A 57,671-nucleotide genomic window follows, 5' to 3' on the forward strand; every position below is an offset into this window, starting at 1 on the left:
TAAACCAATGGCAGTGCACTGGTCGCCTCAATCACATCGCTAAGGTTGTGGCGATTCACACTGTAGTAGTCTGCTTTACCGGTTTCTACATTCGTCGCCACCGCAAGCATTGGTGGGCTTTGCTGGAAAGCTTGTTCATCAATCGGGTATTGGTGCTGAGATTCCGATACCAACCACTTTACATCGACTAAGTTGCCGCCTTTAAGGAAACGTTTTGGATTGAAAAAGGCGCTGTCAGTAGCAAGAGTCGTAATAACGTCGTAGCTGCGCTTATGCTGTTTTGAGAGATAACCAATCAGATTTGAAGCGCCCGCTGAAACACCCACCGTAAAGTCAAAAGGGTAATAATCTTGCTTAATAAAGGTGTCTAGTACGCCCGCTGCAAATATGCCGCGCATTGCGCCGCCTTCTACTACTAATGCTTTCATCTGTTCTCATTCGTATCTGTTTTTTATAGCGTACTGAACTCGTCGACCTCGTGATAATCGGTTGTGTTAATCGTTGAGATAGGCGTTACCTTAAATAAATATTGCCTATCAAATTGATAGTTTTAATCGGATTTAACTATTTATCTACCCACGTTAAATTAATCCCACAGACACAAAAGATGTTAACGAAAATCTGAGGGCAAAGATTATGACGACACATGTAAACCTAATTGGCTTGAACCAAAATGACGCACAACAACTGGCAAATGAATTGAACCATCTGCTTGCACATTACCAAGTGTTGTACATGAATACTCGTGGTTATCACTGGAACATCAAAGGTCAGGCATTCTTTGAACTGCACGCGAAATTCGAAGAAATTTATACCGACCTTCAGGTGAAGATTGATGAACTTGCAGAGCGAATCCTGACGCTTGGCTTTACACCGGATCACAGCTTTAGCCAGTACCTTAAAGGCAGTTCAATTCTAGAACATCGCAACGCAACCCAAGGTATTGAGTGTGTGAGTGGGCTAGTCAGCGGATTCAGCACTTTGCTTGTTAAGCAGCGCAGTATTCTTGAGCGTGCTGGTGAAGCCAATGATGAAGGTACTGCAGCATTGATGGGTGATTACATCCGTGAACAAGAAAAGTTGATGTGGATGCTTAACGCTTATCTTCAATAAGCAGCTGTATGGACATACAGAAAACTTGACGAACTGGTTTGAGTAACTATACTGTTTATATAAACAGGTAAAGGAGGTGGCATATGATATGGGAAACCATTGAACGCGTTAACCGCCTACGTCAAAAGGCGTTGTCAGACCCGGAGTTTATTCAATCGGCGAAAGCCCATGAAAGGGCGATAAAAGACCAAGAAGACGGTTATGTTGCCCAGAATAAACGCGGTAAGAAAGCCAAAGCTAAGTCTCTGGCTGATATTTATAAACAGGTCGATTTTTCAGAGCAGCCTGATGATCGCCATCATTGATTCTAGCAACGTAACTTACCTTATCAACGACTAACGAACACAGTTCTTAAAACGATAAAAAGCAGCCACTAAGGCTGCTTTTTTTGTATTTATTCTGCTAGGGCGTGTTGACCTTTCGAGATGATTTTTGCAGCAGTTTGTGGGTTCTTTATACAAGGCAGAGGCTTAGATATGTAGTTACTCTACTTGATAAGCCGATAACGCAGTAGAAAGGGCCCACAAACGCTGCCCAAAGGGTTCGGCTAAAAGCGTTTTACTCTTTGTTGAGAGTTGTATTGCTTAGAATGACTAGGCGGCAAACCTCTCGCCGCGATTAAAACGCTTTTATCTCGAACAAAATTTAACCGCGAAAGGTCAACACGCCCTAGAAAATCAGGCAAAAAAAGGACCACTTTAAAAGCCCGATATGCAAAGCATTGGCCAAGGCTTGAAAGTGGTCTCACCACAGGAAGTAATTTTTACTCAGTATCTTCTTGGGAGAAGATAAACTTAGTGTAGACCACTTTTTGAGCATGCACTGGATGAGACGAATGAAGTTTGGATAAATGTCATCTTCATTAGGATAAAAAGTCACTTATCCTTAATAATTGTAAGTTTAATTTATGTGGCTATTCGGTTGGTTTTTGGTGAAATATCCCATAATGATGAATTTATGCGACAGTTATTTGCTATTTAGTTTTATTTTACTGGAGCGAAATTATTATAATGCCGCCCGAGGTTTGATCGGTAACAATGAAAGTTAGGTTTTCTCGCCGATCTCTGAGATATAGCTCACATCAGCTCTGCCTGTTGCATTGGTTTCAGCGTAAAATGCGTCTCCTAAAATATAGAAAACCTGGTACACCGGATAATTATAATGGATAACAAATTAGGTCTTAGCTCTCTGACCGCGATCGTCATCGGTTCGATGATTGGCGCAGGGGTTTTTAGCTTACCGCAAAATATGGCTTCTGTTGCGAGCCCTGCTGCGGTGATGATTGGCTGGACAATCACCGGCATTGGGATGATCTTTCTGGCGCTTTCTTTCCAAAAATTGGCGTTTCACCGCCCTGAAGTCGATAGTGGGGTATTCGGCTATGCAAAAGAGGGGTTTGGTGATTTCGTCGGATTCTGCTCTGCGTGGGGTTATTGGCTCAGTGCCATGCTCGCAAACGTCTCTTACTTGGTGATCGTATTTAGCACTTTGGGGATGCTTTTCGATACACCAGACTCTGTGCTATTTGGTCAAGGTAATACTTGGCTCTCGATTGCTGGCGCGTCTTGTCTATTGTGGATGGTGCATGCGTTGGTGTTACGTGGGGTGCAAACTGCAGCGCTGATTAACATGGTGACGACGTTTGCTAAGTTAATCCCGCTCTTGATCTTTGTCGTGTGTACCTTTATTGCGTTTCGTTGGGACACTTTTACGCTCGACTTTACCGGTTTGCACTTCGGCGAAGAGCACGATTTACTCTCGCAAGTTAAGAGCACCATGCTGATTACGGTGTGGGTATTTATCGGTATTGAAGGCGCAGTGGTGGTATCAAGTCGCGCCCGCGACCGCAAAGATATCGGCCGAGCAACAATTCTTGGTCTGCTGACAGCGCTTGCGATTTATGTCTTTGTTACATTGCTATCGATGGGTGTGATTAAACCAACCGAGCTTGCGGAGTTCCAAAATCCATCAATGGCAAAAGTGTTGACGCATATTCTTGGTCCGTGGGGGCAATACATCATAAGTATCGGCCTATTAATTTCGGTATGCGGTGCGTTCTTAAGCTGGACAGTCCTTGCTGCTGAAGCGCCTTATTTGTGCGCCAAGGAAAAAATGTTCCCTAAGGCCTACGGTAAGCTGAATGACGCAGGAAGCCCGGTTAAAGCCCTCACACTGACCAACATCTGGATTCAGGTATCACTGATCGTGGTGATGTTTGCGGGGAGCACTTACGACACCTTATTAGTTATTGCATCGGAAATGATCTTGGTGCCGTATTTCCTTGTGGGTGCGTTTGTACTGAAAATCGCTTTACAAGAGAGAAACCGCGGCAGCTTGTTAATGATTGGTTTCGGCGCGGCTGTTTATGGCGTTTGGCTGCTTTACGCGTCTGGTCTGAATTACTTAATGCTATCGGCAATCCTGTATGTACCCGGCCTGTACTTTTACATCCAAGCGAAGAAAGAGCAGGGCATTAACCCATTCCAAGGGAAAGAGCGGTTAGGGGCTTGCGCTCTGAGCTTAGTCGCTGTTGTGGCAGTTGGAATGCTGTGGAATGGAATGCTCGCGGTATAGAAAAAAATCCCCTCACATGAGGGGATTTTTTATATCGTTTCAGAGCCGTTTTAATGCGTAGCGATTACGTGATGTTTCTAAAATCGTTAGCAATAATCCAATCCAAATCAATCCAAAGCTGATAGCTTTAACTTCATCAAACATTTCATTAAATAGAAAAATCGCCAACAGAAACTGAATGGACGGTTCAATATACTGCATCAAGCCAACGGTCGACATGCTGGTTAATCGAATCGCAATAGAATAGAACACCAACGGAATTAACGTTGCTGGCGCCGCGCCCATATACAATAACAGCGTATTTAGATCTGCTTGAACGATAACACTACCAACCGTGAGCTCTTTAAATAGCAAGTAACCAATCGCAAAGGGAGCAAGCAGCAACGCTTCCATAAATAAGCAGGTACTCCAGCTGTAGGCGATCTTTTTCTTACACAAACCATAGAGTGAAAAGAATATCGCCATGATCAAAGCAATAAACGGCATTTCACCGTATTGAATGATTTGGTAACTCAAACCGATGGTCGCGAGAGTTAAGGCGATCTTCTTTCCGGGGGATAAGACTTCGCCAAACACCATCACCCCTAGTGCACACATCATCAAAGGGGTAATAAAGAAGCCCAAGCTCGCATCAATGACGCGGTTGTGAGTGAGTGCCCAGATGAACGCTGTCCAAGAAAGTGACATCACCACCGTGCCAATAAACGTCAGTTTTAACGAGCGTTTATCTGCCCAAGCCTCTTTTATGTTAGGCAACTTGCTAGTCACTGCCAAACAGATCAATAGGCAACAGGGTATCGACGCTAGTAGTCGAACTGGCAAGAGTTCGTCCATCGCGGCATTAGGTAGAAACTGGTAATAGAGAGGCAGGATTCCCCAAAGAAAAAAGGAGAGTGCAGCCATCCAATTGCCTAGACGTTGCTCAGACATAAGTGCATCACATTGAATGGAAATTGAACGAAATTTACGTGCTATGATTAGCAAAGTAAAGTGTTTTACATCGCATAAATGTTTTTCTAGCTTAGTCTTTATATCAATTATTTTAGAGCGAAGTTATTTAGCTGGAAAATATCGACATATTTATCTATATTCAGCCGTTAAACCGTTATTAAAGAGTAATAATCTAAGCCCGCTTTGTAGCTTGAAACCATAAAGGTTTGTTTTTTTAGATTGTTCAAGGCTTATGATTAAAAGGAGTAACTCATGAGCGCAGTAGAACAACGACGCCAATTCTACCGCCTAAAATATCCTAGACGAGCGATGCCAAGCGTTCGTTTTTCTCAAGAAAGGTTCCGTGTTAGCGAATTGTCTGAGGGTGGAATGCGCATCGTTATGAACGGGTTCACCAATTTGCAGGTCGGAACTGAGATGAAAGGATTGTTGTCACTACATAACGGCTGTGAAATTGCCGTTGAAGGAACCGTGTTGAGGTTCGCTGGTGAAGAAGTAGTGATTCAATTTGATAAAGGTCCATCGTTTAAACATATGGTGGATGAGCAACGTAATATTCGTAATAACTATCCGATTTACTTTGAACGCGTCCGCAGCGGAATATATGACTCGAATTAAATAGCTAGCACGATAGTAAAATAAACAAAACCCACCATTCGGTGGGTTTTTTCATCTATGGTGGTAGGTATTAAACCTTAAATTGAGCGACCAATCTGTCTAAGTTTTCACACTGTTCAGACAGCGCCTGACACGCACTTTCAGAATGATTGACCATTTCGACCATTTGGTTGCTGTTGTCGAGAATACGCGTCACGTTGTTGTTTACTTCTTCACTCACGCTATTTTGCTCGCTTGCCGCAGTAGCGATATGCGTATTCATTTCATTCATTTTGGCGATAGATGCCATGATCTCTTTAAGTGAGTCTGAGGCGCTTCCTGCAGTAACGATTGTCTGCTGTCCGCTTTCTTTACTCGCTTCCATAACAGTAACGGCTTGACGGGCTCCTTCCTGAAGCTTCTCAATCATCGTCTGAATCTCGCCAGTGCTTTCCTGAGTACGTCCTGCTAATGAGCGTACTTCATCTGCAACAACCGCGAATCCTCGGCCTTGTTCGCCTGCACGAGCCGCTTCAATTGCCGCGTTAAGTGCCAGAAGGTTGGTTTGGTCGGCAATACCGCGAATCACATCAAGAATAGAAGCGATGTTGCCAACATCTGTGTCTAGATTATGAATGACGACGCTGGCGTTATCGATCTCTTGAGCGAGCGTCTCAATTGAGTTCACAGTGCTGTTGAGCACTCGATCTGTGTTGGATGCTTCGTCGTTTGCATTAGTACTTGCGAGAGCCGCTTCCTCTGCGCTAGAAGCAACGCTTTCGCTGGTCGCTTGCATTTCATTGACGGCTGTTGCGACCATTTCACTTTCTTGTTGCTGGTGGCCAGAGAAATCAGCGACAGATTGCGTGAGCGACTTAATGTTCTCCATCTCAGCGCGTACTGCGTTAGAGGAGACGATCACTTGGCTAACTGTGGAATGGATGCGCTCTACAAACTGGTTAAATGCTTTCGATAGCTGACCCAGTTCATCTGTGCTTTGTACTTCAATACGCTGTGACAAATCGCCATCACCCGTCGCGATATCGTTCATAGCGCTATTAATTCGGTTAATTGGGTTAAGGATCAGTTTATTCGAAACCCAGAATGAGAAACCTACCAATACCACGGCGAATAGTGCACTTAGCTCAAGCACCAACTTGCTCGATTCAATAGAAGCGGCGGATTCTTCGCGTAGAGTAAGTTGCAGTTGCTCTACTTGCTCACGAATAGTGGTGAGTTGCTCGCGGATGATGCGGAACTCGTTATCTAACTTCGCGCGGTTTTGCTCATAGTACGAAATAGCCTGAGATGGATTTTCAAACATTGGCTCGTAAAGTTTTACCCATGCAGTGGTCGCAGCTGAGATTTTATCAATTTCACGTTGCTGTTCCGGAGAAAGGTGTCCCGCTTCCACTAGCACGCTGGCTTTGCTTAATCGAGGTACCGCTTTGTAGGCATTGTCCTTAAACTCTTCAATGTTGTACTCAATATCAGCCTGGGTCTTAGCCAACATTAACCCCTGTGCTGCAGTAACGACTTGATAGAGGTCTCGATAACCGTCCTCTAAGCTGTCCATAACGGGTTGCACTTCATTGTTAAGCTGATCGTTCAAAGATTCTTGGCGGTCAGCTTGAATTACGTTAAGGGTGGTTGTGCCGGCAATCACCGCGGCGAGTAACACTATAGGTAGAGCGAGCTTATGTTTTATTTTAAGGCTATTTAGCATAGTACATCCTAAACAATTGATATTAATCAAAAATTATTACAGGTTTATTATAAGGAAATGCGCTTAGTTACTTATTGCAGCTTGCTATATAGCGTATTTATTATCAAGTGTGTCGTATGGTAAAAATCTAAATTATATGAGTCACTATTGTCTCAATTGTCGATTATTTAGACGAACATCCAATTTGGTGAGAGGCGTAGAGATGAATTTTGCTTAGAAAACAATCAATAAAGCAGAGGTTTTGGAGATTGGAGAGAATTGATGAGGTTTCGAAAGGCCAGAAAGGTGAAACCCCAGAGGTGGTAAGTCTCTGGGGTTTCGAATTTTTTAGAAGTCTCGGATGGTAAGGCCGATATTCTTAATATGCAAAAGGCTAGGATTTAATCCGAATAATTCCTTGGTAGGGAATTAGATACGGATGAAGTCCATGTGCTCAACTTTTGGCTTGAAAGCGTGACGTTGAACGTCTTGTGGCTTAACTTTCACTTCAGCGCCGTCGATTACTAGAACGATACCTTCGTAGAACTCAGGCTTGTCCATTTGGTTAACAACGTCGTCGTGGTTAAGAACGATTGATACTGGAGCTTCAGAACCACCGTAAACGATAGCAGGGAATTTACCAGCGTGACGTAGGCGGCGGCTCGCACCTTTACCTAGTTCAGTACGTACTACTGCTTCAAATTTCATAGTATTACTCTCAAATATGAATAAATTAATTTCACATTCAGCAATGCGACCTTGCCAGAATGTATATTGCGTTTCACGAGTAATTGGTAGTAACTCATAAAACGAGCGCGGATACTAACACTGTCTTGGCTTTCGGGCAATAGATAATAGTGTTAAGTGGCTATGTTTTGATTAAATCTATTCAATTAGTTAGCGAATTCAACACAGCCGATTATAGCAGAGGTTATATTTCATTCGTTTGAATGGAACCTTGCTACAGAGCCAAAGTGAATCAAGCCAATTAAGCTTGAGGTTTTTGGAACGACAAGCTGGCTTTTAAGCCGCCTAACGTACTTCTGGATAAAGAGAGCTCCCCACGATAGCTGTGTGCCACTTCGCTAACAATATTTAACCCGAGTCCACTGCCCGGAGTGGTTTCGTCCAACCTAACGCCTCGGCGCGTCACTTGTTGGAGTTTGTCTTCGGGAATGCCTGGTCCATCATCTTCAATGGCAATTGCGATGCGTCCGCTATCTAGCTGCTCGGCATGAACGCGAATGATACTGCTCGACCACTTGTAAGCGTTTTCCAGTAAGTTGCCGACCATCTCGTCAAAGTCGGTGTTCTCCACCGCAATTTCAATCTCAGAGTCCAACTCGTTAATCAGTGTGATCTCGCGAGAGGCATACACTTTGTCAAACGCCATTGAGATTGCGTCTATCCGTTCGCTCGGCTTGGTTTTAACCGCAAGGATGTGTTTTGAGCCCGCCATTCTGGTACGCCCAAGGTGATAATCTATTTGGTTTTGGATTTGGCTTATCGGCTCTTGGAAGCGTTGTTTGATCTCTTCATCGTCTAGAGCAGAAATTTCGTTACGAATCACAGACAGCGGCGTTTTCAGCGCGTGGGATAGATTGCCTGAGTGGTTTCGTGCCCGTTCAAGTAACTCTTGATAATGGAAGAGCAGGGCATTGAGGTCATCGACCACAGGCGCGACTTCTCTTGGGTAATCGTTATCGAGCCTTTCTTTGTCACCTGTGCGCATTTGCGATAACTCCTTACGCATCTTCGACAATGGGCTAAGCGACCACAGAATCTGGATCATAATGATAAACAGAATGCCGAAGTAGAGCAGCGCTAAGATCACCCACAACTGGTTCATCAGTTTGGACACAGTGGTTTTTATCGGTTGCTCATCAATACCCACTAATATTTTGATAGGACCATCGTAATCAGGAAAGTAAAGCGAGGTTTCGAGCAGAATGAGGTGTTCTGATTTCGCGCCGAGAGGTTTCTTCTCGAGCGAGGTATATGTAATGCGCTGGTCCCACAAAGAACGTGAGCGTAGTAAGTCATTCGCGGTTTCTACCGACCAGTATAGGCCGCTATAAGGTTGATAAAAGCGTGGGTCGGCGAGTTGCGCACTAAGGTGTAGTTGGCCTTTTTCATTGACATCAATCGCCGCCGATAACTCGTCCAGATATAAAGAGAGCTGCTCTTTAGTATCATCGACCATGTAACTGTAAACTTGCTGAGGAACGGTAATGCCTGCGGCGATGATCATCGCGGTCAGCCACACCACAGCTGCCAATACTAAACGGCTGCGTAAACTTAAACGTTGTAGTAAATGGCGTTTGCTATTCGGCATTCAGTTGATATCCCAAGCCTCTAACCGTTTTAATCACTTTAGGCGCGATCTTCTTGCGAATACGGCCAATAAACACCTCGATGGTATTAGAATCGCGGTCGAAGTCCTGTTTATAGATATGTTCGACCAATTCGGTGCGCGAAATGACCTTTTCCGGGTTATGCATAAAGTAGGCGACGACTTTGTATTCCAGCGCGGTCAGGCTGATAGGATTACCTTGCCACATCACTTTAGAGCTGCGCGTGTCTAGGCTTAGGTTGCCAATTTGAATCACCGGTGAAGCATTGCCAGACGCGCGGCGCAGCTGAGCACGGATGCGTGCGATCAGTTCAACCATCTCGAACGGCTTAGTTTGGTAATCGTCGGCGCCCGCGTTGAGACCTTCGACACGCTGCGTTAAACCATCACGAGCACTTAATATAATGACTGGCGTGTTAATATTTTCGTCACGGATACTTTTTAATACCGTTAAGCCGTCGAGCTTTGGCAGGCCCAAATCGAGAACAATCGCATCCCACTCTTCTGATGTTGCGCGGTAGAGCGCGTCAATACCATCCTGAGAAAGCTCCGGTACCCAGCCAGTCTGTTCTAATGCTTCAATGATCTGTTCGCCCAAGCGTGGCTCGTCTTCAACAACCAGTATCTTCATATTCTTTATCTTCTATTTCTTGAGGGCTTTGGTGAAGTTTCGACCTTTAATTTCAAGCATTTCGAAGGTCTGCGCGTTATATTCCACCTTGATGATGTTGTTATTGTGGTTGAGTTTGAGTTCGTAAACCCAAATACCGTCGTCTTCTTCAAGCTCTACTTCAATAATACGCCCGTGCAAATCTCGTTCAACCGCAGCATACATTTCTGAGAATGGACGAATGTAGCCTTTCTTTACCGCTTGATAGACTTCGTCTTGATCTTCATCGAACTCAATTTCTGTGCCTGGCTTATAAACGTCTTGTACCAACGCGTGCCCGTCTTTCTGAGCAAACGCTGGCTGCAGAGGCATCAAAGCCGTTGCAGTTGAAAGGCATAAAATAAACGCTGGTTTGAGCATGACTTTCCCCAAGTTGAACCAATTAATCTCTATATTACTAACGTTATCTGAACACTAAGTGAATAACCTTGTTATCCGCTGGTCAGCTCGTCTTGGAATATTTTATCGCGCATTTTCCAAAATCGACCAACCTTACGCGCAATGACAAATTGTGGCAGTCGAAAACGATGCTGGCTGTTGACCACTTTAGTCGGCGAAGCTTCGTCAAAGGGGCGATGTTTATCGGCAAGGTGTGGGCGAACAAAGTGGTCTTTGAAGCGCTGCTTTTGATTTTTTGTCGTCAGTGGCCAAAATTCGTGTACCTGTGCTTGGTTGTCACCAATGTAGGTTACCTTGAGGCTACTTTTGCCTTTCTCGTCTTTATGTACGCTAAGATCCATATCTTTGCATTCGAACACCAATGCATCTTTCAAGTTGAGTGCTTCTTTGAGTTTTTTGTCTGGGTCGACCAATGTGGCATCGCACTCGTGGCAAATGCGCGCGGCAATGTCGTTGTCCGCTCCGCATTCACCGCAATATTTGGCTCGGAAGCGGTAGTTACAGTGTTCACGCTCGCCAGTTTCGCCATCTTCGAAAAAGCCTTGGCATTTGCGGCCGAAGTGCTCAATTAAAAAGCCGTTGCTGTCGAGTTTGCCCCAAAAGTTATTATTAAATCCGCAAGCCGGGCAGGGGATGGTGATAATTTCTGAGTCTGAATCTGGCTTAGGGTTGCCGACTTCGGGTTGATATAAATCGTAGCTGTTGCCTGCATAGTCGAGGACTAGACACTCCTCTTTCCCCGGAGAAAGACGCAGACCACGACCTACGATCTGTTGGTAAAGGCTGATGGATTCTGTCGGGCGTAGGATCGCAATCAAATCAACGTGTGGGGCGTCAAAGCCCGTCGTTAATACCGAAACGTTAACCAAATACTTAATCTTGCGGTCTTTAAAGTCTTGAATGATGCGGTCACGTTCAATTGTGGGTGTATCACCAATTACCAAAGCGGTTTGGCCTTCTGGCAGCAATGAGAAAATCTCTTGTGCGTGACGGACGGTGGCCGCGAAGATCATAATGCCTTGTTTGTCTTTGGCGAGGTGAACGATTTGTTCGACAATTTGTGGGGTGGCGCGTTTGGCTTTGTCGATTACCATGTCGAGTTCGGCTTCTTTGTAACGGCCAGTAGACGCAGGTGTCAGCTGAGAGAAGTCGTAGCTCAACACGGGGGCGTCCATCATTCGCGCTGGGGTAAGGAATTTCTCATCCAATAGATAGCGAATAGGAAGCTCGAAAATGCAGTCACGGAAAAAGCGCGGCTCTTCTGTTCGTACCAGTCCACGCGTGTGATATTGGTAAATCCACCCCATACCGAGACGATAAGGCGTGGCAGTCAAACCGAGTACTTTGATGCCGACATTGAGCTCTTTTAAGTGACTGATGACCTTCTGATAGCTGGTGTTTTTGTTATCAGGTACGCGGTGGCACTCGTCAATGACCAACAAAGAAAACTGATTTTTAAAATCGTCCAGATTACGTACCACAGACTGAACCGAAGCAAACACCACTTGTTGGTCGGTTTCTTTGCGTCCTAATCCTGCCGAGTAAATGGCACCTTTTAAACCATAGCCTTCGTATTTGGCATGATTTTGTTCAACCAACTCTTTGACGTGCGCAAGCACCAGCACGCGACCTTTCGCGAGGCGTGCTAACTCAGCAATCACCAAGCTCTTTCCAGCGCCAGTTGGCAATACCAGAACCGCGGGAGAGGAGTGCTTACGAAAGTAGTGAATAACGGCTTTTACTGAGTCGGCCTGATAGGGACGGAGTGTATACATAAAATGTGTGAAATAGCTCAACTATTTGATTCAGTCGCACTATAATACCTCACCTGACAAAGATGAGGTATTCATGCGTTTAGATAAATATTTGTGTGATGCACTAGGTGCGACACGTAAAGAAGCGACAAAAATCATTAAGAGTGGCGATGTAACGGTCAATGACATCGTGCAAAAAAGCGGTTCATGCAAGGTAACGGACGAATGTGTCGTTGAGTGGCAAGGTCGAGAAATCGCCAAACCGGGCCCTCGTTACATTATGCTTTTTAAACCTGATGGTTACGTTTGCTCGCATGAAGACGGTTTCAACCATACTGCGTTTGTTCTACTGGACGAAGTGAAAATGGAAGACCTTCATTTCGCAGGTCGTCTAGACGTTGATACGACAGGTTTGGTTTTAATCACCGATGACGGTCAATGGTCTCATCGCATTACGTCGCCAAAACATAAATGTGAGAAAACGTACCGTGTGTGGCTCGCCGACCCAATCGGAGCGGACTACAAACAGAAGTTTGCTGAAGGTATCGAGTTGCGCAATGAGAAAGAAGCGACGTTACCCGCTAAACTGGAAATTGTAGACGAAAGCGAAAATGAAGTGCTACTGACCATAGTGGAAGGTAAGTACCATCAAGTGAAGCGCATGTTTGCTGCTTTGGGTAATAAGGTAGAGCACCTACACCGTGAGCGTATTGGCGCGATTGAGTTAGACGAAGCATTAGAGCCGGGCGAATATCGCTATCTAACTCAAGACGAAATTGATTCTGTTTGGAACTAATCATAGCCACAGGAAATAGTTTAGTTCCTAATGGGAACTAGTCTTTTTTCGTTAATTGAAAGAATATAAACACAAGGCTCGCAGATGCGGGTCTTTTGTTTCTGTTAGTCGGTAGCAAGGAGGCAACTAGTCTAACGCCATCAAGAAGGAGATTTATGTCTAGTTCTGCAATCGAGCAAACCAAAGCTCCCCAAATCACTTTTCTTTTGTTCCTTGTTCTGGGAGCCATTGGAGCTCTGACGCCTCTCGCCATCGACATGTATTTGCCGGCGATGCCAGATATCGCGCGCGATTTAGGGGTGGCAGACGGTGCAGTGCAAATTACCTTAACGGCGTACACCGCAGGCTTTGCTATTGGTCAGCTAATTCATGGTCCGTTGGCGGACAGTTATGGTCGTAGACCAATCTTGATCCTTGGCGTGCTGTTTTTCGGTATCGCGTCTTTAGTGAGCGCGACAACAACCAGCATTGAAGCACTAACGTATGTGCGTACAGCGCAAGGTTTTGCGGGTGCGGCAGCGGCTGTCATCATTCAAGCGGTTGTGCGTGATATGTTTGACCGCGAAGACTTCGCTCGTACTATGTCGTTCGTCACCTTGGTGATTACTATTGCGCCGCTTGTGGCGCCAATGATCGGCGGTCACTTAGCGATTTGGTTTGGCTGGCGTTCTATCTTCTGGGTGTTAGCGATCTTCGCAGCTGTGGTTATTTCACTGGTATTGTGGAAAATCCCAGAAACTCTGACGGCTGAAAAGAAACAGCCACTGCGTTTTAGAACCACGATTCGAAACTATGCTCGTTTGTGTGCCAACCCTGTTGCGATGGGGCTGATCTTCTCTGGTGCATTTTCGTTTTCGGGCATGTTTGCTTTCTTAACGGCTGGCTCATTTGTCTACATCGATATTTACGGTGTCCGACCAGACCATTTTGGCTATCTGTTTGGTCTCAACATTGTCGCGATGATCATTATGACCAGTGTCAATGGTCGATTGGTAAAGAAAGTCGGTTCTCATGCAATGCTACGATTTGGCCTAGCGGTACAGTTATTCGCCGGTCTAGGGCTTTTCGTCACTTGGATGCTTGACCTCGGGCTATGGGGAACGGTACCTTTCGTGGTCTTATTTATCGGCACGTTATCGACGATCGGTAGTAACTCTATGGGGTTGCTTCTAAGTGGTTATCCAACCATGGCGGGTACTGCATCCTCATTGGCGGGTACGCTACGTTTCGGTACTGGGTCGATTATCGGTGCTGTCGTCGCTATGCTGCCAAGCGGTGCGACTTGGCCGATGATTACCGTTATGTCGGCATGTTCAGTTCTGTCTGCCGCGTTTTACTGGATATTTGGAAGAAAGGCTTAATGTCTGAATATACAATCGAGATTCAAAAATTAGTTAATGCTGCGCTTGAAGAGCTTGCGGCGGAACACAAGTCTGGTAAAGCGGTAAACGCACCAGTTGCGAATAACCACTACTTGGTGCGTTGGGTAACCAAAGCGCTGAAATCACAGCGTTTCCCACGTTGTGTGGTAGACGATTTAACGCGTTGGCAAAAAGCAGGGCGTTCGAAAGGCAACGATGCAGGATTGATGTTCACGTTTCAACGCATCAGTAAGTTCTACGGCGAATTTTTCGCGCAAGACAAGCCTGAGCGAGTCATCAAAGACAGCGACATTGAAGCGTTTCTCGATATGATGGAAAACGAAGGTTGGGAGGTTTCAACCTCTGAGCAGTTAGTTGGTTGCGGCAAAGTGCAGCTTTACACTGAAGGACAGAACTCGTTGGGGCTGTGCGCAGACCAATGTGACAGCTGTTTTGATGGTGAGTTGTTGGTTAAACCGATGAGTTGGTTTGTACGTGGACACCACGCACAGTTTGTCGAGAAAGCGGCTCAAGCAGGCTTTATGGTACATAAAGTGACGGACTATAAGTCTAACGTTAAGTACCACGGTGAATACCTGATTTATCCCGGTAACCGCGGTCAGCATTTGGCTGAAATTCCGCTCAGCTTTCAGATCTAGTTTCTGAGCATGATAGTAAAAAGAGCTTCCTAGTATGGAAGCTCTTTTTGTTTATAAGGTTTTGGCTCTCAAGCGTTCACTGTGACTTGGTTTTTCTATCGATTGCTTTGACCATGCCTTTAAAGATAAACAGGTGAGCGGGCATCATCGCAAACCAATACAACAAGCCGCGTAACCCCTGTGGATGCCACCATGCTGTCACGTTGAGTCGACGCCTGTCGCCCAAATCTTCAATAGTAAACTCTAGTCTTCCGAGCCCCGGTCCTTTCATACCGAATAATAGCGATAGAAAGCGTGGCTCTTCACAGCGGATGACTTTCCACGAATCGATAAAGTCTCCAACTTTGAGCTCTGGTCCTGGAGGGGAGCGTCTAACGGGTTTGCCGCCGCCGAAGAAGATATCCAGCCATTCTCGTGTACGCCAAAGTGCATTTGCAAAGAAGTACCCCTCTTTACGGCTGCCAATTTGTTTTACAACTTGCCACAACTGTTCGCTGCTGGATTGCGTTTCGATGGTTGCGCCAGTCTGCTTAGGATAGTAACCGTATCCCGCTTGCCAACGTTTTAATGCCGCCGGATCAAAGCCCCAGACTTCACTGCGAACAAAAGTGCCTTCCGCTGCGATACTGTCTTTGACCATCTCACGGAACGAGATAAGGGTTTGCGGATATTTGGTGCGGATATCTTGTGAGTGGGCAATAAAGTCATGCTCCAAGCCTGAAAGCAACGCTGCGCCAATGCTAGATGGTACTGAGGTGACCAAGGCTAACCATTTTGACGCCAGCTTTGGTGTCAGCAACGAGGTCGAGACGAGAGTAATCGGCTTTTTGATCACTTCACTGATGACTTTAAATTGCTCGCGATAACTGAGCGTATCAGGGCCGCCCACTTCGTAGAGAGTGTGCTCTTTGGGCGTTTCTTCAGCGAGTGAGAGCAGATAGTGATTCAGATTCTCAAGTGCGATTGGATTCGCTTTGGAATCAACCCACTTAGGCGCGATAAGAATCGGCATGTTGTAGACGAAATCACGCATGATCTCGAACGCAGCCGAGCCAGCACCAATAATAACGCCAGCGCGTAGTTCAGTGATGGGCACGTTGGCTTTACGGATGATCTCACCTGTCATTTTCCGCGCTCTAAGGTGCTCAGAGTTACCAGTTTGTGGTTGCAGAGCGCTCAAAAAGATCACGTGTTTGACGGAACTGATTGCCAAAGCGTCGCAGAAGTTTTCCGCAAGCGAGAGCTCGTAGTCGAGGAAATCATGGCCATGAGCCATACCATGCACCAGAAAATACACCAACTCAAACTGCGGGACTAATTCTAATGTCGCTTGCTTATCCGCAAGGTCAAGATAGGTCATTGTGAGGTTAGGGTGGGGAGTGATCCTTGCGGACAGATAATCAATTTGTCGCGCGGCGGCCGTGACCTGATAGCCTTGTTCGCACAACTGGAATAGCAGTTGCGAACCAACGTAGCCTGAAGCCCCCAAAACCAGCACTTTTTTCATCCATGACCTCGGTTATTTTGATGGTTTATATATGCGTCTGATCATATAATGACCAGCCAAATTTTTCCTAATTTTCAGCCTGTTGTCGCTAGAGGTAAGTCTTTCTTTATGATTTCTCAGATCTTATATCACACCCGAGGAGACTTTTTCCGTCGTCTAGTGGCTATTGCGCTGCCGATTACGTTGCAAAGCATTATGTTTTCTAGCCGCAGTTTGGTCGATGTTCTCATGCTCGGTCAACTTGGTGAAGCAGAAATCGCGGCAGTCGGTGTCGCGGCGCGTGCGACATTTGTTACGACCATCATGCTAGTGGGTGTCACTACGGGTGGCGCGCTACTTACCGCTCAATATTGGGGCGCAGGCAATAAACAAGGTGTACGCGAAAGTACAGCGTTGACTTGGTTTGTCGCGAGTTTATTTGCTGGGTTAACCGCAATGCTGTTTATTTTGTTCCCGACGCAAGTGATGTCGTTGGCGACGAAATCAGATGATGTCATTCTGCTAGGCGCCGATTACCTAGTGATTACATCGGTGAGTATGTTCGCGGTGGCGTGCGTTGCCAGTATGTCGGTCGGCCTGCGCGCGATGCATAAACCAGGCATCAGTACCTTCTTTAGTGGTATTGGTATTCTGTCCAACGTATTTCTTAACTGGATCTTTATTTTCGGTAAGTTCGGCGTACCACCAATGGGTATTAAAGGTGCGGCAATTGCGACTGTGTTAAGTGGTGCAATTGAGGTAGGCACCTTATACGGCTACTTGTATTTCAAAAAGCATCTGCTGGCGTTCAGTTTCGCTGATATTAAAGCGGTACTCGATCTACAACGAGTGGTACGTTTTCTCAAACTTTCGCTACCTACCACGTTCAACTTTCTTGCTTGGGCGGGAGGATTGTTTGCCTACCACGCGATCATGGGGCAATCCGGCGTTCAAGGTCTAGCGGCGTTATCGGTAATGACGCCAGTCGAATCGATCTCGTTAGCATTATTGATTGGCATGTCTAACGCTGCGGCAGTGTTGGTGGGCAACCAAATTGGCGCGAAGAACTACGAACAGGTTTACTACCAAGCGATAGGCGTAACGGTGCTTAGTCTACTCGTCGGTATTGCTGTCGCGATTTTGTTGTACTTTACCCAAGGCTTGGTTCTAGACGCGTTTAGCGCACTGACCGATGAGACTCGCGTTCTCGCAGAGAAGTTCATGTTGGTACTGTGCGTGGCGATTATCTTACGCTCTGTTCCAATGATGACGATCGTTGGTGTGCTCCGTGCTGGCGGCGACGTGAAATTCTGTTTGTACCAAGACCTCGTCGCTCAGTGGATGATCGGTATCCCACTTGCCGCATTCGCGGCGATTGGATTAGGTTGGCAGCCAGAATGGATATATATGCTGTTTTTGACCGAAGAAGCGATTAAGTGGGTAGGCTCACTTTATCGGATGAATACGCGCAAATGGATTCGAAATTTGATCGAAAATTAGAACTCGGACGTCAAATTGATGCAGTTTGGTGCATATCTTGTGATCTAGTATCCAAAATACTTCCTACTGCCATCGATTTAGTGTAGATTCACAGTCCAAATTTTTATTGTTTGCGAGAGTATTAATGCTTCAACTGACAGACCTCTGTAAAGGCTATGTAGATGGTGATGAATTTCATCCAGTTTTACAAGGTGCTGAGTTGTCGTTAAATCAAGGCGAACAAGTCGCTCTGATGGGGGAAAGTGGCTCAGGCAAGAGTACATTGCTCAACCTTATCGCAGGGTTGGATAAAGTAGACTCTGGTGAGATTAACTTCCCTCATTTTCCTATGCACGATGTCTCGCAAAGCAAACGTACTGCTTATCGCCGCAATAACATCGGCCTTATCTTCCAGCAATTCAACTTGTTACCTACGCTGAATGTCGCGGACAATATCCGTTTTTGTCGTCAGCTCAAAGGACTGCCTGAAGATCATGGCTTATGGCGACAAATTCTCTCTGCGCTTGACCTTATGCCGCTGTTAGGTCGCTATCCTGAAGAAGTCTCTGGTGGGCAACAGCAACGCGCTGCGATTGCTCGTGCGCTGTATATGGAGCCGAAGATTCTCCTCGCTGACGAACCGACAGGTAGTCTAGATGAGCGCAATGCGGAAGCGGTAATGAGATTGCTAACCACGTTATCCAAGCAACTAGATTGTACCTTGTTGTTGGTAACCCACAGCCAACGTGTCGCTGACCATATGGAAGGTAAAATCCGTCTGCAAGGAGGGCAGTTGCATGTTATGGCCCGTAGTTAGAGCGCTACTTGGCCACTACAGACGCTACCCATTTCAAATCATTCTTGTCTGGCTTGGTCTGACGCTAGGTGTTTCACTACTTGTTGGTGTTAGTTCAATCAACAGCCATGCTCGTCAAAGCTATGAGCACGGCGAAAAACTGTTTTCCAATCCTCTTCCTTATCGTATTCGACCGAAACACGCGACCAGTAAAATTCCCCAAGGTTTCTACGTTCAGTTACGCCGTGACGGATTCAATCAATGTGCGCCGTTTGAACACTTGCGTATCCACACTGCTGATGACAGTGACCTCACGCTAGTGGGTATCGACCCAGCTTCAATGCTCAAGTTACAGCCGGGCGCATTGCTTAGCGACGCTGCGTCGTTAGCTCTAATGAGACCACCATTCCCGGTACTGGTCAGCAAAGACCTTGCCAAACACAAAAAGTGGCGTAACGGCGATTCAATTGAGTTAGAAGACGGTAGCAAGCTCGGGCCTATCGTCGTTGATACGCAAGGGATGCTGAACGGCACTCGTATTCTTGCTGATATCGCGCTGTTAAGAATGCTGGAGAGAAGCTCCGGCATTTCGGTTATCGCTTGTAGCGAGATGCCGCCAGAAAAGCTGCAAAGATTAAAATCTTACCTTCCAAATGGGATGGAGCTTAGCCGCAGTTCGCGCAAAGAGCTTGAATCACTCACCCAAGCGTTCCACATCAACTTGAGCGCGATGGGCATGTTAGCGTTTTTGGTCGGCTTGTTTATCTTCTACCAAGCGATGTCACTATCGTTGGTGCAAAGACAGCTGTTGGTCGGGATTTTAAGGCAGACAGGTGTATCAGGCTGGCAATTGACCCAAGCGCTGATGCTTGAGTTATTCTTCTTGGTGATTGTTAGTTGGCTTTGCGGAAACGCGTTTGGTTTGTTCCTTGCGAATCAGCTAATACCATCGGTCTCGGCAAGTTTGAGCGATTTATATGATGCGAACGTTGGGTTGGCGATTGGTTGGCGCTGGGATGCCAGCTTGTACAGCTTAATGCTGACGCTAATCGGCGCCGCGGTGGCGTGTGCTTGGCCTTTGGTGCGTTTGTTACGCTCTCAACCGATTCGACTAACCACACGTCTTTCACTGGTTCGTTTTGCGGGTACTGAATTTACGATTCAAGCTTTGATTGCGTGTGCTTTGTGTGTCGCAGCGATTGCGATTTACCAAGCGCCAAAAACTCAAGAGTCGGGCTTTGCGATTATTGCTCTGATGCTGTTAAGCGTTGCGCTTTTCACGCCGTACATTATTTGGCGTGTATTCGGCATGTTCTCTTACTCATTGCGTTGGGTGAAAGTGCGTTGGTTCTTTGCGGATGCGGCGGCGAGTATGAGTTACCGCGGCGTTGCAACAATGGGCTTCATGCTTGCTATGGCGGCCAATATTGGCGTTGAAACCATGGTTGGTAGCTTCCGTGACACCACTGACAAATGGTTGACTCAGCGCTTAGCGGCAGACTTGTACGTTTATCCAAATACCAGCTCAGCAGGTCGAGTCAGCTCTTGGCTAACGAAACAGCCAGAAGTTGAGTCAGTTTGGTGGCGCTGGGAAAAAGAAGTCATGACTTCAAGTGGCGCACTACAGGTTGTTAGTACGGGCGGCTCTGAAGGAGAGCTTGATGCGCTGACGGTTAAACTGGGTATTCCTAACTACTGGTATCATTTGCATCAGTCCAAAGGTGTGATGGTTAGTGAGTCGATGGCGCTTAAGTTAGGTATTCGTCCGGGGGATGCGATCGATTTACCCGAAGAGTTAGGGCCAGGTTGGAGAGTAGTCGGTGTCTATTACGATTATGGCAATCCGTATAACCAAGTTCTGTTGTCACACCGTAACTGGCTTTACGCTTATGCCGGCAGTGGAAGCGTCGCACTTGGCGCAGTGTTAAGTGACGGTGTGAGTGTGGCGAGCCTCAGACATCGTATGGAATCGGTGTTCCGAATCGACTCAGACCGGATCTTTGATAATAGCCATATCCACCAGCAAGCTCTGCGAGTGTTTGACCGCACGTTCTCGATTGCCGATACACTGGGTAACATCACGCTGGTGATCGCGATATTTGGTATCTTCTTCGCTACCGTAGCGGGGGAAGTCGCGCGGCAGAAGCACATTTCGCTGTTGCGCTGTGTCGGTATGTCTGGTCGAGAGCTGATTTTGATGGGCAGTTTACAGCTATTCGTTTTTGGCGCAATTTCAATTTTGATTGCGATGCCGCTTGGATTGGCGTTGGCGAGACTGGTTGTTGATATCGTCATCAAACAGTCTTTTGGTTGGACGCTAGAGCTGCAACTAATTCCTTTTGAGTACATTAAAACCGCGTCACTTACTATGTTGTCATTGATGATTGCCGGTGCTGTTCCGGTATTGAGAATGGTGAGAAACACGCCGATGAAGTCATTGAGGGATTCGCTGTGATTACCAAGAGTAAATATGCCAGAGTCGGTATCTCGGTACTTGCGTTGTGTATTGTTGTTGCACTACTCGTCGCGGTGTATTTCGATAAATTGCAAAGCGCGCCTGCCGAAGTAGAAATTAACGAGATTAGCGACATACTCACCGCTCAAGCCAATCAAGTCTTTGATCCTGTACTGCCTGATTCGCCAGTGAGATTACCGAGTGATTTCGCGTTCCATAATGAGTTTCAACACGAGTGGTGGCACTTTTTTGCCAATGTTACTGACGAAAACGGCGAAGAATACGGTGTGCAGTGGAGTTACTTCCGCATTGCCTCAAACGACAGCAACATGTCTGGCTGGTTGAGCCCACAGATTTTCGTTTCCCACGTGGTGATATCCAGCAAAGATAAAGTGTGGAGAGAACAGCGTATCGCTCGCGGTGGTATTGGCCAAGCGGGGATGACTAATCAGCCGTTCAGAGTTTGGATCGACAACTGGTACTGGCGTTCATTAGGTCGTACACCGTTTCCGGGTCAACTTGTTGCGGCGACAGACACTTTTGCACTGGAGTTAAAGACTGCGACTCGTGGTCCTTATGTCATCCCAGGAGAACGCGGTTATCAGCAAAAACACGATTTACTGCCAGTGGCGTCTTACAACATCACCGCGCCATTTTTGCGCGTGAAAGGCACGTTGCATCTAGGTGACGACAAGCATGTATCGGTGACGGGTGATGCTTGGATGAGCAAAGAATGGGGCAGCGGCTTAATGGCGGAAGGTCAAAAAGGTTGGGATTGGTTTGTGCTGCGTCTTGACGATGACAAAACACTTTCGGTAAGTCGATACCGTCATAATCAACAATTACCTTATATGTTTGCTACACTGTCTACGAATGATGGCAAAGTCTACGAGATTAAATCCGATGAGATCGTCATGGAGCCGATTCAGCCAGAGGCAATGCAAAATGGCAAACAGGTTCCTACGCGTTGGTTTATTCATATTCCGAAGTATAATATCAACCTAAGTACGCGAGTAACGAATGCAGACCTTTGGCTTCCGTTTGTCATCCCTTATTGGGAAGGGCCGATCAAAGCAACCGGTAGCCACAGTGCGAAAGGATTTATGCAGTTAACAGGTTATTAACTTAATACTCGTTCACTGAACATCCACAAAAGCAGTTTCTTTATGCAAAAGGAGCTGCTTTTTTGCATTTAGCAGGATATTGCTCGCAGTTGCCTATAATTGGGTAAGGAAATTAGACGACTTTAAAGGGGTTATTATCGGAAATACCGAAGTGAAACATCTAAAGAAGCGATTTTCCCTTCTGATTTGTTATCTATACACTCGGTACTATTCTTTGTTAATCGTTTATTAACATAATAAATAAAAGGACGATATCATGAGTGATATAATTCGCGATTTTTTCAAAATGGAGTCTGCTGGTGGTATTTTGCTAGTGATTGCAGCCGCCATCGCGATGACAATTGCTAACTCACCATTAAACGAGCTTTACCAAAGTGGTCTGCACACTTACGTTTTTGGTATGTCTATCTCGCATTGGATCAATGATGGTCTAATGGCGGTTTTCTTCTTGTTGATTGGTTTGGAAGTAAAACGCGAACTATTAGAGGGTGCGTTAAAGTCAAAAGAAACGGCTATCTTCCCTGCGATTGCAGCGGTAGGTGGTATGTTGGCGCCAGCGCTAATTTATGTCATGTTCAACGTGGGTAATGCGGAAGCGGTCCAAGGTTGGGCAATTCCTGCTGCGACAGACATTGCATTTGCTTTGGGTATCATGGCACTGCTAGGTAAGCGCGTTCCAACTAGCCTGAAAGTATTCTTGCTCGCATTGGCGATCATCGATGACTTGGGTGTTGTGGTTATCATCGCGCTGTTTTACACCGGTGAACTGTCTACTTCAGCATTGGCGGTCGGTTTCGCGATGACAGCGGCGCTGTTTGTACTTAACTCGAAACACGTTACCAAGTTGACGCCATACATGATCGTTGGCTTTATCTTGTGGGTAGCGGTACTGAAATCAGGTGTGCACGCAACATTGGCTGGTGTGGTAATCGGTTTCTCTATTCCACTGAAAGGAAATTCAGGAGAGCGCTCGCCACTGAAACATATGGAACACGCACTGCATCCGTACGTCGCGTTTTTCATCCTACCGCTGTTCGCATTTGCTAACGCTGGTATTTCGTTGGAAGGCGTTTCAGTGGAAGGTTTGACGTCAATGCTGCCACTGGGTATCGCACTGGGTCTGTTTGTTGGTAAGCCGGTGGGTATCTTCTCGTTCAGCTGGATTGCGGTTAAATCGGGCGTCGCTAAGTTACCTGAAGGGATTAACTTTAAACATATCTTCGCGGTGTCTGTGCTATGTGGTATCGGTTTTACTATGTCGATCTTCATTTCGTCACTGGCGTTTGGTCAAGCTAACGCTCAGTTCGATACATATGCTCGCCTTGGTATCTTAATGGGGTCGACCACTGCGGCGATCGTCGGCTACATTCTGTTAAGATTATCACTGCCAAATAAGCAGTCAGCATAATCTCAGCAACGATAATAAAACGCCCCTTCATTGAAGGGGCGTTTTGCTTTAGAGCGCGTATCGAGTTTATTTCTCAAGAGTGGTAAAGATGGTCCATTCTTCGACGACTTGCTGAGTTAAGCCTACGACCGTGGCGGTGACCCGGCGGTTTTGGGCATGGGCTGATTCGTCATCGCCTTCAGCCACCACTCGTGTTTCACCATAACCGACGATCTCAACCCGTTTCGGTTCAATCTCGTAAGAGAGCAGTTTATCTTGCACTGCGTGGGCACGCTTTTTCGATAGCTCAAGGTTATAGTCCGCTTGACCAACGCGGCTAGCATAACCTTGGATCTGAATCGATGCGGATTCGTACTTCTTGAGGAAGTCAGCCATGGTTTGGATTTGGTCGGCAAAGATTGGGTTGATCTCGTAGGAGTCATTAGCAAATAAGATGTGTAGCTGTCTTTGCTCCTCAGCCTTTGTTACTTCCCCGCAACCGTCATTATCGACTTGCGCCCCTATTGGTGTGTCTGCACAGATATCGCGTGCGTTAACAACACCATCATTGTCGTCATCCTCTAGGTCAGCGATTTGCTCTGCAACTGGGGTGTCCATGTACTCATATTCATCCTCAGCGTAGCTATGAACAGACATTGCCAGAGCTATTGCTGAGAGTGGAATTACATATCCATATTTCATATCAATACTCCACGTTTGCTGTCCAATCTTCTGGAGTGTCTACCAACAGCGCATCAAGCAGGTTGCCTGTCGCGTTCATCACTCGGTATTTCGCATATTGCTCGGCGTAATGTGCATCCAGGTAATCTTTACGCGCCTGAAAAAGCTCGTTTTCGGTGTTGAGCAAATCCAACAAAGTTCGTTGACCAATGCGGTATTGTTTCTCGTAGGCAATGACAGTTTCTGATGCCGAGTCTACATGGTCAGCGAGGAAGTTCTTTTGTTGCAGGGTTAGATCCAGTGCACTCCATGATAATCGCAAGCCTTCTTCGACTTGTCGGAAAGCGTTGTCACGCAAGTCTTTCGCTTTGTTGAGTTGGTAAGCGGCTTTTTCAGATAGGTCGCTGTCGCTGCCACCGTTGTAGAGGTTGTAGCGCATACGTAACATTGCGAGGGTTTCATCGCTGCGGCCTTCGTCACCACCAGCATCGTCGCGCCAAGTTTGACTCGCTTCAATAGAGAAGGTCGGGTAGTAGTTACCTTTGGATTGTTTGTATTGAAAGCGGGCTGAGTCGACATCAATTTTCGACACTTGGATCACTGGATGTTTATCGAATGCCTCAACTAACGCATCGGATAACGAAAGAGGCAGCTTGGTAATATCCGCTCTTGGGTAGTTAAGCCCCAACGGCTCTTGCCCGACCAAGCGTCGAAACTGCGTATGTGTATCGACTAGATTGTTTTGCGCTGCGAGTAGATTGCCATGTGCCTTGGCAATCCGCGCTTCGACTTGTGACACGTCTGCTGTCGAGCCAATACCCGATTCAGCGCGGCGTTGAATGTCTTTGTAGATTTTCTTGTGTACCGCCAAGTTACTCTCAGACAGCGCTAGTACTTCGGTCGCTTTTACCGCGTCCAAATAAACACTGGTGACTTGCAGAGCCAAATCCGAAGCGTCGGCTAACAGTTGGAGTCGAATCGATTCTGCTTCCGCAGCGGTTCGGTCAATATCGTTTAGGGTGGCAGAGCCATCCCACAATAATTGGGTTAAGGTCAGGCTGGCTTCTTTACGTGTTAGATCACTGGTATCGCGTCCGGTTGAGTCTGCGGGATCAATTCGCTCGTAACCAATCCCGGCATCTAGGTCTAAGCTAGGTAAGTAAGCACCACCCGATGCTGAGTGTTCTTGTACCGCGCTTTGGAATTCATTGTATACCGCTTTGATTTCTGGGTTGGTAGCTAACGTAATCGCGACGGCTTGTTCAAGGGTTTGGCTATGACTGCTCATACTCGCGACCACTACGCAGCTAGCCAGTATCGTTCTCTTCAAATTCAAAGTAGCCTCCTTAACTGGAAACAAACCAATTAAAGTCAGGTGAGTAAAAACGTAAAAGGCGAAAACACTTAAGAAAAGCGTAGCTTATAGAACAAAAAAGTGATCGGAGCTTGTATAAATTTTCTAACCGAACTTATAAAAGTATCAATTTTCGTTAGGACTTTTATGTCATTAACTGGCTGCGAGTGACGAATAAAACTAGCTTTATAGTGTGCACAAGTACGCGCTAAGCGAAGACCATAGCTGAAAAGTGGCCTTCGAAATTCATACAATTCGGAAGTGAACTATGAATATGAATACACTTGCGACACTCGCTCTAGCCAATACTACCGTTGTTATCGATATCAATGGACAGATTCGCGAACTGTTACCCGGAGAAGTTCCAGGACCGGGTGAAGTGATCGTTGTACTCGGTCAAGGAGCCACTGCCGCAACAGACACTCAAGCTCAGGTTGTGTCTGAGCAGGGCGCTTTAGTCGATCTCAACCTCGACGACGAAATCGCGGCTATTTTGGAGCAGATTGAGCAAGGTGCCGACCCAACACAAAATGAAGACCTAGCGACCGCAGCAGGGGAACAAGGTGGTTCCAGTCTAACCAACAGTGGTTCGATTGAGCGAACTGGCGCGGAAACGTTAGCAGCAACAGCCTTTGAAACGGCAGGACTTGAGGCACAAGGTTTATCTCGAACCCAGAGTGTAAGCTTGCTTGAACTGGTCGAAGACAATATTAATACCACCGCACCTATCGAAGAAGAAGAAATTGATACACCAGTTCGTTCAGATGATGCAGAGATGGACGTGCGAGCCTGCGAAACGGATGAAGAGATTCAGTTAAATGGTCAACTAGAATCCGAGTCGGCGTTTGTGAGTCAAACGAATATTGCGGGTGCTCATGGCACGTTCAATTTGGCGGTAGACGGCAGCTGGACGTATATGGCGTATGAAGCCTTTGACCAACTTGCTCCAGGTGAAAGTCTACAAGATGAATTTACTGTCTACGATGAAGATGGCGTCGCAACCGTTGTGAATGTCTACATTGATGGCACCAACGACCAACCGGAGTTCATGCAGTTAAACGATGATGGGGAATTAACAGATACAAAAGCAGAAGCTTACAGCTTTAGCTATGACGAAGATCGACAAGCTGGAGATAAAGTTGGTCAGATTGGTTTTGTCGATCCTGACAATCAACAGCACGAATACGAAATCAGTCAAAATGTTCAAGATGGTCAGGGTAACGACTTGTACGTGATTAACCCAGATACCGGTGAGATCGGACTAACAGTGTTTGGTGAGCAAGCGTACAACGCTGGCTTTGAGCCGCTGATGCAACAGCACAACATTGAAGTCACGGTCAAAACACTCGATGTCCCTGACGATCAAGTACTAGGCGATTGTGATGAACCCCATACGGCGACGGTGAACGTCTATTTCAGTGTTCCTGGCGGAAACAACAATCTTCCACCAGTTGCTGAGTGCTTTGAAATTGATGGGTCTAATCAACCCGTCATTCCGATTAAATTTAACGACGACGAGAACGACGAACTCGACTACATCTCCGATGTAGAAGATGACCTCGCAGGTGTTCAACTGAGTGTAATGATCACCTGTTTGCCTGAACACGGCGTACTTTTGTATACCGATGAGTTCGGTGAAACTCGTGTTCTGACTGAAGATGACTTGCATGTTCCGGGAAGCGATATTGACGCGAGTAAGCTGCTCAACCCAGACAAAATCAGTTACGTTCCTGCGCCAAGTGAAGAGTTTGAAATCGGTTGTAGTGGAGAGCTGCCACACGGAGTGGATGGTTTAATTAACTGGGGCGTGTTTATCAGTGATACTGAGCGATTAGTGACTCTAGCGAATGGCAACACCGTCGGCATCAGTATTACCAACAACAACGGTATGCCATTGATGCATTACTTTGATGGACCGGATCATTTTGGTTGCGGTCTTGGTGATGCAGATGGCGCAGGGCTCAACTCGCCTGAAACGTTGAATATCGACTTAATCAATAATCCACTCAACGTGGTGCAATTTGGTTTGGACGGCATGGGTGGCGCGTTTAACACTCACAGTAAAGTCGTGGTCGAGGTAACGTTCACTTTGGCGGATGGTACCCAATACGTAGAGCAATACCAGAAAGATGAAGGTGACACAGGAAACGATCAGTTCTTCTACGAGTTTACCTTTGAATCACCGGATCCAAATAATCCGATCACCTACATGGAGTTCTCTTCTACGGGCGGTAATTGGGTTCTCAACTACATATCGGGTTTTGAGAACAACAATGAAGATAGTTTCGATTACATCGCTGTCGACTCAAATCTAGCGGAAAGTGAAGAAGCTAAGGTTACGATTGATATTTCTGATGCCTCTGGCTATGACGTGCTGTCGGCAGAGCAAGGTGACGAACTCAATGCGCAGCTTGGCAATCAGCTTATGTTGGGGGATGAGAACGACAACTTGTTTGTTTGGCTCGATTCGACATTGGATAACGGCACCGATATCGTCGACAACTTTGTCCTCAACAGTGACCAGATCGATCTAAGAGGCATCCTTGATAGCGACGACAACGTTGAGCTCGGGGATTTGATCGGCAAAGTGTCAGCCTCGCTCGATGTAGACAATGGCGACGTTATCTTAACAGTCTCTGATGACGGTAAAGAACAAACCATTGTACTTGAGGGTGTTGCAGAAGCATTTGAGGGTGCAAACCTAATAGATAACAATGTGTTAGATGATGCGGCTATGTTGGCGCAGGTGCTAAAAACGGATTAGTGATGAACGCACCAAACTACTCAAAATTGAGCTGGCCAAAGTGCCAGCTTTTTTGATTAATGACTAATTAATTAATAACCAAAGATGAAAAGTTGTTGCGAGAATATTTTATTTTGTGATATGTTCGCGCGCAATCTCGGAAGTGATTCGAAAACTACGATTCTGGGGGATACGCGTGACGTCATTCGGGCTGAGTGAACATCACGTAGGGTAGGTATCGATAAGTCCTTTTATCGATAGACGGGATACTGTTGTCGCGTAGCGGCAAGTGAATGGGAAACCCAACATTGAACTCACTTAACAAACACACAATAATCAGCTTAGTTCTTCCTGAATGCCCTGTTTTACAAGACAGTTGCATTACTGAACCTTGATTACCCCTTTGATTTTTAATCCATCCATATGATGGAGCAATTTGTCGTACACGTTTTCCAGCGGAACCGTGTTATGGCCTGCTATGCCTTCCAAACTGCTTTGCTGCCGATAGGAAGGGTTTTAACTATTTCAAGGGATTAAATCATGAGCACAGCCTTTGAAGTCGATAACAACACTATCGCGACTCCATTTTCTACACAAATTCCTTTGTTGGAAGGTACTTACGACCTTACTCCAGACCAAATTCTATTGGATCAAGAGCAGCACGAATCTGAAGTTCGCTCTTATCCACGTCGCTTGCCGATTGCCATCAAGCAAGCTTACGGTGCCTTGGTTGAAGATACACGTGGTCAACTGTTTCTAGACTGCCTTGCAGGCGCAGGTACGTTGGCGCTGGGTTATAACCACCCAGAAATCAACCAAGCGTTAAAAGACCAGCTAGACAGCGGTTTGCCTTATCAGACGCTTGATATTGCGACCAAAGCAAAAACCAACTTCATTCATGCCGTGAAGAACTTCTTACCTCAGCAACTGGCAGACAACTGCGTAATCCAGTTCTGTGGTCCTTCTGGTGCCGATGCCGTAGAAGCAGCGATTAAGCTAGCGAAGCAAACGACTGGTCGAAACACCATGTTTGCTTTCCGTGGCGCGTACCACGGTATGACCAACGGTACTATGGGAATGATGGGCAACCTCGGCACTAAAGCGCGTCGTACTGGCTTAATGTCAGACGTACACTTTATGCCATTCCCATACAATCTACGTTGCCCGTTTGGCCTTGGTGGTGACGAAGGTGCGAAAGCGAGCATTCGTTACATTGAACGTCTTCTAAACGATGATGAAGCGGGCATTATGAAGCCAGCAGCGATCATCGTTGAGCCAGTACAAGGTGAGGGCGGTGTTATCCCTGCACCAGCATTCTGGTTGCGTGAACTTCGTCGTATCTGTGACGAGCACGGTATTCTACTGATCTTCGATGAGATCCAGTGTGGTGTAGGTAAAACTGGCTACAACTTCGCTTTCGAAGAGTCGGGCATTGTTCCAGATGTACTGTGTTTGTCTAAAGCGATCGGCGGTGGTATGCCAATGTCACTATTGGTGATCAACAAAGAGCACGATACATGGAAGCCAGGCGAGCACACAGGTACGTTCCGTGGCAACCAACTTGCCATGGTATCTGGCGCGAAAGCGTTGGAAATCATCGAACGCGATAATCTTGTTGAGCACGCAAACATCGCCGGTCAATACTTACGTCATGGCCTAGAAGCGATGCAAAAACGCGTAGACTGCATTGCAGAAGTTCGTGGTAAAGGCCTGATGCTAGGCGTAGAAATCCGTAAACCGGGCAGTGAGCTTAACAAGTTTGGTGAGCCTGTTGCGGATGGTGAACTGACACTGAAAATTCAACGTGCTGCGCTTGAGCGTGGTCTAATGGTTGAAAAAGGCGGTCGTGAAGGTTCGGTTATCCGTTTTCTACCTCCTTTAATCATCTCTTTCGAGCAGATTGACTTTGCACTTCGCGTTTTAGAAGAAGCAATCCTAGTCGCTGGTGGCAACAAGATTGATGCAGAACATGCGAACGAGAACTGGAAGCAGCATTTCATCCATACAGGTGAAATGGGCAGTGCTGAGTTTGCTAAAGTGATGAACCACACAACGGCAGCGATGAAATCAGTATTCGAGCAAGTCAACGCACCTTACTCAGGTCTTGAACCAAAGCTCTTAGAACATGCTATCAACTCGGTTGACCTCGACAACAAGAACGCACCACTGATTGATGTTATTGGTGAAACTGCAGACTTAGTTGCGAAGAATTCTATCTTTGTTCAGCACCCAGATTGTATCGCACACCTACATACTCCACCGTTGATGCCAGCCGTGGCGGCAGAAGCAATGATCGCTGCATTAAACCAATCGATGGATTCATGGGACCAAGCGTCTTCTGCGACTTACGTTGAGCAAAAAGTGGTTGATTGGCTATGTGATAAGTACGAGTTAGGCGAGAAGTCAGACGGTATTTTCACTAGTGGTGGTACGCAGAGCAATCAAATGGGTCTAATGCTGGCTCGTGACTGGATTGCAGATAAGTTAAGCGGTCACTCTATTCAAAAGCTAGGTCTTCCTGATTACGCAGACAAGCTACGTATCGTATGTTCGAAGAAATCACACTTCACGGTACAAAAATCTGCGTCTTGGATGGGGCTGGGTGAAAAAGCGATTCTTGCAATCGATGCCAATGCAGACGGCACGATGGACGTAAGCAAGCTAGACGCTGTGATTGAACAAGCGAAATCTGAAGGCTTAATTCCGTTCGCTATTGTTGGTACAGCAGGCACGACCGATCACGGTGCGATCGACGATCTAGACTTCATTGCTGACATGGCTCAAAAACATGCGATGTGGATGCATGTAGACGGTGCTTACGGTGGTGCTTTGATTCTAAGCAGCCACAAAAACCGTCTGAAAGGCATTGAGCGCGCAGAGTCGGTGAGTGTCGACTTCCACAAGTTGTTCTACCAAACAATCAGCTGTGGTGCGTTGCTTGTCAACGACAAAGCGAACTTCAAGTTCTTGCTTCACCATGCGGATTACTTGAACCGCGAACACGACGAATTACCAAACTTGGTAGACAAGTCTATCGCGACGACCAAACGTTTTGACGCATTGAAAGTCTTTATGACGATGCAAAACGTAGGGCCGAATACACTGGGTCAAATGTACGATCACTTGCTTGGTCAAACACAACAAGTTGCAAATCTTGTTCGTAACAGTGAAGGATTCGAGCTGTTGGCTGAACCTGCGCTTTCTACAGTGTTGTTCCGTGCGGTCAGCAATGAAGCAGTGGATTTAGATGAACTCAACAAAGCTCTAAGACTGGAAGCGCTGGTTCGCGGCGTTGCAGTACTTGGAGAAACGGTAGTGGACGGCAAATCTGCGCTGAAATTCACTATCCTAAACCCTTGTTTGAAGATTTCGGATTTCGAATCTTTACTTAATAAAATCAACACTCTAGCGGCTGAGCTAGTTAAATAAAGGTAACGAAAAACTATGGCAGTTCTACAGATTGGTGCAGGCGGCGTTGGCTGGGTAGTTGCACACAAAGCAGCTCAAAACAACGACGTACTGGGTGATATCACAATCGCATCACGTACCATCGGTAAGTGTGAGAAAATCATCGAGTCTATTCAGAAGAAAAACAATCTGAAAGACTCAACTAAGAAGCTAGACGCTCGAGCAGTAAATGCTGACGACGTAGATTCATTGGTTGCTCTAATTAAAGAAGTTCAGCCTGACCTAGTCATCAACGCAGGTCCTCCGTGGGTAAACATGCCAATTATGGAAGCATGTTACCAAGCTAAAGTATCTTACTTGGATACGTCAGTGGCGGTTGACCTATGTTCAGAAGGCCAACAAGTACCACAAGCGTACGACTGGCAGTGGGGCTACCGTGAGAAGTTCGCAGAAGCGGGCATCACAGGTATCTTAGGCGCGGGTTTCGATCCAGGTGTAGTATCCGTATTCGCGGCATACGCTGTGAAGCACCTGTTTGATGAAATCGATACTATCGACGTAATGGACGTTAACGCTGGTGACCACGGCAAGAAGTTTGCGACAAACTTTGACCCAGAAACCAACATGCTGGAAATCCAAGGCGATTCTTTCTACTGGGAGAACGGCGAATGGAAACAAGTACCTTGTCACTCACGTATGCTTGAGTTCGATTTCCCGAACTGTGGTTCACACAAAGTGTACTCAATGGCGCACGATGAAGTTCGTTCAATGAAAGAGTTCATCCCAGCAAAACGCATTGAATTCTGGATGGGTTTCGGTGACCGTTACCTAAACTACTTCAACGTAATGCGTGACATTGGTCTACTAAGCCCAGACCCACTAACGCTACATGACGGCACAGTAGTACAGCCGCTACACGTATTGAAAGCACTGCTACCAGATCCAACTTCACTTGCTCCGGGTTACACAGGTCTAACGTGTATTGGTACTTGGGTACAAGGTAAGAAAGACGGTAAAGAGCGTAGCGTCTTTATCTATAATAACGCTGATCACGAAGTCGCGTACGAAGACGTAGAGCACCAAGCGATCTCTTACACCACGGGTGTACCAGCGATCACTGCAGCCCTTCAGTTCTTCCGCGGCAAGTGGGCAGACAAAGGTGTGTTCAACATGGAACAGCTAGACCCAGATCCGTTCCTAGAAACGATGCCTTCTATCGGTCTAGACTGGCATGTTCAAGAGCTGGAACCAGGTCAACCTGTGATCCACAAATTAAAATAAGAACTTAACCACTCTTATCTGAAATATAAATTTAAGCCGATGCATCTGCGTCGGCTTTGTTTGGTTTTATAGTGCCTTCGTTTAGGCGAGGGAGCTTAAGGTATTTAAATGCAACACAACGAACTTAAAACTCCGTACTTCATGATTAATGAAGACAAGTTGATTGAGAACCTAGAGAAAGCGAAACAGCTAAAAGAAATCTCTGGTGTGAAGCTAGTGTTAGCGCTGAAGTGTTTCTCTACTTGGGGTGTATTCGATATCATCAAACCTTACCTTGACGGCACGACAAGTTCGGGTCCGTTCGAGGTCAAACTTGGCTACGAAACCTTTGGTGGTGAAACACACGCGTACAGCGTTGGCTACAGCGAAGATGACGTGCGCGAAGTCGCCGATATTTGCGACAAGATGATCTTTAACTCACAGTCACAACTTGCTGCTTACCGTCATATCGTGGAAGGTAAAGCGTCGATTGGTCTTCGTTTGAATCCTGGTGTGAGCTACGCAGGTCAAGACTTAGCGAACCCAGCTCGTCAGTTCTCTCGTCTTGGTGTGCAGGCTGATCACATCAAACCAGAAGTCTTTGAAGGGATTGACGGCGTGATGTTCCACATGAACTGTGAGAACAAAGACGTAGATGCGTTTATCGGTTTGCTTGATTCAATCTCTGAGCAGTTTGGTGAGTACCTAGATAAGCTGGATTGGGTAAGCATGGGCGGCGGTGTATTCTTCACGTGGCCGGGTTATGACATCGAAAAGCTTGGCCTAGCGCTGAAAGCGTTTGCGGAAAAGCACGGTGTGCAAATGTACCTAGAACCGGGCGAAGCGATCATCACCAAGACGACTGACCTAGTGGTCACTGTGGTTGATATCGTTGAGAACGTAAAGAAAACGGCGATTGTGGATTCAGCAACAGAAGCGCACCGTCTCGATACGTTGATCTACAACGAGCCAGCGTCGATTCTAGAAGCGTCAGAGAGTGGTGAGCACGAATACGTGATCGGTTCGTGTTCATGCCTTGCGGGAGACCAGTTCTGTGTGGCGAACTTTGAACAGCCACTAGAAATTGGCCAACGTCTGCATATTCTTGATAGTGCGGGTTACACCATGGTGAAACTGAACTGGTTTAACGGTCTGCGCATGCCGTCGGTTTACTGTGAACGCTCAAGCGGCGAAATTCAAAAGCTTAACGAGTTTGATTACTCTGACTTTAAACGTTCACTGTCTCAGTGGTCGGTAAAATAAAAAAGAGCAGCTTCGGCTGCTCTTTTTTTATGTGTTTGTTGTAATTATGAATCGAGCATCACTCGAGTATCTTCACTGAGTGATTCTAGCTCGTTGGCGATGTCATCAATCGCTACTTCCGCAGGCAAACGAATGGCCATATTTGCGGTAAAGAGGCTAGAGCTCACACCACCGCCGCCGGCGATAAATACGCGCTGGCAGTCCATATCGAGAATACTGACGCCTTGGCTATCTAAAATATGGGTAATTTCATTCACGATCCCTGCGCGGTCATTCGCATCCAAACGCAATTGGTAGATTGTATCTGCGTTGTGGCTGTGAGGTTCCGAATCAACAATCTGTACTAACAGACCTTGTTGACTATCAAATGCATCTTGAACGATATCGACTTTATTTGACGGTACCTCAACCTTAATGACAGCTGCCACTTGGTCTTCGATGAAGTTGACTTTACTGATCAGCCACTTACCGCCATTTTCATGTGTAATTGCAGCAAGCTGCTTAATAGTAGAGGGTGTTGCTTTACCAACAAAGTTGACAATAAATGTGCTGTTCACTTTGGGCCTCCTAAACGGAATGAGAGGAAAGGTTTATTGCAGTGTAGGAATTCCCGTTTGAAATAGGTTTGACACGTGTCAAGAATTTCACCTAATTGTTTGTTCGGATTAAGTTTATTTTATCCTGAGCACAAAAAAGCGACGTGGTAACGTCGCTTATATTAAGTAGAATCTTGCTTGTTGACTAGAAAGTGATTTTCATTTCAACGCCATAGAAAGCTCGGTCGTATTCTGCGCCAGCGTCTAGAGCAAACTTAGCGGCGTCTTGATTACCAAACCAAGGATTGCTGCTGTATTGGAGCTCAGCACTGCCATCCCACGCCTCACTGACCCAACCATGGATATGACCAACAGGGTTCAAGAAGAATAGGGTAACGCCGCCCATGGTTTCAGAACCGAGCACTTCGCCACCTGATAAGACAATATCTTGTTCTGCTTCAAGCATCATTTCACCGACAACAGCGCCAAAAAATGGTGTGATAAACAGGTCTTGCCATGACGGAACTTCAGCAAACGCTTCAACGCCATACTCCCAGAAGAATGTCGACATAGAAGCAGAATATAAAAAGGACTCAAACTCATTAAAGCCAGCGTGACGCGCTGCAGTGTAGTAAACACCGCCAAAATAAGGGTGCATCACGTAGTTTAGGAAATGTTCGTCGCGGTCCCATACCGGGCCATCGCTGACATTATCTTTCCATTTTTGCCCAACTTGGCTCAGACTGCGGTCTTCTTCATCCCACTTGGTGATCGATTCAGGCAGCATCGTCATCAGACCGACGGTTGCGACACTCAAACCCAAGATAGTGTAAGTTTGGCTTTTAAGGTAATCCCAATCTTTTTCTTCTTGGATGGTGAGGTATTTGGCGACTGGTTCTTCTTCTACTTGCAGCGTAGTCTCGGTTAATCCCATGCTATAAGTAGTGGTAGGTCGGATTGAGTTAGAATATGAGTACAACGTGTCAATTTCAGCTTGATCAACTGTGTATGAGAACTCAATATGTTGGTTAGAGTTGCTCATACTTGCATTCGCTAGGCTTGAGGCTGACAAGAATAAAGCGGTAATGCTTTGTTTTAACACGAATAACTCCACTGCGTTTTTTTAATGATCAGGCTCACAATTATCCAATAAAGCTAGACGAATAGAAACCAGAATTTAAATGATTCTAATGATTTACCGAATTTGAATCGATATGAAGCAAAGATAATAACGCAATAGTAGACTAAGCGTACACTAGTAAGGACGATCTATGTTAAAAATCGCAATGCTAAGCACAGGCGAAGAAGTTCTACATGGAGACATTGTAGATACCAACGCCGCTTGGCTTTCTCAGCTCTTTTTTGAAAACGGGTTCTCGTTATCGAAGCGTTCAACAGTCGGCGACGAAAAGTCTTCGCTGGTAGAAGAGTTGATGATGCTCAGTTTCAATAGCGATGTTGTGATTGTAAATGGCGGCCTAGGACCAACCACCGATGATTTAAGTGCGGAAGCGGCAGCCTTGGCTGGGGAAGTCGAATTAGTTGAGTATCCAGAGTGGACAGAGAAGCTTGAAGCCTTCTTTGCCGCGCGCAGCGTAAAAATGCCAGAAAGTAATCGCAAACAGGCAATGTTACCGCAAGGTTCCGTAATCATTGATAACCCAATTGGTACCGCGTGTGGATTCAAAGTCACGATCAATCAGTGTGATTTCTATTTTACGCCGGGCGTACCGAGCGAATTCAAGTTAATGGTCGAAAGCCAAATTCTCCCTGACTTGAAGAAACACCATCCGAACCAAACGGGTATGGATTGCAGCAAGCTGCACACATTTGGGACTTCTGAATCTGCGCTGTCGGACAAACTCGATAAGCTTGAACTGCCAGAAGGGTATTTCCTCGGTTATCGTTCTTACATTCCTTACATCGAAGTGAAGTTGTTTGGCCCAAAAGGCGATATGGAGCGACGCGTTAAGTTGCTGCAATTGATCTTCAAGCTGATTGAGGAACATGTGGTCAGCGTCGATGAATCGATGCAGCAGCACGTTGCACATCTGGTTATTGAGAAGAAGCAATCCATATCAACCGCAGAGCAGTCGACCCAAGGTCAGCTCTCTAGTTGGCTACACGCAAATGAAGACGCCGCAGAGTATTGTGGTCACGGCTGGGTGTTAGGCAGCCGTTTAGATGTTGGCCAAAATGAGCATGATGCTTTGGCAGCCGCGTTTGCACTGGCAGGAGCGACGAAAGATAAGTGTGGTACAGATATTTCAATTGTGACTGGCAGGGTCAAAGAGAAGAGCTTCTCTGTGGCTATTGCAACCAAAGAGGGCGAGTGGGGGCAGACTTTGTCTTTCAATCGTACTTATTCAAACCAAGATAGAGTATTAGTGATCACCACAGTCGCGGCAGATATGCTGCGTCGCTACTTAAGTTCTAAACCGGTGTTCCCACATTACAGTTCTTTGACTCGTGAGAAAGAAATGTTTGTTCCTCAAAGCGCATTGATGGCCAAGTAGAGAAACGGAATCGCTCTCATTAGCGAATAAACAAGATGATAAGTGTATGAATAGTATACTTATTATCTTTCCCCTCTATTCCTACCTAGTTATAAAAAAATTGTCTAATGCTTAAGCCAATGATTTTCATAGGAAGCTGATTTTATAGCTTTAGTGTCTCAAGTTTTTTCACAATTCAGTCTTAAACTAAATATTCGGCGCGGATTTGTTGGGAGGAATAAGGATGTTCCATCATTCAAAAATACTGGTTTGGTATCAGGTAGCTAGCCAAAAGATCCTGTTGGGTGAGGCGGTGAATGATCATAGTTTGGATGCAATTTCGATGTGGCTAAGCGCACCAGAGGAAGGCGAGCAGGCAACGTCACTAGGTTATCGAATTTCGCTGTTCGATGATGATGGTAGGGAAATCGCCGGAAAAGCGGTTTCTATGCTGACAGCGGATGCATTTCTCTCAGGACGAAATATGCCCGTTTAGTTGCAAGTAAATAAAAAACCCGGCCAATGCGCCGGGTTTTTTCATTTTGTTATGCTCGCTTCTCTTTTAGAGAGTAGTTAACGTCATCAAGCACGACGTCAGACTTTGCTTTGCATATACAAGGTAGGATTTCATCGGCTTGAGTGTAAGCCATGGCAAAACCAACGTATTCCACTTCGCCTGATACCAGCTTGCAGCGACATGCGCCGCAATGGCCGTCTCGGCAGTTGTACTCTGGCTCCATGCCCGCGTTTTCTATCGTTTCCAAAATAGTATTGGAAGGATTGGACTGAATCGCAGAGATACCGTTGATTTTGATGCTAGGCATTACAGTTCAAAGTCCTTGAAGTCATCCGCACGAACGTCACTATCAATTTGACCAACAAGGTAAGATGAAATCTCAGCTTCTTGTGGTGCTACCTGAACGTTGTCAGACGATAGCCATGCGTTGATCCAAGGAATTGGGTTTGTCGTCGCTTCTGGGTAAGCCATACCTAGACCAACAGCCTGCATACGGATGTTAGTGATGTATTCAACGTACTGACAAAGAATATCTTTGTTCAGACCGATCATAGAACCATCTTTAAATAGGTATTCTGCCCACTCTTTTTCTTGCTCTGCTGCTGCTTTAAACAGGTCAAAACACTCTTGCTTGCACTCTTCAGCAATCTGCATGAAAGCAAAGTCATCTTGACCGTTGCGTAGCAAGTTGATCATGTGCTGTGTACCAGTTAGGTGCAGTGCTTCATCACGAGCGATAAGTTTGATGATTTTCGCATTGCCTTCCATCAGCTCACGTTCAGCAAATGCAAAAGAACAAGCGAAACTTACGTAGAAACGGATAGCTTCAAGCGCGTTCACTGACATCAAGCACAAGTAAAGTTGCTTCTTCAGTTCTTGCAGACTGATCGTCACTTCTTCACCATTAATTTGGTGCGTACCTTCACCGTAACGGTGGTAGTCGTTAGTCAGTTGGATCAGCTTATCGTAGTAGTGAGAAATGTCTTCTGCACGCTTTAGGATGTGCTCGTTTTCAACGATGTCATCAAACACGATGCCCGGATCGTTCACGATGTTACGGATGATGTGCGTGTACGAACGAGAGTGAATCGTTTCAGAGAATGACCAGGTTTCAATCCAAGTTTCAACTTCAGGTAGAGAAACCAATGGAAGCAACGCTACGTTAGGACTACGACCTTGGATTGAATCCAGCAGCGTTTGATACTTCAGGTTCGAAATGAAGATGTGTTTCTCGTGATCTGGTAGTTTGTTGTAGTCGATACGGTCGCTTGATACGTCGACTTCTTCTGGACGCCAGAAGAACGATAGCTGCTTTTCAATTAGCTTTTCGAAAATCTCAAATTTCTGTTGGTCGTAACGAGCAACGTTTACTGACTGACCCAAGAACATTGGTTCTTTTAGTTGGTCATTTTTGTTTCGGTTAAAAGTACTGTAAGCCATGATGCCTCAATTCCTTTTATGCCCCTCAAGCTTGAGGGGCGAATAATTTGTTAAGCCGTTATAACCCGAGCTGGGTTATGGATTAAATCTTACAACCGCCGCCTGCGCAATCGTCGTCTTGAGGTTGTACTGCGTCTTTCTGATCATCGCTCGCGCCGTCGCGAGTGTTATGGTAGTAAAGTGTTTTCACACCGTACTTGTACGCAGTCAACAGGTCTTGTAGCAGTTTCTTCATTGGAACTTTGCCACTTTCAAAACGCGTTGGGTCGTAGTTTGTGTTTGCTGAGATCGCTTGGTCAACGAATTTCTGCATGATACCCACTAGGTGCAGGTAACCGTCGTTTGAACCAATGTTCCACAGTAGCTCGTAGTTGTTTTTCAAGTTAATGAAGTCAGGCACTACTTGCTTAAGAATACCGTCTTTAGACGCTTTCACTGATACGTAACCGCGTGGTGGCTCGATACCGTTAGTTGCGTTTGAGATCTGTGAAGAAGTCTCAGAAGGCATCAATGCTGTTAGCGTAGAGTTACGCAGACCGTGAGTCATGATCTCTTCGCGTAGACCGTCCCAGTCGTAGTGCAATGGCTCGTCACAAACTAGGTCGACATCTTTCTTATAGGTGTCGATTGGCAGTAGGCCTTTCGCGTAGTTTGTTTCGTGGAACGACGGACACTTACCTTGTTCTTTCGCTAGCGCCACAGACGCTTTCAGCAAGTAGTACTGCATTGCTTCGAACGTACGGTGAGTTAAGCCGTTCGCGCTGCCGTCAGAGTATTTCACGCCATTCTTCGCTAGGTAGTATGCGTAGTTGATTACGCCCACACCTAGAGTACGGCGGTTCATCGATGATTTGTACGCCGCTGGAAGAGGGTAGTCTTGGTAATCCAATAGAGCATCAAGAGCACGAACCACAAGGTCAGACAGCTCTTCAAAATCATCTAGAGACTTAATCGCACCTAAGTTGAACGCAGATAGCGTACATAGTGCAATTTCGCCTGAGTCGTCTTCTACGTTTGTTAGCGGCTTAGTTGGCAGCGCGATTTCCAAACATAGGTTTGACTGACGAACTGGTGCCACTTCTGAATCAAACGGGCTGTGAGTGTTACAGTGGTCAACGTTCTGAATGTAGATACGGCCAGTAGACGCACGCTCTTGCATCAAGATAGAGAACATCTCGATTGCTTTTACGGTCTCTTTCTTGATTGAAGGATCGTTTTCGTACTTCACATACAGACGTTCAAATTCGTCTTGGTTTTCGAAGAATGCATCGTAAAGACCAGGAACGTCAGAAGGAGAGAACAGAGTGATGTTGCCACCTTCTACCAAACGTTGGTACATCAGACGGTTTAGCTGTACACCGTAGTCCATGTGACGAACACGGTTCTCTTCAACACCACGGTTGTTCTTCAGAACCATTAGAGCTTGAGATTCACCGTGCCATAGTGGGTAGAATACTGTTGCTGCACCACCACGTACACCACCTTGAGAACAACATTTCACGGCTGTCTGGAAGTATTTGTAGAACGGGATACAACCAGTGTGGAATGCTTCACCACCACGGATTTCAGAACCAAGCGCACGGATACGACCTGCGTTGATACCGATACCAGCACGTTGAGAAACGTAACGAACAATTGAGCTTGCTGTTGCGTTAATTGAATCTAGGCTATCACCACACTCGATCAGTACGCACGAGCTGAACTGACGAGTAGGGGTACGTACACCAGACATAATCGGTGTAGGTAGAGAAATCTTAAATGTAGACGTCGCATCGTAGAAACGTTTGATGTAATCAAGACGAGTTTCTTTAGGGTAATTAGCGAATAAACATGCAGAAACCAAGATGTACAGGAACTGAGCACTTTCGTAGATTTCACCCGATACACGGTTTTGAACGAAGTACTTACCTTCTAACTGTTTTACAGCCGCGTAAGAGAAGTCCAAGTCGCGCTTGTGATCGATGTAGCTGTTTAGCTCATCAAGTTCAGCTTTGGTGTAGTCTTCCAGAATATGACGGTCATATTTACCCATATCAACCAAGCGAGCAACATGGTCGTACAGCGTCGGTGGCTCATATTGGCCATACGCTTTTTTACGCAGGTGGAATACCGCCAGACGTGCTGCTAGGTATTGGTAATCTGGAGTCTCTTCTGAGATTAGGTCAGCCGCAGATTTGATGATTGTTTCATGAATATCAGTTGTTGTGATGCCATCATAGAACTGGATGTGAGCGCGCAATTCTACTTGAGATACAGAAACGTTATCTAGACCTTCAGCGGCCCAGGTAATCACTCGGTGGATCTTTTCAAGATCGATATTTTCTTTGCGGCCATTACGTTTAGTAACGGTTAGTTGTTGGTTCATTCTGCTTTATTTCCCTAACAAAACTGATTAAAGCTAGATTATTGTGTAATTCTTGTAAAATTCGTTCCAGCTCTGTGATCAAAGTCTATCTATATATTGTAGTTCAAACACAACATATAGGGGTGCATCTGAGTGCGGGTTACAAGATAGTGCTATCTAGGGTGGTTTTCAAGGTACAGATCTTGGAAGACTTGTGGATAACTTACAAAAATAAAAAAAACTGTAAGTAACCACTAACCGATGAAAATAGAGCCCACAAGATTGTATAAAATTACCGGTTGAAGATCGGTTTATAAGTAACCGCAAACAAAAAAAAATTTCTTGATCTTTGCATAAAATTCAGTGCCGATTATCGCTTGGTTAAATTGAGAACAAGAGCCCAGAATTTGTTTAAAAATGCACTAAAAAAGGCGGAAATCTTGTGCTACCGCCTTAAAAGTGAACAGTGATTAGATAATGTGAATGGTGTTAAAATTTTTGCGTATGTACGATGTAATTCACATCAACATTGTTACCCAATTTGTAGGTATCGGTTAGTGGGTTGTAGTGCAGACCAGTAATGCCTGTTTCAGTAAGATCCGTTTGATCGATCATTTTGATCAGTTCAGAAGGTCGGATGAATTTATCGTGGTCGTGCGTACCTTCAGGCACGATACGCAACAGTTTTTCTGCGCCAACAATTGCAAACAGGTAAGACTTAAAGTTGCGGTTAAGCGTAGAGAAGAAAACGTGCCCACCAGGCTTCACAAGTGCAGCACAAGAGCGAATCACCGAGAGCGGGTCAGGGACGTGCTCTAACATTTCCATACAGGTCACAACATCGTATTTCCCAGCGTTCTCATGAGCGTGGTCTTCAATGGTGCTTTGAATGTAAGTCAGCTTAGTACCGGTTTCGAGGGCGTGTAAACGCGCGACTTCAAGCGGTTCTTTACCCATATCTAGACCTGTTACATTTGCGCCTTCTTTCGCCATGCTTTCTGCAAGAATGCCACCACCACAACCGACATCAAGCACAGTTTTGCCAAACAGGCCGCCTGCGTTGTCTAACACGTAGTTCAGGCGCAATGGGTTAATTTGATGAAGCGGTTTAAACTCACCTTCGAGATCCCACCAGCGTGAGGCCATGTCCTCAAACTTCTTAATTTCCTTCGGATCGACATTCTGTGATTGGGTCATAACTACTCTGTATCTATAGGCCTTCCATAAAAGATGGCAGGCATTATAGCGCTAATATTGGGCAAACCATAGAGTTGCACTGTTTTATGCGGATTTGGCTAAAATGTAGCCATTAATCAGGAGGATAAATCAAGAGTGTGCAAATTCTCGGCATTTGAATCGCAACCAAGCTCACAACCTGATAAAAGGTGAGGGAAAGTAATGCCGAAGTGTTGATTTGTGTGTTATATTTTTGCACCTTAAACGTATTGTACATACGATCTATAAATAGAGGGATAATGGCTCTATGAGCGATCTAGCTAAAGAGATCACGCCCGTAAACATTGAAGATGAGCTGCGAGGTTCGTACCTAGACTATGCGATGTCAGTTATCGTTGGTCGTGCTCTTCCTGATGTGCGTGATGGCCTAAAACCAGTACACCGCCGTGTTCTATTCGCGATGAATGTACTAGGCAATGATTGGAATAAACCATACAAAAAATCTGCCCGTGTTGTTGGCGACGTAATCGGTAAATATCACCCACACGGTGATAGTGCTGTGTACGATACTATCGTACGTATGGCTCAGCCGTTCTCATTACGTTACATGCTTGTCGATGGCCAAGGTAACTTCGGTTCTATCGATGGTGACTCAGCAGCGGCAATGCGTTATACCGAAGTTCGCATGGCGAAAATCGCCCATGAACTTCTAGCTGATCTAGACAAAGAAACTGTGGATTACGTACCTAACTACGACGGTACGGAACAAATCCCAGCAGTTCTCCCAACTAAAATTCCTAACTTACTGGTTAACGGTGCTTCTGGTATCGCGGTAGGTATGGCAACCAACATTCCTCCGCACAACTTGACTGAGGTAATTGATGGCTGTCTTGCGTACATCAATAATGAAGAAATCACTATTGATGAGCTGATGGATTACATTCCTGGTCCTGACTTCCCAACGGCTGCGCTTATCAGCGGTCGCAAAGGCATTGTAGACGCGTACAAAACGGGTCGCGGTAAGATCTACATGCGTTCTAAAGCGGAAGTGGAAGCAGACAAGAATGGTAGAGAAACCATCATTGTTACTGAGATTCCATACCAGGTGAACAAAGCTCGCTTGATCGAAAAGATCGCTGAGCTAGTTAAAGATAAAAAAGTTGAAGGCATCAGTGCACTACGTGACGAGTCAGATAAAGACGGTATGCGTATTGTTATTGAATGTAAGCGTGACGCAGTTGGTGAAGTTGTTCTAAACAATCTATATGCGAATACTCAGCTACAAACAACTTTCGGTATCAACATGGTTGCGCTGAACAATGGCCAACCACAGTTGTTCAACGTGAAAGACATGCTGAAGTGTTTCGTCGACCACCGTCGTGAAGTCGTGACTCGTCGTACTATCTTCGAACTTCGTAAAGCTCGTGATCGTGCACACATCCTTGAAGGTTTGGCGCTGGCACTGGCGAATATCGATGAAATTATCGAACTTATCCGCCGCGCTCCAACTCCAGCTGAAGCGAAAGCAGGTCTTATCGCTCGTGGTTGGGATCTGGGTAACGTTGCAGCGATGCTTGAGCGTGCAGGTACAGATGCAGCACGTCCAGACTGGCTAGAGCCGCAATACGGCATCCGCGACGGTCAGTACTTCCTGACTGAGCAACAAGCGCAAGCAATCCTAGATCTACGTCTACACAAACTGACAGGTCTAGAGCACGAGAAGATCCTTGACGAATACAAGCAGCTTCTAGAAGAAATCGCAGAATTAATGCACATTCTTGCGAGCACAGAACGTTTGATGGAAGTGATCACAGAAGAGCTAGAACTTGTCCGTGAAAGCTTTGGTGATGTTCGTCGTACAGAAATCACAGCCGCTAGCCATGACATCGACATGGAAGAGCTTATCGCTCGTGAAGACGTAGTTGTGACACTTTCTCACGAAGGCTACGTTAAGTACCAAATCCTAAGCGACTACGAAGCTCAGCGTCGTGGTGGTAAAGGTAAGAGTGCAACTCGAATGAAGGATGAAGACTACATTGAGCGTCTTCTAGTGGCGAATACCCACGATAACATTCTATGTTTCTCTACTCGCGGTAAGACTTACCGTTTGAAAGTTTACCAATTGCCACTAGCAAGCCGTACAGCTCGTGGTAAACCAATCGTGAACATTCTTCCACTCGAAGAAGGTGAGCGCATTACGGCAATTCTACGTGTTGACGAGTTCTCAGAAGATAAATTCATCTTCATGGCAACGGGTGACGGTACCGTTAAGAAGACACCGCTTAACCAGTTTGCGAATGTACGTTCAAACGGTTTGATCGCGGTTAACCTACGTGAAGATGATTCACTGATTGGTGTTGATATCACTAACGGCGAGAACGAAATTATGCTGTTCTCGAAAGCGGGTAAAGTTGTTCGCTTTAAAGAAGCGGAAGAAATTCCTGTTCTTGATGAAGATGGTAAACCTGTTCTTGATGAGAATGGTAACCCAGAGATTAAGTTCAAGGGTGTTCGTCCAATGGGTCGTACTGCCTCTGGTGTTCGTGGTATGAAGCTGGCTGACGATGACCAAGTCGTATCGCTGATCATTCCATCGAACGAAGGCGATATCCTAACTGTGACTCAAAACGGTTACGGTAAGCGTACTTCACTTGAGCAATACCCAACGAAAGGGCGCGGTACTCAAGGCGTTGTGTCTATCAAGGTTTCTGAGCGTAACGGTCCAGTCGTTGGTGCAGTACAAGTGGAAGAAGGCGACGAGATGATGATGATCACCGACGCTGGAACCCTAGTACGTACTCGTGTTGCTGAAGTTAGCCAAGTAGGTCGTAATACTCAAGGTGTGACGCTAATCCGAACAGCTGAAGATGAATCAGTGGTTGGTCTACAACGTATTGAAGAAGTTGAAGAAGAACTAGTAGCCGAAGGTGAAGAAGCTGAGGTAACAGCGGAAGCATCAGAAGCGACAGATTCAACTGAAGTCAGCGAAGATAAAGACAGCACTGAAGAGTAATTTCTCATCTCTTCTATAGATAAAGCCAGGCATTATGCCTGGCTTTTTTGTGTTTACTGTTTAATGTTCAACCCCTTGTCATTACTGGCGTGGTGGCGACTTTTTAATCACTTAAACCGTGTCTGCGTACCTTGATTCCTAATCTGTCAGTAATTTCTGAAAATAGCGTGCATAAGCAACTTCTTATCTATAGACTCCCCACTGTCTGTTCTACAACCAACAACATAGAAATGAAATTATCACTCAAGCATAAATTAATCGGTGCCAGCTTATTAGCCGTTGTGCTAATGGCGAGTGCACTAACATGGCTGTCTGCGGATCAGCTACTGACTCAAACACGCAATGGTGTACAAGCTCGCGTTTCTAGCTTGGCAACGGCGGCATCGGAAGGGATCTCTGACTGGATTTCTATCCGTAAAGATATCGCGTCTGCATTTAATGACTACAGCGAAGAAGCCGACGTAGTGCCTTACTTACAGCAAGCTCGCGTGGCGGGTGGCTTTGACGATATCTTTTTAGGTACACCTTACGGTGGCATGTACCGTTCGCATCCAGAGCGAAACCGTGCGGATTATGATCCTCGTACTCGCCCATGGTACAAAGATGCAAACAATGCCGGTAAACAAATCATCACTACTGCTTACCAAGATGCCATCACCAACGCACTATTGGTAACCATCGCGGAACCGGTTCGTCGTAATGGTGAGTTTATTGGTGTAGTCGGTGCTGATGTACTTATCGACCAGCTAATCAACGATGTTATCAATCTAGATGCAGGTAAAAATGCGTATGCGATGCTGATTGATACTCAAAATGGCACTTTCCTAGCGCATCCAAATAAAGACCTGTTACTAAAACCCGTTACCACTTTGTCTAACAAGCTAACGATGAACAACATCGCGAATGCAGCAGACAACGGTTCGGTAGAGCAAATTGAGCGTGCTGGTGAGCAGAAGCTTTACTACTTCCAAGAAGTACCGGGTACACAGTGGATTTTTGCGATTGAAATGGATCGTAAGACCGAACTAGCCGCGCATACCGAATTGCTACGTGACCTTATCATCACTGCAATCGTGATTACTTTGATCGTAGTAGCGATGGTGTCATGGCTAGTAAGCTTCTTATTCCGCGACCTTGGACGAGTGTCTGCAGCGCTAGAAGAAATCGCATCAGGTGAAGGTGATTTGACTCAGCGCCTAGAGCCGCGTAGCGATGATGAAGTAGGGCAACTAGCAAACAACTTCAATACCTTTGTTGGCAACATGCACGCGATGGTGTCTAAGTTAGGTATGGTTTCGGCGTCACTTTCTGAGCAAGCGAAGCAAACCGCGCAACACGCGGAAGAACGAAGCTCGCGTATCCGTCAACAGCAAGACGAAATCAACATGGTGGCTACTGCGATTAACGAAATGGCAGCAGCGACACAAGAAATTGCTGGTAACGCAGATCACACCGCACAGAACTCATCAGAAGCCGTATCGTCGTGTGTTTATGGCGGTCAGCAAGTGGTGCAAACGCAAAGCTCTATTCAAAACCTAGCGCAAGAAGTCCAAGTGGCAACGGGCGTTATTCAAGAGCTAGAAGCACACGGCAACAGCATCAATACGATTCTTTCGACTATTCAAGGCATCGCAGAACAAACCAACTTGTTAGCACTTAACGCGGCGATTGAAGCAGCGCGTGCTGGTGAGCAAGGTCGTGGCTTCGCGGTGGTAGCGGATGAAGTGCGAGTGCTAAGTCAAAGAACACACGCATCAACACAAGAAATCCAGCAAATGATTGAAACGCTTCAAGGTACGACAGCGAAAGCGGTAGGTATTATGGGCGATAGTCGTCAGCTAGCTGAAACCAGTGTTGCTGATGCAGATTCTGCGGCGGTAAGTTTGACGCAAATCCAGACTGCAGTTGAGCGCATCAGTGATATGGCGACTCAGATTGCATCGGCTGCTGAAGAGCAAGCTTCTGTGACCTCTGAGATTACTCGTAACACAGTGGGTATTCGTGACGTATCGAATGATTTAGCTGATGAAGCGCACGAAGCAGCCGCGCAAGCCGCGCAGCTTTCAGAGTTGTCATACGAGCTTGAACAAGAGATCCAACGCTTTAAGCTTTAACGGAATTTCTTTGCAAACGCCCGGCTTTATGTCGGGCGTTTTTGTATTTGTATGGCAGGCAGTTTTCGAAAACGTTAATTCTCGAAGTTCGTCTAACTGAAACGATAGTATTCGTACTCAGAACCTCATCAAGACCGTTGTTCCACATGCAATAAACGTCACCTTTGACGTGGTGTGAGAATACCGCCTTGACGCCTTGTTACCTGCAGAACTCAATTCGTGCTCTTCTATTTGTACTGTATTTCAAGTCGTTAAGTGTTTCTCTGATTATTGTTCTATCAAAGAAACGATTGGCTTCTTGTGTGTTTTCTTTTGTTCCCAGCGTTAGTATGAGCCTCTTCAAAAAAGGCAAATCACCAGCGATTTCAGAAAACAATAAAGGATCAATCTTTGAGTTAATGATGGCCAGTTCGGTAATTGAACTCCCCTTAATCCCAGATAGAGAAGAGAGCCCATTCATAGTATCCAGTACTAAGCTCTTCATTCTCCCTAGGTTGGAGATATCTGGAATGCATGTGACTTGTTTGAGAGTGCTTAGGCTCAGTCTCTCAAGACATGGCAGACTTTCTATTGAACTAAGGTCGTGTAATTTCTTTACCCAGAGTATCTCTAAGCTTTGGAGATTGGTGAGCTCTTTAATCGCGTTCAAGCTTTCAAATGTACCGAAACCCAAATATAGATGTTCTAAGTTAATTAAATCGGCGACATGCTCAATCTGTTTTTCCTGATACCCTGTCAAGCTAAGGTCTGTGAGGCCAGTTAGGCTGGTGATGGAATCGATATCCTTCTTATTTCTTACCAAGCTTAAAGAGTTTAGATTATTGAGTTTAGCTAGTGGCTTTAAAGATACTGTCTTTTTATTGAATTCACCTAGGCTCAAAAATTCTATTTGGCTTACATGCTCGGCGATGGCGCCAATACTGGTTACTGAGGGAAGAAAAACCTCTAAGGCTCTTATGTCAGAATAATGTTTAAGAAAACTTAAATCATAATCCTTTTCAGAAGACCAAGTCGGACCAAATGCGTCGCCGAAATGAGAGAGTGATATCCCATCTATTTTTCCTTGGCGTACCTCTTCAGCGATAGAAACATGTTCTTCATCATTCAAGTTGTCGGCGATCTTTTTTAGTTTTACGCTCATCGTCTTTAACCTAGTTAGCAATGGGCGACAACACTATGTCACCCAAACTTAAGAATTGTGCCATAAACACATAAGCCAAACTTTGAACTAAACCGCCAAGCGTTGAGCAACCCTTTTAAACGCTTTGTTAAGCGACGGTTCTTATTTGCAGAAGGTCTCGATATACAGGGCTTCGACTTTGTCTCTTGCCCATTGAGTTTTACGCAAAAACTTTAATGATGATTTGATAGAAGGGTTGTTGTAGAAACAGTTGATTTGAATTTCTGCATCTAAGCCTTCCCAACCATAGTGTTCTTGTAAACGCACAAGGATCTTTTCTAAGGTTAAACCGTGTAGTGGGTTATTGGGTTGTTCTTGGCTCATTTCTGGCGGTTCCTACCGTATCTAAATTTAAACGCTGAGTTTACCAGAACGACCAACGACATTTTCAAATTTTCACCAATCGAAAGCCTATGTAGCACGAATGTTTCCATTTGGAGAGCACAGAAGGACTCAAGTTTTTCGTTCTTCACATTGAGAGAAGCCATTTTTGCCACCACTCAATTTTCGGTGTTTTTCAGTGACAACTTATCGATTGTAAACACCATGGTCTAAACTTAGTAAGCAGTGTGCGCAATAGAAACCTAGGAGGCTACTTTGCAAAAGCTAACAAGTTTTATGCTGGTCGGTTTATTGGTGTCGCTACCACTTAGTGCCAGCGAAGAAGAATCTGACGGTATGATGATGAACCATGGTTCAAAATCGCCACCTTCAATGGAAATGATGGATAGCAATGGTGATGGCGAAATTACTCAAGAAGAATTTGATGCCCACCGTGACAACATGATGATGGGTGAAGTTGAAGAGGAAGAAGAAAGCGAAATGCACCACGATATGATGAGTGCGTTTGCCTCGTTTGATAAGAACAAAGATGGGGTCGTGACTGAAGATGAGCTGGCGGCTCACGCAAAATACTCTAACCCTGGTAATGGTACAGGCACCTTGTTAGATAACAAACAGAAAAACAGCAACATGAGTGACCGAAGCAATAAGAGCGACAAAGGGAACAAAGGTGGAAACCGGGATAACGGCAATTCTGGTGGAAACAAAGGTGGTAAAGATAAATAGTCTTACTCGATATAAAAAACGCCCTTAAACAAGGGCGTTTTTTTGTGTTAATCAACCAAGCCGTATTGCGTGCTAAGAATGTCGATAATTTCTTTCTTAGGGTTATCGCTTAGGTTAATTGGTTGTCCTGTAATCTTCTCTGCAATTCCGGTGTATGTTTTAGAGATGTCCATTAATGCTTCAAGCGGCAGCTCGTTTTCACGTGCTAATGCTTCGCGCTCTGGCATACGGTCTTTGTTCAACAGGATATCTGGATCAGGGAAGTGGTTCAGTAAGAATTGGCGGAAACCTTCTTTTGAGTTCTCAACGATATTCCCCAACTGATATTGCTGTTTGTCCCAGATACGTGATGAATCTGGCGTACCCACTTCATCCATGTAGATAAGCTTTTCGTTACCAGCTGCGTCTGTTACGTAACCAAATTCGAATTTGGTATCGACAAAAATCTGTTCAACAGCATCCAGCGCATTGCTGATCACACCGAAGCCCTCACGCAACAGCTTTTCGTATTGCGCAATGTCTTCTGCTTTAGAAAAGTTAAAAGCAGCAAAGTTACCTTCGATATTTTTACGAGTAATATTCACATCGTCGGCTTCAGGCACGCCTGGGATACCTTTTAGAATACCTTTGGTTGACGGTGTCATTAGAAGCTCTGGTAACGCTTTGTCTTTTTGCAGGCCTTCTGGAAGTTCAATACCACAGAATTCACGCTCGCCTTTTTCGTAAGCACGCCACATGGAACCAGTAATGTATTGACGACAAATCGCCTCAATCATAATTGGCTTCGCTTTTTGTACGATCCAAACCAGTGGGTGAGGGATGTCTAAGATGTGACTGTCAGCTAAGCCATTGTCTTTAAACAGCTTAAACCAGTGGTTCGAAATGGCGTTGAGTGCCGCACCTTTACCCGGAACACCTTTCAGGCCACCTTCGCCGTGCCAAATACAGTCAAACGCTGAAATACGGTCACTGATTACCATGATAGCTAAAGGAGCATCAGGTGCGACGTTGTAACCTTTCTCTTGAATTAGGCGTTTACTGTCTGCTTCAGTTAACCAATAAACAGAACGTACTTTACCGCTGTGAACGGGCTTATCAGTGCGAATGGGTAGATCGTCATTAACGGCAAGAACTTGATCAGCGAGACTCATTTAGACATTCCTATCTTTGTCAAAAATGGGTGAAAGCCCCTAATTAGGCCATCGATTTGCAGAGCATGATACCAGAACTATTTTACGCTTCCAGAGAAAAAGCAAACGTTTGCTTAATTTTTTGGCATGTTAGGTTAAGTGGAGAATATTGAGAGGAAAAGAAAAGGCCTCTCAAGAAAAGAGGCCAAAAGACAGTGTCATCGTCGAGCTTATTAATGGAACTGATTTGCTCTGCCCTCGACGAAAAATACTTCACATTGATGTTGACGACCTAAGCTGCGAAGTAACACCTGATCGATGCTTGTAATGTTGTTTGAGGCAACAACTGCGCTCGCATTACCTGACTTAATGGCTTTGATAACGATCTCAAGCTCAGATTGTGTTTGAGAGGCTTTCATTTGGATGATTTTTTTGCAACTCACTTTGTATGAAGAGAACTGGGAAAAGTCAGGGCGCGGACACTCTGCAGTAAATAAGATCCACTGATCTTGATTAGATAGGCCAGCTAAACGAGCAAGTGTCGTATCTTCAATGTTCATTGGTTGCGTTGGTTGTGCAAGAACGTTGAATCTTGATACTGAACGAGATTGTGCTTGAAACTGAATCATAATACTGTCCTTTCATACATGCTGTATGTGTATACAGTAGTTTGTTTGTGCCAACTGATCAAGCGTTTTTTGTGTGAATTTTAGTCGTTTCAAATCGTCTAGTAATTTGTTTTCTATTTAAGGTGTTGATTTTAATTAAAAATTTGATTGGGTGAGGTTTTGGGCTTAAATATGAATGTATGAGAAATTGTGAGCGACAACACAAGTCAATATACAGTGTTATACAGTGGTTGACTGTTTAGATAGGCAAATGGTTTGTAACTGACAGCGCACTGAAGCGCCGTCAGCAAGTTAAAATGCTTGGTATTTAAAGTAGAAAGCGAGCGGGGAAGTCGCTAAATATCGCATTAAGATTGGAAAGGTGTTTTAGGCGTCTAGGGTTGTTCACCGTGTAGCACCAAACCTGATAGCCCTCTGCTTGAAGCGTTGCGACATGCTTTTTGTTGGTCCAAAGATGGTTTAAGTTACAACTGAATGCGTCAACTTCACGAAGCAAGGCTTTGACTTTTCCTGTGAGTCGCTCTGAGAGCACTCCGAGCCGATAATCAGGCAGCAGTTGGTGTAAATGACGAATGACATCGGCGCTAAAGCTTGAGAGCATGATGTTGTCTTTATCAACTTCGGCTTTGTTTAAGGTTTGTGTGACTAACTCACAAACAGCTTGGGCATCATGGCGGTCAATTTTTACTTCCAGATTCAGTTTCAGGTTGTTCACTTGCGCCAACTGCAGCAGTTCTTCCAATGTCATGATCGATTCACCAACAAAATCAGTGTCAAACCAATTCCCGAAATCGAGTTCTTTTAACTGCTTGAGTGTTAACTCGTCGATACGGCCAGAGCCATTACTGCAGCGATCGACGGTATGATCGTGACACACTACCAAGACATTATCGAGCGTTGGCTGAATATCGACTTCAACCCACTCTAATCCAAGCTCAATGGCGGCTAAAATACTTGCTCTGCTGTTTTCAGGAAAATGGCCAGCAACGCCACGGTGACCTACAACAATCATTGCAGACATATCTCCATATAAATTACCCGTTTAGATTACTCTGAAAGCGTTTAAACAGACAGATAATTCTTGGCGTTCATGGATTAAATCTGACACTATCGATCACAGACAAATTACAAAAATAAAATTAAGAGAACAGAATTGTGAACGCTGAACGTAAAGCTGCATGGATACTTGTCGCAACGACGGGGATAGCAGGGCTGGGGTGGATTTTTTCCAAAGAGACGATTCAAGGTTTGCCGCCTTTCGGATTCGTCGGGCTGCGATTTCTTGTAGCTTCGATATTCTTGTTGCCGTTATGCTATAAACATCTAAAGGATTTAACACTAAGTTTGTTGGCGCAGGCGGTAGGTGCTGGTGCAATTTTAGCAGCGGCTTTGCTGACTTGGATTCATGCCATTTCCATTAGTGAGACCTTGGGTGAAGGGGCGTTTATTGTCAGCTTATCGATGATCATTGTGCCGATTGTCGCGTGGTTACTGTTTAAGGAAAGGCCAAAAAGAGCGTTCTGGTTCGCCATGCCGATAGCGGTGTCTGGGCTCGCGATGTTGTCACTAAGAGACGGTTGGAATAGTTCCATCGGCCAGATTTGGTTCCTCATTAATGCATGTTTGCTTGCTTTGCACTTCAACGTGAACAGTAAACTCGCACATAAGATGCCGATCTTACTGCTTACCTGTGTCCAACTTTTTGCAACCGGGATAATCGCCCTGATGGCATCACTCATGTTTGAGACATTTCCAGAAAACGTTGAATCGTCGATTTGGGGCTGGTTCGCAGCTAGTGCTTTGTTGGCTACCAGCTTGCGTTACGTAATGCAAACCCTTGGCCAAAAGGGAAGTAATCCTGCCAACGCGGCGTTAATTATGTTGTTAGAGCCTATCTGGACCGTGATACTGAGTATTACTTGGTACGGAGAACAATTATCGACGAACAAGTTGATTGGTTGCGGTTTAATCTTGCTCGCGCTGGTTTTCTATCGCACCGATGGACGCATATTTAAAATGAGATACTAAAATTAAGTTAGGTAATTCAAAGTAAAATCTCAATTTCAGTGCGCTGATAGGGATAACAAAATGAAAATTGGAGTGGTTGGCGCTGGCGCAGTCGGGGTTGGTATTTGCAACTACCTGCTGACACTCGGCAGCATTAGCGAACTCGTTCTATTGGACAAGCATTTAGAGCGAGCAGAAGGAGAGGTGTTTGATTTTAGGCACACCGCGGCACTGACTTTTTCAAAAAATACCCACATCGTTCCGACAGACGACTACCTGACGTTGATTGGCGCGGATATCGTAGTGATTACGGCTGGCGCACAAATACAGCAAGGCCAAAGCAGGATTGATGTCGCGGAAGCCAATAGCAAAATTGGCGTGCAGATAGCGAAAGAGATAGAACGTGTTGCACCACTTGCTACATTAATCGTAGTAACCAATCCATGTGACATTGTCACGCACTTCATCGTTAAGAACACCAATTTTCCGAATAATCGCGTCATAAGTAGCGGTTGTGTCATCGACACTGCGCGTTTGATGACTATTGTTGCTAATCGCGTCAATATCGATCCTAAGAACATCTTTGGTTATGTCCTAGGCGAGCATGGCAGTAATTGTTTTACTCCCAAAAGCCTTATTTCTATCGCTGGGCAGCCAGCGGATTACTATTGTGATACGCACAATTTAGGGCTGATTTGCCCTAACGAGTTATTAGAGTCAGTCAAGAAAGCGGGTTATGAGATTTTTAAGCGCAAGCGCAATACCACACACGGAATTGCGGCGAGTGTCTTTCGCATTATTCAGGCGATTATGATCAATGAGCGTTCAGTTTTACCGGTGGGGACTCTACTCAATGGTCAGTATGGGCTTAAGGATGTGGTGTTGAGTTTACCCACTGTGGTTGGCAGAAACGGAGCTGAGTCCATTTTGAACCACCCGTTTACTGAGGAAGAGATCAATACCTTGATGCTGATTGCGAAAAACGTGCGCACGATTACTGAACAAGTGGCGACTAAGACAGGGTTAAACGTGTAAGAGCGTATACCAGTATCACATCTTAGAGTTATTGCTCTGTTGTTTTTCGTGCTTATTGCTAAATTTATAAATGTAAATAATTTGTTAATCTGGCGAAAAAATGAAAATTCATAAGATCGATGGCTACATACAGAAAATGTACCTTGCAGAGTATCCAGACAAACTGCTTTTGCTGGATGGTGCGAGCAGGGCAGACATCCCATATTTAAAGCACTTTATTACGCATACGTTGAATCGACCTTTTAACTCGCTCACGGCCGTTGTGGTAACTCACATGCATCCAGATCACGCAGGTGCAGCCCACAAACTGAGGGAACAAACTGGCTGTAAAATTATCTCCGCTAACAAAAGCACACATTGGTACGGCGGCCTACACGGCGTCTTAATGCACATCACCGATATTGCTTTAGCGAAATGGGTCGCGAGTCGAATGAAAAAGCCACAGCGATTACTCTGGTATTCACGCAAACTGCTCCCAGACATCAAGCTCAACGACGGTGACATGATTCCGATGTTTGAAGATTGGCAAGTATTAGACGTTCCAGGTCATACCGATAGAGACATAGCGCTGTTTCACGCCGAACAAGACGTCCTTTACGTTGCCGATTTGATTGTTCAGGTCAAAAACAAACTGATTTCGCCTTTTCCTATCTTCTATCCAAATCAATATCGCGCCTCAATCGAAAGAGTTTTCAATATGCGTCCTAAAACCTTACTCATCGCACATGGTGGTGAGGTCACGCTAGATGAGCCAGCGTATCAATACCTTGTTCAAACCGCACCACGAACACCGTCGACGCACTGGCGTGCAACTAAGATAAAAATCAAGAGCTTACTTGGTGCAATCTGGGCGTTTGGTTTCGCAACCAGTAAGTAGTTCTCTACTTCAGCAACATCGCTACTCAAGGTTGATAAGTCGTTATTTATGCCCCGCAAAGCACTGCAGGCTTATCAACGGCATTGTTTCCGTCCGAGGTTTACTCGGGAGCAAGCTACTGAAAGTCTTTCCAGCAATAACTAAGTTTATTTCTATCAATAGCTTATGGGTAAAATATAAGCTTTCACTAGAAAGTTGAACTTTGCCTTAATCTCATTACTATGTGATGCTTAGCTATTCAGTGTTTTCTCTGATTTGACCAACCAAAAAGAAGCCCATGAACTTTCTAAAAACATCCGCGGTAATTTGCTCTCTTGTATTGAGTGCTAGCGTGCCTGCATCCGGTATCGAACAAGCGTTAAGTGTTCAAAAGGCGACAAATAACGCTGCAATAGAAAGCCAGGAAAGAATCGATCAGAGTGATGAGCGTATCCAACGCCTTAAAGCTGAGATTAAACAGCTTGAAGCGGAAGTGGAAAACCTCGAAGTTTATCAAAAGCACTTGACCAAATTGGTGGCCAATCAAGAACAAGAAACCCAAAGCTTGAATCAACAGCTCAGTGATATTCAGCAAACTAGACAAGACCTAGTGCCTCTGATGTACAAGATGTTGGATGGACTTAAACAAACACTGGCAAACGACATTCCACTACAACATAGCCAAAGACAGCAGCGAATTGAGAAACTCGAGCAATTAATGGTTCGCGCGGATGTCAGCGATGCAGAAAAATACCGCATGATACTCGACGCTTACCAAGTGGAAGTGGAGTATGGCAGTAAACTTGGAGTCTACCGCGACACAATTTCTGCTGGTGGGTTTACGCGAGAGGCAGAACTTTTGCATTTGGGGCGCGTGGTGTTATTGGCGCGCAGTATTGACGAGAGTCTTTACTGGAGTTGGGACAAAAACCACGCGAGTTGGCAAGACGTTCCGTCGTCCTCCTTTCATGATATTGCAAAAGCGTTCGACGTTGCAAAACAGCGATTGAGTCCTGAGATGCTTACACTGCCTGTTTCGATTGTGGAGGTGAAGTAAATGAAAACCCTGCATATCGCTACATTGTTTGCGTCACTTTGCCTCGCTCTACCTGTATCGGCAAACATTGTTACTAAGGCTCAGACGGAGCAAACCGAACTCAAGAGCCACAATGCCGAGCGTGAACGTCGATTTCAACAGCTAGAGCAACAACTGTTCGAACAAAAACGCCAACTGATTGCTGAAAAGCAGTCGCTTAAAGCCAAAAACGATCAACTTAGCCAATCTTTTACTCGAAATGAGCAACAGCTTGCGGAATTAGAAAACACGTTACGTTTAGAGTCGGGCAGTTTAGGCGAAGTGTTTTCCGTCGCACGTCAAAGTGCCAACTCCTTAACAGAACAGCTTGAATCGAGTATCTCTGGCGCGGGTGCACAAGCCAGTCTGCAATCTTTAACGCCCATTGTTGAGCAACAACAAGTGCCCAATACTCAACAGCTAACGGCACTGTGGCGAGCACTCGAAAATGAAGTGGCACTGAGTGGCTCGACTAGCGTACATCAACTTAATTATGTTGATGGTGAAGGCAAAATTAGCCAGCAACCGCTACTGCGCTTAGGCTCTATCGCTTTGATCGGCAAAGCGGGTTTTGCAAAGTGGAATGGCAGTAGCCATCAGGCCTCGACTTATATTAAGCAACCCGATAATGCTCCAACGCTTGACCAGTTTAGTGCATCAATAAGTGCTGAACTGACTGAAATCGAAC

At 45.6% G+C, this 57,671-nt stretch carries 48 protein-coding genes (2 of these 48 running past the window's edge); 26 read left to right on the forward strand and 22 right to left on the reverse strand.

Annotation, left to right across the window (positions count from 1 at the left end; all coding sequences use genetic code 11):
- Positions 1-428, reverse strand: the start of a protein-coding gene (locus AKJ31_RS07490; protein ID WP_053408482.1) for a patatin-like phospholipase family protein. The gene continues 439 nt to the left of window position 1, outside the view; 428 of the gene's 867 nt are visible here — the first part of the coding sequence; the start codon lies at positions 426-428; its stop codon lies off the left edge, out of view.
- Between the two features lie 208 nt (positions 429-636).
- Between AKJ31_RS07490 and AKJ31_RS07495 the strand changes: the two genes are divergently transcribed.
- The 3 genes from AKJ31_RS07495 (at position 637) to AKJ31_RS07505 (ending at position 3,687) form a co-directional block, all read left to right on the forward strand.
- Positions 637-1,113 (forward strand): Dps family protein, encoded by a 477-nt coding sequence (locus AKJ31_RS07495; RefSeq protein ID WP_053408483.1) that lies wholly within the window; start codon positions 637-639, stop codon positions 1,111-1,113.
- Positions 1,114-1,196: 83 nt separating this feature from the next.
- Positions 1,197-1,418, forward strand: coding sequence for a hypothetical protein (locus AKJ31_RS07500; RefSeq protein ID WP_053408484.1), 222 nt, complete (start codon positions 1,197-1,199; stop codon positions 1,416-1,418).
- Positions 1,419-2,274: 856 nt separating this feature from the next.
- Positions 2,275-3,687, forward strand: a complete 1,413-nt coding sequence (locus AKJ31_RS07505; RefSeq protein ID WP_053408485.1) for a basic amino acid/polyamine antiporter — start codon at positions 2,275-2,277, stop codon at positions 3,685-3,687.
- Positions 3,688-3,726: 39 nt separating this feature from the next.
- Here the strand turns inward: AKJ31_RS07505 and rarD are convergent, their stop codons facing one another.
- Entirely contained in the window at positions 3,727-4,617 is an 891-nt protein-coding gene (gene rarD / locus AKJ31_RS07510; RefSeq protein ID WP_053408486.1) for an EamA family transporter RarD, read from the reverse strand.
- Positions 4,618-4,890: 273 nt separating this feature from the next.
- Between rarD and AKJ31_RS07515 the strand changes: the two genes are divergently transcribed.
- Entirely contained in the window at positions 4,891-5,256 is a 366-nt protein-coding gene (locus AKJ31_RS07515) for a PilZ domain-containing protein (RefSeq protein ID WP_053408487.1), read from the forward strand.
- 70 nt (positions 5,257-5,326) lie between these two features.
- Here AKJ31_RS07515 and AKJ31_RS07520 read toward each other — a convergent pair whose 3' ends face one another.
- From AKJ31_RS07520 to radD, 6 genes are all read right to left on the reverse strand, one after another.
- On the reverse strand, positions 5,327-6,961 hold the full coding sequence (locus tag AKJ31_RS07520) for a methyl-accepting chemotaxis protein (protein ID WP_053408488.1): 1,635 nt from the start codon (positions 6,959-6,961) through the stop codon (positions 5,327-5,329).
- A gap of 408 nt (positions 6,962-7,369) precedes the next feature.
- Complete coding sequence (gene rplY, locus AKJ31_RS07525) at positions 7,370-7,648, reverse strand: 50S ribosomal protein L25 (RefSeq protein ID WP_053408489.1); 279 nt, start codon at positions 7,646-7,648, stop codon at positions 7,370-7,372.
- Positions 7,649-7,928: 280 nt separating this feature from the next.
- The gene (locus tag AKJ31_RS07530) at positions 7,929-9,275 is read right to left on the reverse strand and encodes an ATP-binding protein (protein WP_053408490.1); all 1,347 of its coding nucleotides are present in this window, start codon (positions 9,273-9,275) and stop codon (positions 7,929-7,931) included.
- Positions 9,265-9,924, reverse strand: a complete 660-nt coding sequence (locus tag AKJ31_RS07535) for a response regulator transcription factor (RefSeq protein WP_053408491.1) — start codon at positions 9,922-9,924, stop codon at positions 9,265-9,267. Before AKJ31_RS07535 ends, AKJ31_RS07530 begins: the two co-directional genes overlap by 11 nt.
- A 12-nt stretch (positions 9,925-9,936) precedes the next feature.
- A complete protein-coding gene (locus tag AKJ31_RS07540; protein WP_053408576.1) occupies positions 9,937-10,275 on the reverse strand; it encodes a PepSY domain-containing protein in 339 nt (112 codons plus the stop codon).
- 119 nt (positions 10,276-10,394) lie between these two features.
- A complete protein-coding gene (radD, locus tag AKJ31_RS07545; RefSeq protein ID WP_053408492.1) occupies positions 10,395-12,137 on the reverse strand; it encodes a DNA repair helicase RadD in 1,743 nt (580 codons plus the stop codon).
- A gap of 73 nt (positions 12,138-12,210) precedes the next feature.
- Here radD and rsuA point away from each other — a divergent pair, with 73 nt between their 5' ends.
- From rsuA to AKJ31_RS07560, 3 genes are all read left to right on the forward strand, one after another.
- On the forward strand, positions 12,211-12,912 hold the full coding sequence (rsuA, locus tag AKJ31_RS07550; RefSeq protein WP_053408493.1) for a 16S rRNA pseudouridine(516) synthase RsuA: 702 nt from the start codon (positions 12,211-12,213) through the stop codon (positions 12,910-12,912).
- Between the two features lie 155 nt (positions 12,913-13,067).
- A complete protein-coding gene (locus AKJ31_RS07555) occupies positions 13,068-14,273 on the forward strand; it encodes a Bcr/CflA family multidrug efflux MFS transporter (RefSeq protein WP_053408494.1) in 1,206 nt (401 codons plus the stop codon).
- Positions 14,273-14,932: a DUF2913 family protein gene (locus AKJ31_RS07560; RefSeq protein WP_053408495.1), complete on the forward strand. Its 660-nt coding sequence runs from the start codon at positions 14,273-14,275 to the stop codon at positions 14,930-14,932. Before AKJ31_RS07555 ends, AKJ31_RS07560 begins: the two co-directional genes overlap by 1 nt.
- Positions 14,933-15,008: 76 nt before the next feature.
- Here AKJ31_RS07560 and AKJ31_RS07565 read toward each other — a convergent pair whose 3' ends face one another.
- Entirely contained in the window at positions 15,009-16,439 is a 1,431-nt protein-coding gene (locus AKJ31_RS07565; protein WP_053408496.1) for a DUF2867 domain-containing protein, read from the reverse strand.
- A gap of 108 nt (positions 16,440-16,547) precedes the next feature.
- On the opposite strand from AKJ31_RS07565, the gene AKJ31_RS07570 reads away from it, so the two are divergent.
- The 5 genes from AKJ31_RS07570 to nhaA all read left to right on the forward strand — a co-directional run bounded on the left by AKJ31_RS07570 (position 16,548) and on the right by nhaA (position 23,680).
- Positions 16,548-17,918: an MATE family efflux transporter gene (locus AKJ31_RS07570; protein ID WP_053408577.1), complete on the forward strand. Its 1,371-nt coding sequence runs from the start codon at positions 16,548-16,550 to the stop codon at positions 17,916-17,918.
- A gap of 124 nt (positions 17,919-18,042) precedes the next feature.
- A complete protein-coding gene (locus tag AKJ31_RS07575; RefSeq protein ID WP_053408497.1) occupies positions 18,043-18,714 on the forward strand; it encodes an ABC transporter ATP-binding protein in 672 nt (223 codons plus the stop codon).
- Positions 18,695-21,148 carry an ABC transporter permease gene (locus AKJ31_RS07580; protein ID WP_053408498.1) on the forward strand — a complete coding sequence of 818 codons (2,454 nt, stop codon included), beginning with the start codon at positions 18,695-18,697 and terminating at the stop codon, positions 21,146-21,148. The genes AKJ31_RS07575 and AKJ31_RS07580 overlap by 20 nt, the downstream gene beginning before the upstream one ends.
- Positions 21,145-22,272: a lipocalin-like domain-containing protein gene (locus tag AKJ31_RS07585; protein ID WP_053408499.1), complete on the forward strand. Its 1,128-nt coding sequence runs from the start codon at positions 21,145-21,147 to the stop codon at positions 22,270-22,272. Before AKJ31_RS07580 ends, AKJ31_RS07585 begins: the two co-directional genes overlap by 4 nt.
- A 256-nt stretch (positions 22,273-22,528) precedes the next feature.
- The gene (gene nhaA, locus AKJ31_RS07590) at positions 22,529-23,680 is read left to right on the forward strand and encodes a Na+/H+ antiporter NhaA (RefSeq protein WP_053408500.1); all 1,152 of its coding nucleotides are present in this window, start codon (positions 22,529-22,531) and stop codon (positions 23,678-23,680) included.
- Positions 23,681-23,746: 66 nt separating this feature from the next.
- Here the strand turns inward: nhaA and AKJ31_RS07595 are convergent, their stop codons facing one another.
- The gene (locus AKJ31_RS07595; protein WP_053408501.1) at positions 23,747-24,361 is read right to left on the reverse strand and encodes an OmpA family protein; all 615 of its coding nucleotides are present in this window, start codon (positions 24,359-24,361) and stop codon (positions 23,747-23,749) included.
- 1 nt (position 24,362) lies between these two features.
- Positions 24,363-25,628: a TolC family outer membrane protein gene (locus AKJ31_RS07600; RefSeq protein WP_171384671.1), complete on the reverse strand. Its 1,266-nt coding sequence runs from the start codon at positions 25,626-25,628 to the stop codon at positions 24,363-24,365.
- A 334-nt stretch (positions 25,629-25,962) separates the two neighbouring features.
- On the opposite strand from AKJ31_RS07600, the gene AKJ31_RS07605 reads away from it, so the two are divergent.
- From AKJ31_RS07605 to nspC, 4 genes are all read left to right on the forward strand, one after another.
- Positions 25,963-28,458, forward strand: a complete 2,496-nt coding sequence (locus AKJ31_RS07605) for a VCBS domain-containing protein (RefSeq protein ID WP_053408503.1) — start codon at positions 25,963-25,965, stop codon at positions 28,456-28,458.
- Positions 28,459-28,977: 519 nt separating this feature from the next.
- Entirely contained in the window at positions 28,978-31,866 is a 2,889-nt protein-coding gene (locus AKJ31_RS07610) for a pyridoxal phosphate-dependent class III aminotransferase (RefSeq protein ID WP_053408504.1), read from the forward strand.
- A gap of 15 nt (positions 31,867-31,881) precedes the next feature.
- A complete protein-coding gene (locus AKJ31_RS07615) occupies positions 31,882-33,126 on the forward strand; it encodes a carboxynorspermidine synthase (RefSeq protein WP_053408505.1) in 1,245 nt (414 codons plus the stop codon).
- A 108-nt stretch (positions 33,127-33,234) separates the two neighbouring features.
- The gene (gene nspC / locus AKJ31_RS07620) at positions 33,235-34,368 is read left to right on the forward strand and encodes a carboxynorspermidine decarboxylase (protein WP_053408506.1); all 1,134 of its coding nucleotides are present in this window, start codon (positions 33,235-33,237) and stop codon (positions 34,366-34,368) included.
- Positions 34,369-34,412: 44 nt separating this feature from the next.
- Here the strand turns inward: nspC and AKJ31_RS07625 are convergent, their stop codons facing one another.
- Together AKJ31_RS07625 and AKJ31_RS07630 are read right to left on the reverse strand one after the other, a co-directional pair.
- The gene (locus AKJ31_RS07625) at positions 34,413-34,925 is read right to left on the reverse strand and encodes a glycine cleavage system transcriptional repressor (protein ID WP_053408507.1); all 513 of its coding nucleotides are present in this window, start codon (positions 34,923-34,925) and stop codon (positions 34,413-34,415) included.
- Between the two features lie 184 nt (positions 34,926-35,109).
- The gene (locus AKJ31_RS07630) at positions 35,110-36,006 is read right to left on the reverse strand and encodes a DUF3943 domain-containing protein (protein ID WP_053408508.1); all 897 of its coding nucleotides are present in this window, start codon (positions 36,004-36,006) and stop codon (positions 35,110-35,112) included.
- A gap of 169 nt (positions 36,007-36,175) precedes the next feature.
- Between AKJ31_RS07630 and AKJ31_RS07635 the strand changes: the two genes are divergently transcribed.
- Both AKJ31_RS07635 and AKJ31_RS07640 read left to right on the forward strand, forming a co-directional pair.
- The gene (locus AKJ31_RS07635; protein ID WP_053408509.1) at positions 36,176-37,420 is read left to right on the forward strand and encodes a CinA family nicotinamide mononucleotide deamidase-related protein; all 1,245 of its coding nucleotides are present in this window, start codon (positions 36,176-36,178) and stop codon (positions 37,418-37,420) included.
- 223 nt (positions 37,421-37,643) lie between these two features.
- The gene (locus tag AKJ31_RS07640) at positions 37,644-37,895 is read left to right on the forward strand and encodes a hypothetical protein (RefSeq protein WP_053408510.1); all 252 of its coding nucleotides are present in this window, start codon (positions 37,644-37,646) and stop codon (positions 37,893-37,895) included.
- Between the two features lie 49 nt (positions 37,896-37,944).
- Here the strand turns inward: AKJ31_RS07640 and yfaE are convergent, their stop codons facing one another.
- The 4 genes from yfaE to ubiG form a co-directional block, all read right to left on the reverse strand.
- Entirely contained in the window at positions 37,945-38,223 is a 279-nt protein-coding gene (gene yfaE, locus AKJ31_RS07645; RefSeq protein ID WP_053408511.1) for a class I ribonucleotide reductase maintenance protein YfaE, read from the reverse strand.
- Positions 38,223-39,356: a class Ia ribonucleoside-diphosphate reductase subunit beta gene (gene nrdB / locus AKJ31_RS07650; protein ID WP_053408512.1), complete on the reverse strand. Its 1,134-nt coding sequence runs from the start codon at positions 39,354-39,356 to the stop codon at positions 38,223-38,225. Before nrdB ends, yfaE begins: the two co-directional genes overlap by 1 nt.
- 82 nt (positions 39,357-39,438) lie before the next feature.
- Entirely contained in the window at positions 39,439-41,721 is a 2,283-nt protein-coding gene (gene nrdA, locus AKJ31_RS07655; protein WP_053408513.1) for a class 1a ribonucleoside-diphosphate reductase subunit alpha, read from the reverse strand.
- Between the two features lie 468 nt (positions 41,722-42,189).
- Positions 42,190-42,897 carry a bifunctional 2-polyprenyl-6-hydroxyphenol methylase/3-demethylubiquinol 3-O-methyltransferase UbiG gene (ubiG, locus tag AKJ31_RS07660; protein ID WP_053408514.1) on the reverse strand — a complete coding sequence of 236 codons (708 nt, stop codon included), beginning with the start codon at positions 42,895-42,897 and terminating at the stop codon, positions 42,190-42,192.
- Between the two features lie 286 nt (positions 42,898-43,183).
- Between ubiG and gyrA the strand changes: the two genes are divergently transcribed.
- On the forward strand, positions 43,184-45,889 hold the full coding sequence (gyrA, locus tag AKJ31_RS07665; RefSeq protein ID WP_053408515.1) for a DNA gyrase subunit A: 2,706 nt from the start codon (positions 43,184-43,186) through the stop codon (positions 45,887-45,889).
- A gap of 230 nt (positions 45,890-46,119) precedes the next feature.
- The gene (locus AKJ31_RS07670; protein WP_053408516.1) at positions 46,120-48,003 is read left to right on the forward strand and encodes a methyl-accepting chemotaxis protein; all 1,884 of its coding nucleotides are present in this window, start codon (positions 46,120-46,122) and stop codon (positions 48,001-48,003) included.
- A 199-nt stretch (positions 48,004-48,202) separates the two neighbouring features.
- On the opposite strand, the gene AKJ31_RS07675 is transcribed toward AKJ31_RS07670, so the two are convergent.
- Both AKJ31_RS07675 and AKJ31_RS07680 read right to left on the reverse strand, forming a co-directional pair.
- Positions 48,203-49,144 (reverse strand): leucine-rich repeat domain-containing protein, encoded by a 942-nt coding sequence (locus AKJ31_RS07675; RefSeq protein WP_053408517.1) that lies wholly within the window; start codon positions 49,142-49,144, stop codon positions 48,203-48,205.
- A gap of 141 nt (positions 49,145-49,285) precedes the next feature.
- Complete coding sequence (locus AKJ31_RS07680; RefSeq protein ID WP_053408518.1) at positions 49,286-49,507, reverse strand: VF530 family protein; 222 nt, start codon at positions 49,505-49,507, stop codon at positions 49,286-49,288.
- A gap of 273 nt (positions 49,508-49,780) precedes the next feature.
- On the opposite strand from AKJ31_RS07680, the gene AKJ31_RS07685 reads away from it, so the two are divergent.
- Positions 49,781-50,251, forward strand: coding sequence for an EF-hand domain-containing protein (locus AKJ31_RS07685; RefSeq protein WP_245639031.1), 471 nt, complete (start codon positions 49,781-49,783; stop codon positions 50,249-50,251).
- A gap of 47 nt (positions 50,252-50,298) precedes the next feature.
- On the opposite strand, the gene AKJ31_RS07690 is transcribed toward AKJ31_RS07685, so the two are convergent.
- The 3 genes from AKJ31_RS07690 to AKJ31_RS07700 all read right to left on the reverse strand — a co-directional run bounded on the left by AKJ31_RS07690 (position 50,299) and on the right by AKJ31_RS07700 (position 53,022).
- Entirely contained in the window at positions 50,299-51,402 is a 1,104-nt protein-coding gene (locus AKJ31_RS07690) for a phosphoribosylaminoimidazolesuccinocarboxamide synthase (RefSeq protein ID WP_053408520.1), read from the reverse strand.
- 212 nt (positions 51,403-51,614) lie between these two features.
- Positions 51,615-52,010, reverse strand: coding sequence for a SulA-like leucine-rich domain-containing protein (locus AKJ31_RS07695; protein ID WP_053408521.1), 396 nt, complete (start codon positions 52,008-52,010; stop codon positions 51,615-51,617).
- A 307-nt stretch (positions 52,011-52,317) separates the two neighbouring features.
- Positions 52,318-53,022, reverse strand: coding sequence for a glycerophosphodiester phosphodiesterase family protein (locus tag AKJ31_RS07700; protein WP_053408578.1), 705 nt, complete (start codon positions 53,020-53,022; stop codon positions 52,318-52,320).
- 143 nt (positions 53,023-53,165) lie between these two features.
- Here AKJ31_RS07700 and AKJ31_RS07705 point away from each other — a divergent pair, with 143 nt between their 5' ends.
- The 5 genes from AKJ31_RS07705 to AKJ31_RS07725 all read left to right on the forward strand — a co-directional run.
- Positions 53,166-54,038 (forward strand): DMT family transporter, encoded by an 873-nt coding sequence (locus AKJ31_RS07705; RefSeq protein WP_053408522.1) that lies wholly within the window; start codon positions 53,166-53,168, stop codon positions 54,036-54,038.
- A gap of 60 nt (positions 54,039-54,098) precedes the next feature.
- Positions 54,099-55,052, forward strand: a complete 954-nt coding sequence (locus AKJ31_RS07710; protein WP_053408523.1) for a lactate/malate family dehydrogenase — start codon at positions 54,099-54,101, stop codon at positions 55,050-55,052.
- Positions 55,053-55,152: 100 nt separating this feature from the next.
- Positions 55,153-55,929: an MBL fold metallo-hydrolase gene (locus AKJ31_RS07715; protein ID WP_053408524.1), complete on the forward strand. Its 777-nt coding sequence runs from the start codon at positions 55,153-55,155 to the stop codon at positions 55,927-55,929.
- Between the two features lie 277 nt (positions 55,930-56,206).
- Positions 56,207-56,965 carry a DUF3450 domain-containing protein gene (locus tag AKJ31_RS07720; protein ID WP_053408525.1) on the forward strand — a complete coding sequence of 253 codons (759 nt, stop codon included), beginning with the start codon at positions 56,207-56,209 and terminating at the stop codon, positions 56,963-56,965.
- A protein-coding gene (locus AKJ31_RS07725; RefSeq protein ID WP_053408526.1) for a MotA/TolQ/ExbB proton channel family protein crosses the window boundary here: on the forward strand, positions 56,966-57,671 show its 5' portion. 638 nt of this gene lie beyond the right edge of the window; 706 of the gene's 1,344 nt are visible here — the first part of the coding sequence; it begins with the start codon at positions 56,966-56,968; the stop codon falls past the right edge of the window.

The sequence above is a fragment of the Vibrio hepatarius genome (assembly GCF_001274785.1).
Classification (GTDB): domain Bacteria; phylum Pseudomonadota; class Gammaproteobacteria; order Enterobacterales; family Vibrionaceae; genus Vibrio; species Vibrio hepatarius.

Coding starts and splice junctions, on each gene's coding strand:
- AKJ31_RS07495 (WP_053408483.1), top strand. CDS start 637: ATGACGACACATGTAAACCTAATTGGCTTGAACCAAAATGACGCACAA.
- AKJ31_RS07500 (WP_053408484.1), top strand. CDS start 1,197: ATGATATGGGAAACCATTGAACGCGTTAACCGCCTACGTCAAAAGGCG.
- AKJ31_RS07505 (WP_053408485.1), top strand. CDS start 2,275: ATGGATAACAAATTAGGTCTTAGCTCTCTGACCGCGATCGTCATCGGT.
- rarD (WP_053408486.1), bottom strand. CDS start 4,617: ATGTCTGAGCAACGTCTAGGCAATTGGATGGCTGCACTCTCCTTTTTT.
- AKJ31_RS07515 (WP_053408487.1), top strand. CDS start 4,891: ATGAGCGCAGTAGAACAACGACGCCAATTCTACCGCCTAAAATATCCT.
- AKJ31_RS07520 (WP_053408488.1), bottom strand. CDS start 6,961: ATGCTAAATAGCCTTAAAATAAAACATAAGCTCGCTCTACCTATAGTG.
- rplY (WP_053408489.1), bottom strand. CDS start 7,648: ATGAAATTTGAAGCAGTAGTACGTACTGAACTAGGTAAAGGTGCGAGC.
- AKJ31_RS07530 (WP_053408490.1), bottom strand. CDS start 9,275: ATGCCGAATAGCAAACGCCATTTACTACAACGTTTAAGTTTACGCAGC.
- AKJ31_RS07535 (WP_053408491.1), bottom strand. CDS start 9,924: ATGAAGATACTGGTTGTTGAAGACGAGCCACGCTTGGGCGAACAGATC.
- AKJ31_RS07540 (WP_053408576.1), bottom strand. CDS start 10,275: ATGCCTCTGCAGCCAGCGTTTGCTCAGAAAGACGGGCACGCGTTGGTA.
- radD (WP_053408492.1), bottom strand. CDS start 12,137: ATGTATACACTCCGTCCCTATCAGGCCGACTCAGTAAAAGCCGTTATT.
- rsuA (WP_053408493.1), top strand. CDS start 12,211: ATGCGTTTAGATAAATATTTGTGTGATGCACTAGGTGCGACACGTAAA.
- AKJ31_RS07555 (WP_053408494.1), top strand. CDS start 13,068: ATGTCTAGTTCTGCAATCGAGCAAACCAAAGCTCCCCAAATCACTTTT.
- AKJ31_RS07560 (WP_053408495.1), top strand. CDS start 14,273: ATGTCTGAATATACAATCGAGATTCAAAAATTAGTTAATGCTGCGCTT.
- AKJ31_RS07565 (WP_053408496.1), bottom strand. CDS start 16,439: ATGAAAAAAGTGCTGGTTTTGGGGGCTTCAGGCTACGTTGGTTCGCAA.
- AKJ31_RS07570 (WP_053408577.1), top strand. CDS start 16,548: ATGATTTCTCAGATCTTATATCACACCCGAGGAGACTTTTTCCGTCGT.
- AKJ31_RS07575 (WP_053408497.1), top strand. CDS start 18,043: ATGCTTCAACTGACAGACCTCTGTAAAGGCTATGTAGATGGTGATGAA.
- AKJ31_RS07580 (WP_053408498.1), top strand. CDS start 18,695: ATGTTATGGCCCGTAGTTAGAGCGCTACTTGGCCACTACAGACGCTAC.
- nhaA (WP_053408500.1), top strand. CDS start 22,529: ATGAGTGATATAATTCGCGATTTTTTCAAAATGGAGTCTGCTGGTGGT.
- AKJ31_RS07595 (WP_053408501.1), bottom strand. CDS start 24,361: ATGAAATATGGATATGTAATTCCACTCTCAGCAATAGCTCTGGCAATG.
- AKJ31_RS07600 (WP_171384671.1), bottom strand. CDS start 25,628: ATGAGCAGTCATAGCCAAACCCTTGAACAAGCCGTCGCGATTACGTTA.
- AKJ31_RS07605 (WP_053408503.1), top strand. CDS start 25,963: ATGAATATGAATACACTTGCGACACTCGCTCTAGCCAATACTACCGTT.
- AKJ31_RS07610 (WP_053408504.1), top strand. CDS start 28,978: ATGAGCACAGCCTTTGAAGTCGATAACAACACTATCGCGACTCCATTT.
- AKJ31_RS07615 (WP_053408505.1), top strand. CDS start 31,882: ATGGCAGTTCTACAGATTGGTGCAGGCGGCGTTGGCTGGGTAGTTGCA.
- nspC (WP_053408506.1), top strand. CDS start 33,235: ATGCAACACAACGAACTTAAAACTCCGTACTTCATGATTAATGAAGAC.
- AKJ31_RS07635 (WP_053408509.1), top strand. CDS start 36,176: ATGTTAAAAATCGCAATGCTAAGCACAGGCGAAGAAGTTCTACATGGA.
- AKJ31_RS07640 (WP_053408510.1), top strand. CDS start 37,644: ATGTTCCATCATTCAAAAATACTGGTTTGGTATCAGGTAGCTAGCCAA.
- yfaE (WP_053408511.1), bottom strand. CDS start 38,223: ATGCCTAGCATCAAAATCAACGGTATCTCTGCGATTCAGTCCAATCCT.
- nrdB (WP_053408512.1), bottom strand. CDS start 39,356: ATGGCTTACAGTACTTTTAACCGAAACAAAAATGACCAACTAAAAGAA.
- nrdA (WP_053408513.1), bottom strand. CDS start 41,721: ATGAACCAACAACTAACCGTTACTAAACGTAATGGCCGCAAAGAAAAT.
- ubiG (WP_053408514.1), bottom strand. CDS start 42,897: ATGACCCAATCACAGAATGTCGATCCGAAGGAAATTAAGAAGTTTGAG.
- gyrA (WP_053408515.1), top strand. CDS start 43,184: ATGAGCGATCTAGCTAAAGAGATCACGCCCGTAAACATTGAAGATGAG.
- AKJ31_RS07670 (WP_053408516.1), top strand. CDS start 46,120: ATGAAATTATCACTCAAGCATAAATTAATCGGTGCCAGCTTATTAGCC.
- AKJ31_RS07675 (WP_053408517.1), bottom strand. CDS start 49,144: ATGAGCGTAAAACTAAAAAAGATCGCCGACAACTTGAATGATGAAGAA.
- AKJ31_RS07680 (WP_053408518.1), bottom strand. CDS start 49,507: ATGAGCCAAGAACAACCCAATAACCCACTACACGGTTTAACCTTAGAA.
- AKJ31_RS07690 (WP_053408520.1), bottom strand. CDS start 51,402: ATGAGTCTCGCTGATCAAGTTCTTGCCGTTAATGACGATCTACCCATT.
- AKJ31_RS07695 (WP_053408521.1), bottom strand. CDS start 52,010: ATGATTCAGTTTCAAGCACAATCTCGTTCAGTATCAAGATTCAACGTT.
- AKJ31_RS07700 (WP_053408578.1), bottom strand. CDS start 53,022: ATGATTGTTGTAGGTCACCGTGGCGTTGCTGGCCATTTTCCTGAAAAC.
- AKJ31_RS07710 (WP_053408523.1), top strand. CDS start 54,099: ATGAAAATTGGAGTGGTTGGCGCTGGCGCAGTCGGGGTTGGTATTTGC.
- AKJ31_RS07715 (WP_053408524.1), top strand. CDS start 55,153: ATGAAAATTCATAAGATCGATGGCTACATACAGAAAATGTACCTTGCA.
- AKJ31_RS07720 (WP_053408525.1), top strand. CDS start 56,207: ATGAACTTTCTAAAAACATCCGCGGTAATTTGCTCTCTTGTATTGAGT.